General features: G+C 70.3%; 43 protein-coding genes, 1 tRNA gene and 1 pseudogene. 24 read left to right on the top strand and 21 right to left on the bottom strand.

Translation table 11 applies throughout. From position 1 onward, the window contains the following. The 5 genes and pseudogenes from AC30CM_RS20730 to AC30CM_RS20710 all read left to right on the top strand — a co-directional run. Window positions 1-658, top strand: a 658-nt coding sequence (locus tag AC30CM_RS20730; RefSeq protein WP_490118791.1) for a type II secretion system F family protein, incomplete at its 5' end; no start/stop codon positions are given. Further along, a complete protein-coding gene (locus tag AC30CM_RS20725; protein WP_490118790.1) occupies window positions 655-1,215 on the top strand; it encodes a type II secretion system F family protein in 561 nt (186 codons plus the stop codon). The genes AC30CM_RS20730 and AC30CM_RS20725, both read left to right, overlap by 4 nt. Before the next feature lie 63 nt (window positions 1,216-1,278). Beyond that, window positions 1,279-1,482 carry a DUF4244 domain-containing protein gene (locus tag AC30CM_RS20720; RefSeq protein WP_490118796.1) on the top strand — a complete coding sequence of 68 codons (204 nt, stop codon included), beginning with the start codon at window positions 1,279-1,281 and terminating at the stop codon, window positions 1,480-1,482. Then, window positions 1,479-1,796 (top strand): TadE family type IV pilus minor pilin, encoded by a 318-nt coding sequence (locus tag AC30CM_RS20715; protein ID WP_490118795.1) that lies wholly within the window; start codon window positions 1,479-1,481, stop codon window positions 1,794-1,796. Before AC30CM_RS20720 ends, AC30CM_RS20715 begins: the two co-directional genes overlap by 4 nt. A gap of 7 nt (window positions 1,797-1,803) precedes the next feature. Further along, window positions 1,804-2,109: pseudogene (locus tag AC30CM_RS20710) on the top strand (Rv3654c family TadE-like protein); the annotation flags it as partial. A 30-nt stretch (window positions 2,110-2,139) separates the two neighbouring features. On the opposite strand, the gene AC30CM_RS20705 reads toward AC30CM_RS20710, so the two are convergent. Together AC30CM_RS20705 and AC30CM_RS20700 are read right to left on the bottom strand one after the other, a co-directional pair. Further along, window positions 2,140-3,171 (bottom strand): PAS domain-containing protein, encoded by a 1,032-nt coding sequence (locus AC30CM_RS20705; RefSeq protein ID WP_490118789.1) that lies wholly within the window; start codon window positions 3,169-3,171, stop codon window positions 2,140-2,142. Between the two features lie 311 nt (window positions 3,172-3,482). Beyond that, entirely contained in the window at window positions 3,483-5,825 is a 2,343-nt protein-coding gene (locus tag AC30CM_RS20700; RefSeq protein WP_490118788.1) for a DEAD/DEAH box helicase, read from the bottom strand. 314 nt (window positions 5,826-6,139) lie between these two features. Here AC30CM_RS20700 and AC30CM_RS20695 point away from each other — a divergent pair, with 314 nt between their 5' ends. From AC30CM_RS20695 to AC30CM_RS20665, 7 genes are all read left to right on the top strand, one after another. Beyond that, the gene (locus AC30CM_RS20695) at window positions 6,140-6,343 is read left to right on the top strand and encodes a cold-shock protein (protein ID WP_490118787.1); all 204 of its coding nucleotides are present in this window, start codon (window positions 6,140-6,142) and stop codon (window positions 6,341-6,343) included. Between the two features lie 135 nt (window positions 6,344-6,478). Beyond that, a complete protein-coding gene (locus AC30CM_RS20690) occupies window positions 6,479-7,069 on the top strand; it encodes a hypothetical protein (RefSeq protein ID WP_490118786.1) in 591 nt (196 codons plus the stop codon). Window positions 7,070-7,205: 136 nt separating this feature from the next. Then, the gene (gene topA, locus AC30CM_RS20685) at window positions 7,206-10,031 is read left to right on the top strand and encodes a type I DNA topoisomerase (RefSeq protein WP_490118785.1); all 2,826 of its coding nucleotides are present in this window, start codon (window positions 7,206-7,208) and stop codon (window positions 10,029-10,031) included. 310 nt (window positions 10,032-10,341) lie between these two features. Then, a complete protein-coding gene (locus AC30CM_RS20680) occupies window positions 10,342-11,319 on the top strand; it encodes a hypothetical protein (protein ID WP_490118784.1) in 978 nt (325 codons plus the stop codon). 1,572 nt (window positions 11,320-12,891) lie between these two features. Continuing rightward, window positions 12,892-13,770 (top strand): secretion protein EccK, encoded by an 879-nt coding sequence (locus tag AC30CM_RS20675; protein WP_490118783.1) that lies wholly within the window; start codon window positions 12,892-12,894, stop codon window positions 13,768-13,770. A gap of 506 nt (window positions 13,771-14,276) precedes the next feature. Further along, a complete protein-coding gene (locus AC30CM_RS20670) occupies window positions 14,277-15,254 on the top strand; it encodes a hypothetical protein (RefSeq protein WP_490118782.1) in 978 nt (325 codons plus the stop codon). Between the two features lie 367 nt (window positions 15,255-15,621). Beyond that, a complete protein-coding gene (locus tag AC30CM_RS20665; RefSeq protein WP_490118794.1) occupies window positions 15,622-15,993 on the top strand; it encodes a hypothetical protein in 372 nt (123 codons plus the stop codon). A gap of 141 nt (window positions 15,994-16,134) precedes the next feature. On the opposite strand, the gene AC30CM_RS20660 is transcribed toward AC30CM_RS20665, so the two are convergent. Further along, a complete protein-coding gene (locus AC30CM_RS20660; RefSeq protein ID WP_490118781.1) occupies window positions 16,135-17,760 on the bottom strand; it encodes an adenylate/guanylate cyclase domain-containing protein in 1,626 nt (541 codons plus the stop codon). An 83-nt stretch (window positions 17,761-17,843) separates the two neighbouring features. Between AC30CM_RS20660 and AC30CM_RS20655 the strand changes: the two genes are divergently transcribed. Further along, a complete protein-coding gene (locus tag AC30CM_RS20655; protein ID WP_490118780.1) occupies window positions 17,844-19,061 on the top strand; it encodes a DNA polymerase III subunit delta' in 1,218 nt (405 codons plus the stop codon). Window positions 19,062-19,146: 85 nt separating this feature from the next. Next, window positions 19,147-19,222 (top strand) — tRNA-Thr (locus tag AC30CM_RS20650). A gap of 18 nt (window positions 19,223-19,240) precedes the next feature. Here AC30CM_RS20650 and AC30CM_RS20645 read toward each other — a convergent pair. After that, entirely contained in the window at window positions 19,241-21,157 is a 1,917-nt protein-coding gene (locus AC30CM_RS20645; protein WP_490118779.1) for a hypothetical protein, read from the bottom strand. Here AC30CM_RS20645 and AC30CM_RS20640 point away from each other — a divergent pair. Next, window positions 21,123-22,061, top strand: a complete 939-nt coding sequence (locus tag AC30CM_RS20640; protein WP_490118778.1) for an NAD-dependent epimerase/dehydratase family protein — start codon at window positions 21,123-21,125, stop codon at window positions 22,059-22,061. The two genes, AC30CM_RS20645 and AC30CM_RS20640, sit on opposite strands and share 35 nt — an antisense overlap. A gap of 53 nt (window positions 22,062-22,114) precedes the next feature. Continuing rightward, window positions 22,115-23,020: a sensor domain-containing diguanylate cyclase gene (locus tag AC30CM_RS20635; protein ID WP_490118777.1), complete on the top strand. Its 906-nt coding sequence runs from the start codon at window positions 22,115-22,117 to the stop codon at window positions 23,018-23,020. A 35-nt stretch (window positions 23,021-23,055) separates the two neighbouring features. On the opposite strand, the gene AC30CM_RS20630 is transcribed toward AC30CM_RS20635, so the two are convergent. The 5 genes from AC30CM_RS20630 to AC30CM_RS20610 form a co-directional block, all read right to left on the bottom strand. Continuing rightward, entirely contained in the window at window positions 23,056-23,400 is a 345-nt protein-coding gene (locus tag AC30CM_RS20630) for a DUF2304 domain-containing protein (RefSeq protein WP_490118776.1), read from the bottom strand. Further along, window positions 23,397-24,101, bottom strand: a complete 705-nt coding sequence (gene ppgS / locus AC30CM_RS20625; protein WP_490118793.1) for a polyprenyl-phospho-N-acetylgalactosaminyl synthase PpgS — start codon at window positions 24,099-24,101, stop codon at window positions 23,397-23,399. Before ppgS ends, AC30CM_RS20630 begins: the two co-directional genes overlap by 4 nt. Window positions 24,102-24,204: 103 nt before the next feature. Further along, window positions 24,205-25,452: a polysaccharide biosynthesis protein gene (locus tag AC30CM_RS20620; RefSeq protein WP_490118775.1), complete on the bottom strand. Its 1,248-nt coding sequence runs from the start codon at window positions 25,450-25,452 to the stop codon at window positions 24,205-24,207. Beyond that, complete coding sequence (locus tag AC30CM_RS20615; RefSeq protein WP_490118774.1) at window positions 25,449-26,792, bottom strand: M1 family metallopeptidase; 1,344 nt, start codon at window positions 26,790-26,792, stop codon at window positions 25,449-25,451. The genes AC30CM_RS20620 and AC30CM_RS20615 overlap by 4 nt, the downstream gene beginning before the upstream one ends. Further along, window positions 26,789-30,724, bottom strand: coding sequence for a Pls/PosA family non-ribosomal peptide synthetase (locus tag AC30CM_RS20610; RefSeq protein ID WP_490118792.1), 3,936 nt, complete (start codon window positions 30,722-30,724; stop codon window positions 26,789-26,791). The genes AC30CM_RS20615 and AC30CM_RS20610 overlap by 4 nt, the downstream gene beginning before the upstream one ends. A 149-nt stretch (window positions 30,725-30,873) precedes the next feature. Between AC30CM_RS20610 and AC30CM_RS20605 the strand changes: the two genes are divergently transcribed. Continuing rightward, a complete protein-coding gene (locus AC30CM_RS20605) occupies window positions 30,874-31,257 on the top strand; it encodes a hypothetical protein (RefSeq protein WP_490118773.1) in 384 nt (127 codons plus the stop codon). Window positions 31,258-31,266: 9 nt separating this feature from the next. Here the strand turns inward: AC30CM_RS20605 and AC30CM_RS20600 are convergent, their stop codons facing one another. The 10 genes from AC30CM_RS20600 to AC30CM_RS20555 are packed head-to-tail and all read right to left on the bottom strand — an operon-like array spanning window position 31,267 to window position 39,050. Continuing rightward, window positions 31,267-32,055, bottom strand: a complete 789-nt coding sequence (locus AC30CM_RS20600) for a GntR family transcriptional regulator (protein WP_490118772.1) — start codon at window positions 32,053-32,055, stop codon at window positions 31,267-31,269. 38 nt (window positions 32,056-32,093) lie between these two features. Continuing rightward, window positions 32,094-32,876, bottom strand: a complete 783-nt coding sequence (fabG, locus tag AC30CM_RS20595) for a 3-oxoacyl-ACP reductase FabG (RefSeq protein WP_490118771.1) — start codon at window positions 32,874-32,876, stop codon at window positions 32,094-32,096. Between the two features lie 23 nt (window positions 32,877-32,899). Further along, complete coding sequence (locus tag AC30CM_RS20590) at window positions 32,900-33,895, bottom strand: phosphotransferase enzyme family protein (protein ID WP_490118770.1); 996 nt, start codon at window positions 33,893-33,895, stop codon at window positions 32,900-32,902. Further along, window positions 33,895-34,530 carry a microcompartment protein gene (locus tag AC30CM_RS20585; RefSeq protein ID WP_490118769.1) on the bottom strand — a complete coding sequence of 212 codons (636 nt, stop codon included), beginning with the start codon at window positions 34,528-34,530 and terminating at the stop codon, window positions 33,895-33,897. Before AC30CM_RS20585 ends, AC30CM_RS20590 begins: the two co-directional genes overlap by 1 nt. Window positions 34,531-34,533: 3 nt before the next feature. Beyond that, on the bottom strand, window positions 34,534-34,815 hold the full coding sequence (locus tag AC30CM_RS20580; protein ID WP_490118768.1) for a BMC domain-containing protein: 282 nt from the start codon (window positions 34,813-34,815) through the stop codon (window positions 34,534-34,536). A 56-nt stretch (window positions 34,816-34,871) separates the two neighbouring features. Then, complete coding sequence (locus tag AC30CM_RS20575; protein WP_490118767.1) at window positions 34,872-35,117, bottom strand: EutN/CcmL family microcompartment protein; 246 nt, start codon at window positions 35,115-35,117, stop codon at window positions 34,872-34,874. Then, a complete protein-coding gene (locus tag AC30CM_RS20570) occupies window positions 35,114-35,638 on the bottom strand; it encodes a hypothetical protein (protein WP_490118766.1) in 525 nt (174 codons plus the stop codon). Before AC30CM_RS20570 ends, AC30CM_RS20575 begins: the two co-directional genes overlap by 4 nt. Beyond that, window positions 35,635-36,240 (bottom strand): BMC domain-containing protein, encoded by a 606-nt coding sequence (locus AC30CM_RS20565; protein WP_490118765.1) that lies wholly within the window; start codon window positions 36,238-36,240, stop codon window positions 35,635-35,637. Before AC30CM_RS20565 ends, AC30CM_RS20570 begins: the two co-directional genes overlap by 4 nt. A gap of 3 nt (window positions 36,241-36,243) precedes the next feature. Beyond that, window positions 36,244-37,773, bottom strand: coding sequence for an aldehyde dehydrogenase family protein (locus AC30CM_RS20560; RefSeq protein ID WP_490118764.1), 1,530 nt, complete (start codon window positions 37,771-37,773; stop codon window positions 36,244-36,246). Further along, window positions 37,770-39,050 (bottom strand): class-III pyridoxal-phosphate-dependent aminotransferase, encoded by a 1,281-nt coding sequence (locus AC30CM_RS20555; protein WP_490118763.1) that lies wholly within the window; start codon window positions 39,048-39,050, stop codon window positions 37,770-37,772. The genes AC30CM_RS20560 and AC30CM_RS20555 overlap by 4 nt, the downstream gene beginning before the upstream one ends. Window positions 39,051-39,211: 161 nt before the next feature. Here AC30CM_RS20555 and AC30CM_RS20550 point away from each other — a divergent pair, with 161 nt between their 5' ends. The 4 genes from AC30CM_RS20550 to AC30CM_RS20535 are packed head-to-tail and all read left to right on the top strand — an operon-like array spanning window position 39,212 to window position 45,118. Then, a complete protein-coding gene (locus AC30CM_RS20550; protein ID WP_490118762.1) occupies window positions 39,212-40,750 on the top strand; it encodes an APC family permease in 1,539 nt (512 codons plus the stop codon). Between the two features lie 41 nt (window positions 40,751-40,791). Continuing rightward, complete coding sequence (locus tag AC30CM_RS20545; protein WP_490118761.1) at window positions 40,792-43,029, top strand: propanediol/glycerol family dehydratase large subunit; 2,238 nt, start codon at window positions 40,792-40,794, stop codon at window positions 43,027-43,029. After that, complete coding sequence (locus AC30CM_RS20540) at window positions 43,026-43,355, top strand: diol dehydratase small subunit (protein ID WP_490118760.1); 330 nt, start codon at window positions 43,026-43,028, stop codon at window positions 43,353-43,355. Before AC30CM_RS20545 ends, AC30CM_RS20540 begins: the two co-directional genes overlap by 4 nt. Beyond that, window positions 43,352-45,118 carry a diol dehydratase reactivase ATPase-like domain-containing protein gene (locus AC30CM_RS20535; RefSeq protein WP_490118759.1) on the top strand — a complete coding sequence of 589 codons (1,767 nt, stop codon included), beginning with the start codon at window positions 43,352-43,354 and terminating at the stop codon, window positions 45,116-45,118. Before AC30CM_RS20540 ends, AC30CM_RS20535 begins: the two co-directional genes overlap by 4 nt. A 12-nt stretch (window positions 45,119-45,130) precedes the next feature. Here AC30CM_RS20535 and AC30CM_RS20530 read toward each other — a convergent pair whose 3' ends face one another. Continuing rightward, a complete protein-coding gene (locus AC30CM_RS20530) occupies window positions 45,131-46,192 on the bottom strand; it encodes an ATP-dependent DNA ligase (protein WP_490118758.1) in 1,062 nt (353 codons plus the stop codon). After that, on the bottom strand, window positions 46,189-47,400 hold the full coding sequence (locus AC30CM_RS20525) for an FAD-dependent monooxygenase (RefSeq protein ID WP_490118757.1): 1,212 nt from the start codon (window positions 47,398-47,400) through the stop codon (window positions 46,189-46,191). The genes AC30CM_RS20530 and AC30CM_RS20525 overlap by 4 nt, the downstream gene beginning before the upstream one ends. Before the next feature lie 169 nt (window positions 47,401-47,569). On the opposite strand from AC30CM_RS20525, the gene AC30CM_RS20520 reads away from it, so the two are divergent. The 3 genes from AC30CM_RS20520 to AC30CM_RS20510 all read left to right on the top strand — a co-directional run. Next, window positions 47,570-48,652 (top strand): ATP-dependent DNA ligase, encoded by a 1,083-nt coding sequence (locus tag AC30CM_RS20520; RefSeq protein ID WP_490118756.1) that lies wholly within the window; start codon window positions 47,570-47,572, stop codon window positions 48,650-48,652. Window position 48,653: 1 nt separating this feature from the next. Then, window positions 48,654-49,703 carry a non-homologous end-joining DNA ligase gene (ligD, locus tag AC30CM_RS20515; RefSeq protein ID WP_490118755.1) on the top strand — a complete coding sequence of 350 codons (1,050 nt, stop codon included), beginning with the start codon at window positions 48,654-48,656 and terminating at the stop codon, window positions 49,701-49,703. After that, on the top strand, window positions 49,700-51,147 hold a 1,448-nt coding region (locus AC30CM_RS20510), incomplete at its 3' end, for an MFS transporter (RefSeq protein ID WP_490118754.1). The genes ligD and AC30CM_RS20510, both read left to right, overlap by 4 nt.

Genomic DNA, 51,147 nt, shown 5'->3' with positions numbered 1-51,147 from the left:
GACGGTGGGCCTCGCGGCCGCGCTGGCGTTGCCGGTCCCGGTGACGCTTGCCGCGGCCATGGTGGTCGGCACCGTCGTGGTGCGCGGCCGCGCGGCGCGTGCGGCGCGGCGGCGGGAGCGAGAGGCCGCGGTGCTGCAGGGCGCGCTGGGCGTGCTGATCGGCGAGCTGCGCATCGGGGTGCACCCCGTGGCGGCGCTGGAGTGCGCGGCGTGGGAGAGCGACGGCCCGGTGGCGGCCGTGCTGTCGGAGGTCGCCGCGCGCGCCCGATTCGGTGCCGACGTCGCCGTCGGCCTGCGCGATGCCGGGCACGGTGTGGCCTCCGCGGCGCACTGGGAGCGGCTGGCGGCGTGCTGGCGACTCGCCCACGAACACGGCCTCGCCATCGCCACGCTGCTACAGACCGCACACCGCGACGTCGTCGAACGCGAGCGGTTCACCGCTCGGGTGCATGCCGGGCTGGCCGGTGCGCGCGCCACCGCCGCCGTGCTGGCCGGACTGCCGCTGCTGGGGGTCGGGCTGGGCCAGCTGATCGGCGCTCACCCGGTGCGGTTCCTGCTGTCGGCGGGAATGGGCGGCTGGGTGCTGGCGGTCGGCGTGGCGCTGGCGTGTGCGGGCCTGGCGTGGTCCGACCGGATCATCGGGCTGGTGGCGCCATGACGTGGGCGGCGATGTTCCTCGCGGCGGCGCTGCTGCTCGGTGGGCGCCGGGGTGACCGGCTGCGGCCCGCCACGCGACCTCGGCGGCCGTCGCGCCCCGACGCCGGTGATCCGCTCGCCGTCGCCTCGACCCTCGACGTCTTTGCGGCGTGCCTGACCGCCGGCATGACGGTCTCCGGGGCGGCGTCCGCCGCGGCCGCGTCGGCCCCGCGGACGATGGCCGACGCGTTGGCGCGTGCCGCCAACCTCTTGGCGCTGGGCGCCGACCCCGCCCGTGCATGGGCGGACGACGAGACCGCCGACCGGCACGTCGCCGCGCTGGTGCGGCTGGCCCGGCGTTCGGCGGCATCGGGGACCGCGCTGGCGCAGGGTGTCGGCGACCTCGCCGAGCAGTCGCGGCTGGACGCCGCCGACGCGGCCCGCGCGGCGTGCGAGCGGGCGGGCGTCCTGATCGCCGCACCGCTGGGCCTGTGCTTCCTGCCGGCGTTCCTGTGCCTGGGCATCGTGCCGGTGGTGATCGGCCTCGCCGGTGAGGTGCTGGGCGGTGGGTCGTGGTGACCGTGGCTCGCGGACGGTCCGCGGCCACCGAGTGTGGGAGAGGACGACATGAGGGGAGATGTCATGTGGGACAGCGTGATCGGATGGACGCGTGCCAGGTTGAGGTTGCTGGCGACCGACGAGGCGGGAATGTCGACGGTCGAATACGCCATCGGCACCATTGCCGCCGCGGCGTTCGGGGCGATCCTGTACTCGGTGGTGACCGGCGACTCCATCGTCGGCGCGCTCACCAACCTGATCAGCCGCGCGCTCACCACCAACGTCTGACCGGCGATGCCGGCAGCGTCACGGTCGAGGCGGCGCTGGCGCTGGCCACCCTGGCCGTCGTGCTGGCGCTGTGCATCGCCGGGGTGGGTGCGGTGGCCGTGCACGTGCGGTGCGTCGACGCGGCGCGGGAGGCGGCGCGCCTGGCCGCCCGGGGACAGGACGCGACGACGGTGGCGCGGCCTGCGGGGGCGCAGGTCGTGGTGCGCCGCGACGGCGACCGGGTGGTGGCGCGGGTCAGCGCGCCCGCGCCGCTGCTGCCGGGCGTGGTGGTCGACGCCGAGGCGGTCGCCGCGATGGAGCCCGGCCGGCGATGACGACGGTGTGGCGACGGTGCTGGCCGCGGTCCTGGTGGTGGCGCTGGTGGTCCTGGCGTTGGCCGGGGTCGCCTTGGGGACGGCCGTGGCGGCGCGGCACCGGGCGCAGGGCGCGGCCGACCTGGCCGCTCTTGCTGCCGCCGGGACGCTTGCGCTGGGCCCGTCGGCGGCATGCGCGACGGCGGAGTCGATCGCCGCCGAGATGCGCGGCGCGGTGACCAGTTGCCGGGTGGACCGGCTGGACGTGATCGTGCGGGTCGAGGTGATCGCGCGGCTGGGTCGCTGGGGTGTCGGCGTGGCCCGGGCGCAGGCCCGTGCCGGGCCCGTCGAGGAGGAGGACGCCCTAGCGTGTCGTGCCCGCCCGGACGCGGCGGCGATGGTCCATCAGCTCCGAGCGCGTCGGCAGGCGCAGCGACACCAGACCCGCGTACACGTCGTCGGACAGTTCGACCCGGTTGAGCGTCACGTGGATCGGCGTCCAGCCGCCGCCGTGGGCAGGCAGGCGTAGCACGCGGGCCGTCGCGTGCGACGTGAACTCGCGGCGCATCGCCTCGATCTCGTCGGCGTCGCCGGGGTGCACCAGCGTTTCCTGGTCACGTTCGCGCCAGTCGAAGAGGGGGCACGGCTCGTCGAGCCACTTCAGCGGCGACCACGTGTGCAGGTCGACGATGACGCGGTGCACGCCGGGGGTGGCGGGGCTGGCGAGCACGCGTTCCCCCATGTCGGCCATGCGGATGGTGGCGTCGTCGGACACGCTGCGCCAGTTCATCGCTCGGCAGACGATCACCTCACGGTCACCCCCCGGCTCGACGACGATGCGCGCGACGAAGCCCACCGTGATGGGGACTCCGGCGAAGTCGACCAGATCCCAGGTGCTGCAGTGCAAGACGCCGGGCTCCGGTCGGATCGCGAACGTGAGCGCCTGGATCTCCTTCGCGTTGAGGTCGCGCGTCGGCAGGTCCTCGGCGAACACCCGGCCGTGGGTCGTCTCGACCGTCGGGTCCAGCCCGCCGTTGAGCAGGGATTCCGGTGTGTCGGTGGCGATCTTGTTGGTGAGGTCCCACTTCAGGGGGCCGGGGATCACGCGCACCGGCGGCTCTTCGTCGGGCGGGCCGATCCACAGGTGCACGCCGTGGATGGTGCCGTCGGTCATCTGCACCACCTCGGTGCGGATCACGCGATCGTGTCGGGGCGTGATGCTGCTCAGCGGTTGACCGCCGCGCACGGTCTCGGCGATCGCGGTCTGGATGGCCATGAGGTAGGGGTTGCGCCGCAGGAACGTGGTGATGGGCGCCGCGTCCAGGGTGCGGTTGCCGTCGGCGACCACGACCGGTTCGGCGCCGAGAGTCTCCACGAGCAGCCAATCGTGGGTCATGGAAGGTGATCCTAACCCCGCGAACTGGCAGACGGCTGGGTCGCGGGAGCTGCTTCGAAATCCGAATCAATTGCGTGGCCGCACCGGTTGCCGACCTTCGCGGATCGGGGCGAAATCGCAGGTATGGGTTGCGTTTGGCCTTGCCGAGAGGTATTTTTCGTCTGCGCCCGGTCCGCCGGGAGGCACGCACGAATCGCGTTGTCGTGGCGTTCGTTGCGCTCCGCACCTCGGGTGCGGTCGGTGGGCATGTCGGGGTCCGTGGTCGACGACCGTCGAGGGGTGGGTCGTCTCCACGGATGGGGCGCGCCACCTCACGCCATGGCGGATCTTCCCAGCTCGTCGAGCACCAGTCGCAGCACGGTCACCGCGCCGGCCTTGTCCAGCGGATCGTTGCCGTTCCCGCACTTCGGCGACTGCACGCACGACGGGCAGCCGGCGGGGCACTCGCACGCCTCGATCGCCTCCGCCGTCGCCCGCCACCACGTCGCGAGGCGACGGAATCCGCGGTCGGCGAAGCCGGCGCCGCCCGGATAGCCGTCGTAGACGAAGATCGTCGGCAGTCCATCCTCGGGGCCCGTCACCGTCGACACCCCGCCGATGTCGCCGCGGTCGCAGCTGGCCACCAGGGGCAGGAGGCCGATGGCGGCGTGCTCGGCGGCGTGCAGCGACCCGGGGAAGCGCAGCGGGTCGAGCCCTCGCGCCAGCAGCGCCTCCGGCGTGAGGGTGCACATCACGGCCATGGTGTCGAGGGTCTGCGTGGGTATGTCCAGTTCCACCGAGTCGATGACCTCGCCGTTCAGCCCGCGACGCAGGTAGCTCGTCACGGTGTGTGACACCGACACCGGCACCAGCCCGATCGTCACCGCACCGTGGCTGCGGCGCTCGCCAGGCCCGTTGACCGCGATGTCGGTGACCTCCCGCGCCGACGTGCTGTACCCGGGATCGTCGGCGCGCACGAAGGCGATCCCCTGTTCGAAGTCCAGGTCGTCGACGACGTAGGTCTCGCCGCGGTGCAGGTACACCGCGCCGGGGTGCACGGCCGCCGGCGCTTGGCCGGCGCCGGTGGTGCCCAGCATGCGGCCGGTGCCGGTCTCGAGGATCGCGATCTGACCGCCCGAGCCGCCGCGGATGTCCACGGCGGGATGGGGGTCGACGCCCGGGGTGGGGAAGTAGCCCGACGGTCGGCGGCGGAGCAACCCGTCGTCGACCAGGCGTGCGGCCACCGCCTCGGCGTTCCAGGTGCGCACCTCGGCGTCGGTCAGCGGCAGTTCGGTCGCCGCGCACAGCAGCTGCGGTCCCAGCACGTACGGGTTGGTCGGGTCGATCACCACGCGTTCGATCGGCTTGTCCAGCAACGCTTCTGGATGGTGCACCAGGTAGGTGTCCAGCGGGTCGTCGCGGGCGATCAGCACGATCAACGCGCTCTGACCGCGTCGCCCGGCCCGCCCGGCCTGCTGCCAGAAGGACGCCACGGTGCCGGGGAAGCCGGCCAACAGCACGGCGTCCAGCCCGGCGATGTCGACGCCGAGTTCCAGCGCGTTGGTGGTGGCGAGCCCGCGCAACCGACCGTCGGACAGGGCGCTCTCGAGTGCCCGTCGTTCCTCGGCGAGGTAACCGGCCCGGTAGGAGGCCACCTGGTCGACGAGGTCCGGGGCCAGGCTCTCCAGCCGGGCGCGCGTGCCCAGCGCGGTCAGTTCGGCGCCGCGGCGGGATCGGACGAACGTCAGCGTGCGGGCACCCTCGACGACCAGGTCGGCCATCACGCGGGCGGCTTCGGATCCCGCGGTGCGGCGCACCGGCGCTCCGTTCTCACCGACGACGTCGGTGCGCAGCGCCGGCTCCCACAGTGCGACGGTTCGGCTGCCCTGCGGCGAACCGTCCTCGGTGACCTCGGCGACGGTGTGCCCGAGCAGTTCCGACGCCGTCTCGGCGGGTGCGGCGGCGGTGGCGCTGGCGAAGAACACCGTCGGCTGCGCGTCGTCGGGCGCGTACCGCGCGCACAGCCGGATCAGCCGTCGCAGCACCATGGCCACGTTGGAGCCGAAGATGCCGCGGTAGTAATGGCATTCGTCGACCACCACGTACCGCAGGTGGCGGAGGAAGACCGCCCACCGCGCATGGTTGCGCAGCAGCGACAGGTGGATCATGTCGGGGTTGGAGAAGATCCAGCGTGACCGCTCGCGGGCGAACTGCCGTGCCTCCGTGGAGCTGTCGCCGTCGTAGGGGCTGGGGGCCACGGAGCCGAGACGCTCCACGGTGCCGCACAGCGCCTGGGCGGCGCGCAGCTGGTCGTGGCCGAGCGCCTTGGTGGGGGACAGGTAGAGCACGCGGGCGCGGGGGTCCTCGGCCAGGGCGGTGAGGATCGGGAGTTGGTAGGCCAGTGACTTTCCCGACGCGGTGCCGGTGCTGAGCACCACGTGGCGGCCCTCGTGGGCGAGGTCGGCGGCGGCGACCTGGTGACTCCAGGGTTCGGTGACGCCGCGCTCGGTGAACGCCGCCACCACGTCGTCGGGAACCCAGGTGGGCCAGGGCCGCTGCCGGGCCCCGCGGGCCGTCAGGTCGGCGACGTGGCGCAGCGGGTGCTCGTCGGGATCGCCGCCCGCGACCGCCCGCTCGAGCAACTCGCGGCCGAAATCCGCTGACAGACCCGACACTGGGGCGCCCTCCTAGACCGTCGTCGACGGGGTGTCCCGCGTCCGGCCGACGCGGCGAAGATCACCCCAGGTGAATTGTTCACCACGGACACGTTGCAACTCTGTCGTGGCAGCCAGGATCGTGATTGACTTGTCCCGGTCGCAGCTTCTGTGTTCGTGTCACCACTCGCAGGAACGTCGTTGCGACCGCGGTTCTACGAGGGTTGCAGGTCGGGCGTTCCGAACGACTCCACGAAGGATTGGCGGTCGGAACGGGCCCGGGCCACCGAAGGCGGTGGACCGCACCCGATGGAGTAGAGGAAAGAAGCGCCAAGATGCCACAGGGAACGGTCAAGTGGTTCAACGCCGAGAAGGGCTACGGCTTCATCGAGCAGGACGGCGGCGGCGGGGACGTCTTCGTGCACTACAAGCAGATCCAGTCCAACGGCTTCCGCACGCTCGAGGAGAACCAGAAGGTCGAGTTCGAGGTCGAGCAGGGCCCCAAGGGCCCGCAGGCGCTCAACGTGCGCCCGCTCTGATTCGGCGGCACGCACCTCACAGACCCTCGTAGATCCGTTCCGGAGCTGCGGGGGTCTTGCGCTTTTCGCTCCCGGACGCCCCGGCCACGGCCTGGTGTCACGCTGCGCGCACATGCCTGGCCTAGTGTCGGGGTCGTGAGTCAGCTGTCCTTCTTCTCGGCGGAGTCGGTGCCCCCCGCGGTCACCGACCTCACCGGGATGCTCGCCGCCCCCGGGCAGGCGGTGCTGGTGGGCAGCGGACCCGAGCAGGCGGCGCGCCTGTCCGTGGTGGTGGATGCCACCTGGCGGGCGGCGGCACTCGCGGAGATGATCGCCGAGGCCGGCCTGACGCCGGAGATCGCGCGCACCGACGAACACACCCCGCTGGTGCGCACCGCGGTCGACCCGCGCCTGACGACCATCGCGGCCGAGTGGACGCGCGGCGCCGTCAAGACCGTCCCCGCGCAGTGGCTGCCGGGGCCGCGGCAGCTGCGGGCCTGGACCCTGGCCGCCGGCGCGCCAGAGGCCGACCGCTATCTCCTGGGCCTGGACCCGCACGCCCCCGACACGCACTCGGCGCTGGCCGCCGCCCTGATGCGGGTGGGAATCGCACCGACGCTGATCGGCACCCGCGGCTCCCGTCCGGCGCTGCGAATCAGTGGCCGCAGGAGGCTATCGCGCCTGGTAGAGAACGTGGGGGAACCTCCGGAGGACCCCGAAGCGTTCGAGGTGTGGCCGCGAGTGTGAGGCCTTCCGCCAGGTGAGCCGGTTTGCGTACGCTGCGGCGGAGTGCGAAATTGACAGTTGCCGTGAGCTGTGGTGCGAATGTGAGAACGTATTCCGAGCCACAACGGCAACGAAATGAAGTGGAGCGTGGACGAGGTTGGCTGACCAGAACGGTGGCAGCGGCAGCGGGAGAGTGCGGCGACTCGTCATAGTCGAGTCGCCCACCAAGGCGCGCAAGATTGCGGGCTACCTGGGCTCCAACTACATCGTCGAATCGTCGCGTGGCCACATCCGCGACCTGCCGCGCGCCGCGGCCGACGTGCCCGCGAAGTACAAGTCCGAACCGTGGGCGCGGCTCGGCGTCAACGTCGACGACGACTTCGAACCGCTCTACATCGTCAGCCCGGACAAGAAGAACACCGTCACCGAACTGAAGAGCCTGCTCAAGGACGTCGACGAGCTGTACCTGGCGACGGACGGTGACCGCGAGGGCGAGGCCATCGCCTGGCACCTGCTGGAGACGCTGAAACCGCGCGTGCCGGTCAAGCGCATGGTCTTCCACGAGATCACCGAGCCGGCCATCCGCGCCGCGGCCGAGAGCCCGCGCGACCTGGACAACGACCTGGTGGACGCCCAGGAGACTCGCCGCATCCTCGACCGTCTCTACGGCTACGAGGTGTCCCCGGTGCTGTGGAAGAAGGTGGCCCCGAAGCTGTCGGCGGGCCGCGTGCAGTCGGTGGCGACGCGCATCATCGTGCAGCGCGAGCGTGAGCGCATGGCGTTCCGCAGCGCCGGCTACTGGGACGTGTCCGCCGAATTGGACGCCAGCGTCTCGGACTCGGAGGCGTCGCCGCCGAAGTTCGTCGCCAAGCTCAACCAGGTCGACGGCAAGCGGGTGGCCAGCGGGCGTGACTTCGACTCGCTGGGGCAGGTGCGCAAGCCCGACGAGGTGCGGGTGCTCGACGAGGCGTCGGCGACCGGGCTGGCCGAGGGCCTGCGGGGCGTGGCGCTGCAGGTGTCGTCGGTGGAGCAGAAGCCGTACACCCGCAAGCCGTACCCGCCGTTCATGACGTCGACGCTGCAGCAGGAGGCGGGCCGCAAGCTGCGGTTCTCCTCGGAGCGCACCATGAGCATCGCGCAGCGGCTGTACGAGAACGGTTACATCACCTACATGCGTACCGACTCGACCACGCTGTCGGAGTCGGCCATCAACGCCGCGCGCAACCAGGCCGGGCAGCTGTACGGCGAGGAGTACGTCCACCCGACGGCCCGCCAGTACACCCGCAAGGTGAAGAACGCGCAGGAGGCGCACGAGGCCATCCGGCCGTCGGGCGACGTGTTCCAGACGCCGGGGCAGCTGCACGCGTCCCTCGACACCGACGAGTTCCGGCTCTACGAGCTGATCTGGCAGCGCACCGTGGCCTCGCAGATGGCCGATGCGCGGGGCACGACGCTGTCGTTGCGCATCTCGGGTGCCGCGCGGACGGGTGAGCAGGTCGTGTTCAACGCGTCCGGACGCACCATCACGTTCCCCGGCTTCCTGAAGGCCTACGTCGAGACCGTCGACGAGCAGGCCGGTGGCGAGGCCGACGACGCCGAGAGCCGGCTGCCGAACCTGACGCAGGGCCAACGCGTCGACGCGACGGACCTGATCCCCGACGGCCACACCACCAACCCGCCCGCGCGCTACACCGAGGCGTCGCTGATCAAGGCGTTGGAGGAGTTGGGCATCGGGCGCCCGTCGACGTACTCGTCGATCATCAAGACGATTCAGGACCGCGGTTACGTCCACAAGAAGGGCAGCGCGCTGGTCCCGTCGTGGGTGGCGTTCGCGGTGATCGGCTTGTTGGAGCAGCACTTCGGTCGGCTGGTGGACTACGACTTCACCGCGGCCATGGAAGACGAACTCGACGCCATCGCGTCGGGTAACGAGCGGCGCACCAACTGGCTGTCGAACTTCTACTTCGGTGGCGAGCACGGTGTCGACGGGTCGATCGCGCGGGCCGGCGGGCTGAAGAAGCTGGTGGGCGGCAACCTCGAGGAGATCGACGCTCGAGAGGTCAACTCCATCAAGCTGTTCGACGACGACGAGGGGCGTGCGGTCAACGTTCGCGTCGGCCGCAACGGGCCGTACCTGGAGCGGATGATCGCCGACCCGGACAACCCGGGTGAGCTGAAGCCGCAGCGCGCGAACCTCAAGGACGAGCTGACGCCCGATGAGCTGACGCTCGAGCTGGCCGAAAAGCTGTTCGCGACACCGCAAGAGGGCCGCTCGCTGGGGGTGGACCCGGAGTCGGGTCACGAAATCGTGGCCAAGGACGGACGTTTCGGCCCGTACGTCACCGAGGTGCTGCCCGCGCCGCCGGATGACGAGGGCGACGCCGGGGCCGGGGCGAAGAAGGGCAAGAAGCCGACGGGGCCGAAGCCGAGGACGGGATCGCTGCTGCGGTCGATGGACCTCGAGACGGTGACGCTGGAGGATGCGCTCAAGCTGCTGTCGTTGCCGCGGGTGGTGGGCGTGGATCCGGCCACCAACGAGGAGATCACCGCGCAGAACGGCCGGTACGGGCCGTATTTGAAGAAGGGCACGGACTCTCGCTCGCTGGCGACCGAAGAGCAGATGTTCGACATCACGCTCGACGAGGCGTTGAAGATCTACGCGGAGCCGAAGCGCCGCGGCAGGCAGGCGGCGGCCACGCCGCCGCTGCGCGAACTGGGCGTCGATCCGGTGTCGGAGAAGCCGATGGTGATCAAGGACGGCCGGTTCGGCCCATACGTCACCGATGGCGAGACGAACGCGAGCCTGCGCAAGGGCGACGACGTCATGTCGATCACCGACGCGCGGGCGTCCGAATTGCTCGCCGATCGCCGGGCCCGGGGGCCGGTGAAGAAGAAGGCCACCAAGAAGGCGCCGGCGAAGAAGGTCGTCAAGAAGGCCGCTGCCAAGAAGGCGCCTGCGAAGAAGGCCGCCAAGAAGGCGTAGTGGATCGCGGGCGCGCAAATTGGTGCGTTCGGGATGGTTCGGCGTGACCTACGGTGGAATGCACGGGCGTCGGTAAACTTCGCCACGTGCGCATTCGATCGGGTGGGGGTTCGGACGTGATGGCAGCGAGTGTGGGGGTGCGCTCATGAGCGTGCCGCCGCAGGGAGGCTGGAACGGCCCCGCTGGTCCGTCGAATGGGCCGGGTGGCGCTGGCTCTGGTGGGCCGTATGGGCCGCCGCCGCCGCCTCCGCAGGGGCAGTGGCCGGGTGGTCCGTCCGGTCCCTCGGGTGGGGGTTCGTCCGGCGGGTCAATGAAGTGGCTGCTGATTGCCGTCGCGGTGTTGTTGGTGATCGGGATCAGTGTGGGTGCGACGTTGTTGTTCACGCGTGGTTCTGGTGGTGGCGGGTCGACGCCGACGTCGGGGGCTGCCTCGGACATTGCCAGTGCCAATGACACGGGGCCGGTTTCGATCATTACCGATGAACCGACGTGTGATGCGTTCATCGGACTCAACAACGCGCTTGGCGACGCGCAGCGAAACGGATGGGCTGAGAGCCGTGGCACGCTTGGACCTGTTTCTCAGTGGACGCCGGAACAGCGGCAGCAAGTCGATGCTGTAGCGACGGCAATTCGGAACGCATCTGACCAGATGGTCGGCTTGGCTGAGCGAACACCGCACCGGGTAATGCGTGAGCTGTACATGCAGTTCATCGCGTTTGGTCGCGCGTATGCGGACAGCGTGGTTAACTACGTTCCCGACGACGATGCACTCGCCACAGCGAACGTCAACGCGAGTTCAGCTATTTTCGGCATCTGCCGAGCGATCGAAACTGGTGCTGCAAACCGATCAGTTGCCGTTAATCCTGCGGATCCGCCCTCAGGCGTTGGCGAATTACATAGCGGCGATAGCCCTGGAAGGCTTCTTGCGACAACGGGATCGCCTCTCTGGTGTAATTCTTGGAACCAGCGGGTGCAACAAGTCACCGACGACACTGCAGAATGGGAGAAATTGGATTCGTCGGTGCCGGCCACAGATTGGGCGCCAGATCGCAAAGCGCTCGAATTGGCAGCGCAGGGCCAGCTCAAGGCTTTTGCTATCGATATCGACAAACTTGGCAGATCGAGCGAAGATCCGATCTTGGAAGACTTCACTTCGACTGCGGCGATCTATTTCAAGGCTTACGCGAGCATCGGCGATCGATACCAATCCGTCGACAGTTGGCTGAGTTACGTGCCATTCCGCATCACAAATCTCATATCCTCGGCTTGCGCCGCTCCAAAGGAATAGCTCGTTATGAGTATCGCTCGGCCGACAGACGGCGAACGCGGCAGGATGACGCGGCCGCCTGATGCTTGGCCTGAGATCGATGAAGGCGCTTTGGATTCGAAGTCTCGGCAGTTGATAGCTGTGCAGAAGTCAGTGGACTTTGTGCTGGATGGTTGGAGAAACACTTCGACGAAGCTTTTCGACGGTCGAACTTGGTTTGGCTCGGCGTCAAACGCAGCGAACGCTTCAGTTCAGTCTCACGTGGAGCGACTGGGGAACTTATCGGACAGTCTTCGCGCGGGGAGCGATTTTTACAGCTCCGCTTCGTCTACGGTGGTGGCGGCTAAAAATCAGATTATTCAGCTTTGCGACTCAGCTCAGGCTGCGATTGACAGCTTGAACGACGTTCAATTCGATAATTCGTCGCAGCGAGACCAGGCTGTCGATTGGATCGTAAGTCAAGCCTTCCAGGCAAACTGTCAGACCGTATCTGCTGCCGCGCAGGCCGTGAAGACGGGTAGTTCTTTTTCGAGCCGAACGCTGCCAACGTCAGATGAACTCCGCCAAGGTGCCCTCTCCGCTGTAACACCAAAAAACGGAAGTGTGCCGCAAACAACCTCGAATGCGCCGAGGGGGGTTGGAGAAAATCAAAACGCAAGTCCACAACATATCGTTCAGCAGCGGCCAATAGGGGGCGCGGAAAAGACCGATGCCCCGTCTGCGAATGCGGACCAGCCTAAAGGATCGAGTTCTAGCACCTCGAGTCAAACCGAGACTGCGCCTTCGCGGGGTGTCCACAGTGGCGCTAACAGCACGCAGACCGGAGATCCGACGCAAGGATCGGCCGCGGCGGCTCCTACGCGTGGTGCCGCACCTCCTTCAATTACGCCCCAGATCTATCAGAACCCGGGTGGTCCGCAGGCTACGCCTCACACTGACAATGGATCGCAGGTCGGAGGCCCGAGCGTAAACGCGCCAGCTACCCGTACGCCCGCGTATAGCGGCGGTTCGCAGACTTCCGGTGGCTCGACCGGTAGCGCTACTGCGTCAGGCGGCGGCAGTTCTTCGGGCAGCGGATCCTCTCCGAGTTCAAGCTCTTCAACAGGAGGCGCTGCCGGTACCTCGGACAGCCGAGCGGGTTCATCCGACGCTGCCAAGGACGCCCAAGAAGGTGCCGGCGCTGGCGGCGGTCAGGGTGGTGGCGCTGATTCGGGCGCTCGTGGGGCGGGGACTCCAGACTTGGCGAAGGCGATGGAGCATCCGACCGTTCCGGCGGCTGCTCAGCCGACGGCGCCTGCCGCCGCGAGTCCGTTGCCTCCGGTGACCTCTCCCGAAATGCCCATCGACCAGGCTGCGGCGACCACGAATTCCCATGGTGCAGCGGGCGCTTCGGCTGGGGGGGCCGCCGGCGGGGGCAGTGGGCTGGGCGCTGGTGGTGGTGCTGGTGGTGGTGGGATGCCGAGTGCGCCGCCGATGTCGGGTGCGCCGGCGATGCCGTTGGGTGCTCCCGCGACGCCGACTCCTGCCGCTCCGTCGGCGCCGGGTGGCGGAGGGGCCGCCGCGGCGTCCGCGGCCGGTACCGGTGGTCCTGGCGTGAATCCGGCGTCGACTGGCAGGGTCGATTCGGCTGCGGCTGGTGCGGCGCCGGTGCCGGTGTCGGCCGCGCGGATGGAGCGCGACGCTATTTCGTCGGCGGCCGCGGGTGGGGCGATGGGACGCAAGCGCAACAACGGCAACGCGGCGTTGATCGCGGCGCGTCGGATTGCGGCCGCGTTGAACATCGGTGTGGCGGACTTCGGGTTCTTCTGGGTCACCGGTCTGACCGCTGACGGTGCGATCGTCGTGGCGAATTCGTATGGGCTGGGCTATATCCCGGAGGGCGTCAACTTGCCTGAGCAGGTGGTGATGGCCACCGCTGATGAGTCGATTCTTCCGACGGAACGTGCGCGGTGGGCGACCTATCCGATTCTTGCGATTCAGGGGTGGGCGCAGGCCCACGAGCAGAAGCTGCGGGCCGTGATCGCCACCGAGGAGCAGTTCGCGAGTTTCGATCCGGGTGCTGCGAAGATCGTCCTCAAGCCCGATGACATTCCCGAATCCGGCCAGATGCAGGGGCGTTCGCGTCTGACGGTCATCTCTCCGCAGGCGGCCGCACGCCTTGCCGAGGTTCCGGATGCGGCTCTGATGGAGCTGTTGCCGCCTGCGCCTGCGGATGCCAGCGGGCCTCAGGACAAGTCGAATGCGTTGTGGTTCGAGCTGATCAAGCCGTTGATGAGTACGGCGCCAGAGCGTATCGGTATTCATCTGCAGGCTTTCGTGGCCTACGCCGAGCACGCGCAGGAACTCGCCCTGCATCGCGCGCACGTGGCCACCGAGGCGGCGGCGCAGCGCGCGGCCATCGCCGATTGGGTGTATTGGCAACACCTCTCGGTGTTGATGGGGGAGGCCACCGACAGCGACGCCAAGGTCTGACGCGCCCGTCGAGTGTGCATCTGACGGCGCGACACGCCGTTGGGGTGTCGATGGATCCAGATTCGAAGTCGGGTTGGCTACGCGCGCATGAATGACGCCGACCCGGGGACACTTCGCCACTGTGTGGTGACGAATCGTCTGTGGCCGCCGAAGTCCGCGCGTTCGCGAGTGCTTGCGTGATCTGCGCTGGAATGATCGGGCGTCGGTAAACTTCGCCACGTGCGCATTCGATCGGGTGGGGGTTCGGACGTGTCGGCAGCGAGTGTGGGGGTGCGCTCATGAGCGTGCCGCCGCAGGGAGGCTGGAACGGCCCCGCTGGTCCGTCGGATGGGCCGGGTGGCGCTGGTGGGCCGTTTGGGCCGCCGCCGGGGTTTCAGCAGGGGTACGGGCAGCATGGTGCTCCGGGCGGCGGGTATCCGCCGCCTCCGCAGGGGCCGCAGGGGCAGTGGCCTGGTGGTCCTTCGGGTCCGTCCGGCCCTTCGGGTGGGGGTTCGTCGGGCGGGTCGATGAAGTGGCTGTTGATTGCCGTGGCGGTGCTGTTGGTGATCGGGATCAGCGTGGGTGCGACGTTGTTGTTCACGCGTGGTTCCGGTGGTGGTGGGTCGACGCCGACGTCGGGGGCTGCCTCGGACATCGCCAGTGCCAGTGACACGGGGCCGGTTTCCATCATTACCGATGAGCCGACGTGTGATGCCTACATCTCAATTAGTAATGGCGTCGCAGCCGCACAGGCGAAGGGCTGGTCCGACGGGCGGTCGTCGCTCGGACCTTTACCTATGTGGACAGCAGACCAAAAAACACAGGTCGAAGCGGTCGTCACAGCCTTTAAAAATGCGTCTTCTCAAATCGCGCCACTTATCAGGAAAACTCCGAATAGGGTCGTCCGCGAATTGTACGAACAGTACGTCGCGTTCAATGCGCTTTACGTGAAGAGCGTTGACAACTACATTCCTTTTGACAACTACTTCGCATCCGCTTCTGTTAGCGTCGGCAATGCCTTGTCGGGAATCTGCAACACTATCGAATCAGGCGCTACGAGTAGGTCTTTGCTCGTCAAGTCGCCAGACGCACCTGATATAACTGCTGAACCCTCCGCGGAAGCAACAGATGTCCAGCCATTCGTCACTTCCGCTAATGGCGCATGTACCGAGCTGACATCGGCGCTGGACGAGTTCAACAGTCAGTCGTCGCCTGAATGGCAAAACCGAGACGGGGGCCTTCCCGGCTCACAATGGCCGCCAGAGAGGAAAGCCGTTGAGCAGCGTGCTCGGTCGCAGTTGACGTCGCTGATTGACAGTATGAATAAGGCGGCTGATCGGAGTGACAATCCGCCGTTCGTGGACTTTGCTCGGACATCGTCGTTATATATCCAGGCTTACGTTCAAGTAGGCGAGGACTATGTCGAATCCGACGGGTGGCTCGTTTATACTGGCTTCCGCATTGCTAATGCCATATCCGCGGCTTGTCAGGCTATGAACAGGTAAATTCTGGTGAGCGTTGGCCGTCCAACCGCGCCTGACCGCGGTGGCATAACTACTTCGCTTGAAGCTTGATCAGAGTCGGGCGAGTCGAGTTACGCATCTCCTCTGCCGCCCTCGGTAGGGCTATTAGCGTGCTATATGGGCAGATTAAAAAAATTTTTCTATGTCGTCAGACGCAATTTCTTGATGGCAGAATTGTTGGGAGTGACGGCGAAGCAGCAGCTGTTCAAAGATGAGCGATATCGACTCAAGGATTGGTGAGGCACCGCCATTTCATCGCTACGCGTGTCTCACGATCACGTGAGGGATGTCTGACCTCGTCGCGATCTCGAACGCTGCGCAAGGCGTGGGTTGACGACTTGAGAAGTCAATTGGGTGCTCTCCGCAGGCGGCGGCACGCCTGTCGGCGGTGCCGGACGCCGCGTCGATGGAGTTGTCGCCGCCCACGCTTGCGGATACCCGTGGGCCGCAGCAGCACAAGTCGAATGCTCGGTGGTTTGAGCTGATCAAGCCGTTGATGAGTGCGACTCCAGAGCGTCTTGGCATTCATCTGCAGGCCTTCATCATCTACGTCGAGCACGCTCACGAACTCGCGCTGCGTCGCGCACACGTGGCCACCGAGGCGGCCGCGCAGCGGGTGGCCATCGTCGATTGGCTGTATTGGCAACACCTCTCGGTGCTGATGTGGAAGGCGATCGATAGCGACGCGACGGTTCGACGCGCCGTCGAGTGTGCGGGTTGAGTGACGCGACACGCCGATTTCGCGACGAGAACCCCCACATTCGACGCACGCCCGCCGCCGAGTGTGCATCTGACGACGCGACACGCCGGGGAAGCGTCACGAGACGCACACTCGAGCGGCCTCCACATCCGGAGAGGCCCCCTACTGCACCTCGGCGTCCGACACCGGCACGTCACTCCCGGAAACCACGCGCCCATCCCGACGCGGCGGCTTCACCAGCGTCATCGGGCGCGCGAGTTGCGTCGGGGCGATGCGGCCGCGCAGTTCCACGATCTCGCCGACGTCCCAGCACAGCGCCTCGGCGTCCAGCGCCCCGCTGACCGCGATCGCCGACGCCAGCACGTGGCCTTCCTCCAGCTTCGCCAGCTCCGTCAGCCGCGCGGCCTCGTTCACCGGGTCGCCGATCACCGTGTACTCGAACCGGGCCTGCGCGCCGATGTGGCCCGCGATGGCCCGGCCCGCCGAGACGCCGATGCCGAACTCCGTCTGCTCCAGCACCACGATCAGGTCGTCGTGCAGTTCGCGGGAGGCGGCCAGGGCGGCGCCGCACGCATCCGGATGTTCGATGGGCGCCCCGAAGATCGCCAGCGCCGCATCGCCCTGGAACTTGTTGACGAACCCGCCGTGCCGGTTCACCGTGTCCACCACTACGCGGAAGAAGTCGTTGAGCAGGCTCACCACCTCGGCCGCCGGCCGCGTCGCCGCCAGCTGCGTCGACCCCACCAGGTCCACGAACAGCACCGCCACGTCGCGCTCCTGGCCGCCCAGCTCGGTGCCGCGCTCCAACGCCCGCCGGGCCACGTCCTCGCCCACGTACCGGCCGAACAGGTCCCGCAGCCGCTGCCGCTCGGCCAGATCTCGCACCATGTCGTTGAACCCGGCCTGCAGCAGGCCCAGCTCGCTGGCGTCGTAGATCTGCATGTGCGCGTTGTAGTTGCCGCGCTGCACCTCGCTCAGCGCCCACCGCAGTTGCCGCAGCGGGTCCGCGATCGACATGGCCACCAGCAGCGTCCCCGCCAGACCGATCACCAGCGCCGCGATGGCCAGCAACAGCAACGGCGTGTTCAGCCGGTCGGCGGGCGCGGTGAGGATCTCGTAGCGGCTGGCCACCAGCGCCAGCACGATCGACAGGATCGGCACGCCCGTCGACAGCACCCACGTCAGCATCTGCCGCTGGATGACGCCCGCCGCCCGGTAGTTCGTCGGCACGCCGCCGCGCAACGCCGCCACCGCGACGGGCCGCAGCACCCGCTCGGACTGCAGGTAGCCGATGATGGCGGTCGCCGTGGCGCCCAACGCCGACGCCACCGCGACCACGGGCGCCGAGCGACTGGCCACCGGCCAGCTCGCCACGATGAACACGATGGACCCCAGGCACCAGTTCGACACCGAGATGAGCGAGCGGTACCACGGCATGCGCAGCGCCCGGGCGCGCGCGAGTTCGGTGACGCCGGCGTCGCCGTCGCCCAGCAGGGTGTCGCGGCGCTGCCAGCGAATGACTGGCAGCAGCAGACGCAGCGTCAGATAGGCGCCCACGGTGAACGAGACGAACAGGTAGCCCAGGAAGATCGCCAGATTGACCAGCGGCAGGTCCTGCAACTGCACGCGGTCCTCGGGCGGCAGCCCGAACCGCAGGAAGCCCAGGACGAACAGCGCGCCGATGATGTCGGCCTGCAGCATGCCCAGCGTGAACACCGGCCACGGCGTGCGCGCGACCCAGCGGACGAATCCCGTGATTCGTCCGATCGGCTGGGCCAGCGTGGTCACGCGTCAACCGTAACGGTCGAAGCTGACCCGCAACGTCGCTGTCGGTGAGGAAGATGTCGGTGTCGGCACTAGGGTTGAACGCGATGAGCGGGGTGTTTTCGCGCCTGGTAGGCCAGGATGCGGTGGAGCGGGAACTGGTGGACGCGGCCATCGCGGCCCGTGGTGATTCGGCTCACAGGTCGGACGTACCGACGTCCACCGGCACCATGACGCATGCGTGGCTGGTCACGGGGCCGCCCGGCTCGGGCCGCTCGATCGCCGCGCTGTGCTTCGCCGCGGCGCTGCAGTGCACGTCGGACGGCGTCCCGGGCTGTGGCGAGTGCCGCGCCTGCACCACCACCATGGCCGGCACGCACGCCGACGTCCGCCGGGTGGTTCCGGAGGGACTGTCCATCGGCGTCGACGAGATGCGATCCATCGTGCAGGTGGCCTCCCGGCGGCCCGGGACGGGGCGCTGGCAGATCGTCGTGATCGAGGATGCCGACCGCCTCACCGAGGGCGCGGGCAACGCATTGCTCAAGGTGGTGGAGGAACCGCCGCCGTCGACGGTGTTCCTGCTGTGCGCGCCGTCGGTGGACCCCGAGGACATCGCGATCACGCTGAAGTCCCGTTGCCGGCACGTGGCGTTGGTGACGCCCAAGCAGGAGGCCATCGCCCAGGTGCTCGTCGAGACCGACGGGCTGTCGGAGGCCGACGCGCGCTGGGCGGCGTCGGTCAGCGGCGGGCACGTCGGGCGCGCCCGACGGCTGGCCACCGACGAAGAGGCGCGTACCCGGCGGCAACGCGCGTTGGGCCTGGCCCGCGACGCCGCCACCCCGTCGCGGGCGTACGCGGCCGCCGAGGAGCTCGTCGCCACCGCCGAGGCCGAGGCCAAGGCCCTGACCGCCGACCGCAACGAAGAAGAGACCGAGGAACTGCGCACGGCGCTGGGAGCGGGCGGCACCGGCAAGGGCGCCGCGGGCGCGATGCGGGGGACGGTCGGCGCGCTCAACGCGCTGGAGCGGCGGCAGAAGTCCCGGCAGACCCGCGCGTCGCGCGACGCCCTGGACCGCGCGCTGATCGACCTGGCGACCTACTTCCGCGATGCGCTGGTGGTCTCGGCCGGCGCCGGGCCGGTGCAGCCGAACCACCCCGACATGGCGGAGAAGGTGGCCGCGATGGCCGCGCACGTGCCTCCGGACCGGCTGCTGCGCTGCATCGAGGCGGTGCTGCAGTGCCGGGAGGCGCTGGCCACCAACGTCAAGCCGAAGTTCGCGGTCGACGCGATGGTGGCGACCATCGGGCAGTCCCTGCGCGGCTGACGGGCCGAATTGGTCGGTGGCCGCGGCTGCCGTAGACTCTGCTGCGCCCACAGCGGTGCTCGTCCACGAGTGCTCCGGTAGGCACGCCGCCTTAGCTCAGTCGGTAGAGCGATTCACTCGTAATGAATAGGTCGGGGGTTCGATTCCCCCAGGCGGCTCCACGCAACCTCCAGACGCGGTCACTTCGGCGCCAGGTATCCCACCGGTCCCGACGCCACGCACACCGACAGCGCCGAGGTGTTGGCCCGCACGTCGATGGCGTCGCCCGCCCCCGGCAGCCGCACGAACACCCGGTTCAGGCCGGGGCGCACCGGCACCTTCACGTCGACCCCCTCCGACAGCGACAGCGTCATGGACCCGTCGCTGTTGGCCAGGTAGTTCACCTCGGCGGTCCAGTCCGACGGCAGCAGCGGACCGTCCAGCGGGATGGTGGCCGGCGCGTCCGGCTGCACCAGGTACCCGCAGTTCGGCAGCGGCCCCTGCTTCATCGACCGCACCCACGTGACCTGTGCGGGCAGCAGCCGCCCCGACATGTCCAGCATGCGCAGATCGGTGGTGCTCGAGGCGAACTCGGGCCGCTGGGGTGTCAGCGCGAAGACGTGGCTGGCCAGGTTCTCCGGCCACTGGATGCGCTGCAGGATCAGCGGGTCGACCTCCTGGTCCAGCATCGGTGCGGCCGACTCGCGCGCGGCCGTGGCCAGGGACGCCGCCCCCGTCCGCAGGTAGGACTTCGTGGGGTTGTCCTGCCAGATCCGGTCGAACGTGACGGTCGAGTACAGGCTCGAGGCGACGAACAGCGCGGCGAGCGCGGTCAGTGCCGCCGCGCGGGAAACCGACCGGTCCAGCGCCGGCGACTCCCGGTTGGGGGCGCACAGTCCCACGGCCAGCAGCAGCGCGAGCACCACCACCAGGTCCGGCAGGTAGCGCAGCGCCTGCGCCAGTTCCAGCGCGGTGAACTGCGACGACCGCATCAGGTAGATCGGCACCTGGCACGCGACGACGTAGCCGACGGCGCACGCCCACACCGGCACGATGCGCTGCTTGCGCGTCAGCGACACCGCGAGCACCGCGGCCAGCGCCACCCAACCCAGGGTGCGCACCGCCACCCCCGGTGTCGCCCACGGCGAGGCGGGCGCCCACCGCTGCCAGTCCCACGGCCCGCCGACCAGGCCGGGCACGATGCCGTGGGTGACCGACCGCACCAGCAGGTCCCACGTCATGCCGAGGTCCAAGGTCCAGCGCTGCTGATCGACCACCAGCAGGTACACGACCACCCACGCGGCCAGCACCGCCGCCGCCGCCAGCCACAGCGACCGCCCGCGCCGCCACACGTCACGCCAGCCGAACTCGCCGGTGACGTGGCCCAGCAGCGCCGTCACCGCGAACGCGACGAACGGGATCACGGCGGACTTCTCGAAGAACGTCAGCGCCACCAGGAACGCCAGGGCGCCGGACACCGCGTACCGCCGACTGCCGGTGCGCACCAGCAGGATCGCGTCGGCCGTCGTCCAGGCCAGCGCGGCGATCATCGGCAGCGCGTTCAACGCCGCCGCCCACCACGCGAACGCCGGCAGGCCCAGCGGGGTGAACAGGGCAAAGGTCAACGGCGCCAACAGCACTGGGCGCCACCCCAGGATGACGTGCAGTGCCCGCAGCAGCGCCACCGACGCGATCAGTTGCAGCACCACCAGGCTCACCGCGGGTCCCACCCAGTTCAGCGGTGCCAGATGCGTGATGACGCCCGCCACCAGGAACGCCCCCGGCATGACGTGGCCGTCGTGGTCGTCGAACAGATAGCCCGGCGACAGCAGCGGTTGCGTGCCCGCGCGGCCGGTGAGGATCAGGTCGTCCCAGTAGAAGTAACCGTGGGCCGCCAGGACCGCGCGCACCGCCAGCTGCGCGACGATCAGCGCGACCGCCGCCAGCGGAACCCACGCCAGCGGAACCCACGCCGGCGGAACCCGAAGGAGGCCCCGTCGCCCCACGCCGGTTCGCCACGTCACGGTGCACGACTGTACGTTGCGCGGCCGCACCCCCGACCGCCCTCGGTATGGTGACCCCATGCGAACACTGGTCACGGGAGCCGCGGGTTTCATCGGATCGACGCTGGTAGATCGCCTGCTGGCCGACGGGCACAGCGTGGTGGGGGTCGACGACCTGAGTTCGGGTCGCAGCACCAACGTCGCCGCCGCCGAGCGCAGTGACGCGTTCGAGTTCGCCAAGGCCGACATCGTCGACGCCGACCTGATCGGCCTGCTCGCCGACGTCCAGCCCGAGGTGGTGTTCCACCTGGCGGCCCAGATCTCGGTGAAACTGTCGGTCGACGACGCCGAACGCGACGCCGACGTCAACGTGGTGGGCACCGTGCGGCTGGCCGAGGCCGCCCGCCGCGCCGGCGTCCGCAAGGTGGTGCACACCAGTTCCGGCGGGTCGATCTACGGCAAGAACCCGCCCGGGTATCCCACCACCGAGGACATGCCCGTCGACCCGTCGTCGCCGTATGCGGCGAGCAAGGTCTGCGGCGAGGTGTACCTCAACATGTTCCGCAACCTGTACGGCGTGGACTGCAGTCACATCGCTCCGGCCAACGTCTACGGCCCGCGGCAGGATCCGCACGGCGAGGCGGGCGTGGTCGCGATCTTCTCGCAGGCGCTGCTGGCGGGGCGGCCCACGAAGATCTTCGGCGACGGCAACGACACCCGCGACTACGTGTTCGTCGACGACGTGGTGGACGCGTTCGTCCGGGCCGCCGGCGACGCCGGCGGCGGGCAGCGCTTCAACGTCGGCACCGGCGTGGAAACGTCCACGCGCCAGCTGCACACCGCCATCGCCGCGGCCGCGGGCACGCCGGACCAGCCCGAGCTGCACCCGCCGCGTCTCGGCGACCTGAAGCGCTCGCAGCTGTCCTACGAGCGGGCGCAACGCGTGCTCGGGTGGACGCCGAAGGTCGCGTTGGCCGACGGCATCGCCCGTACGGTCGACTTCTTCCGCGAGGACTGACCGCCGGGGCACGGGACAGCGTGTTTCCCCTCGGGCTGGTCGCTGGTCGCTCGATGGGCGCCCAGCAGGTGCGCATGCTGCGGATCCATCTGAGCGCCACCACGTTCCTGTACGCGGCAGGCGTGGCGCTCACGCTGTTCCCGGTGCGTGACCACGTGACGCTGTCGAACCCGGTCGGAGGCATCGTCGCCGTCGTCCTCGGCGTCGCCGCGTTGGCGTATCTCGCGGTGCGCCCGCAGCGGCCGTTTCCCGCGGCCGTCGCCGCGATCGTCGCCACCCCCGTCGTGATGGCCTTTCACGTGCTGACCACCGCGGTGTTCTCCTGTCTCATCGCGGCGATGTTCCTGGCGATCTACCTGCGGGCGTTCCATCCGCCGCGGGTGGCGTGGACGCTCGTCGTGATCCTCACCGCCGCATGCCAAGTCGCGCTCGCGGTGGCGCCGGCACCGAAGGCCGTCACCACCTACCTGATCATCCCCGTCGCCATCGTCGGGGTCGCCGAGTCGTTCGGCGTGGTCAGCCGCGGCTTGGTGACCGCCGCGTGCACCGACCCGCTGACCGGGCTGCTCAACCGCGCGGGGTGGGAGATCGCCACCGCGGAACTACTGGCCCGCTCGCGCGGCACCGTCGTCTCGGTGGCAGCGCTGGACCTCGACGGGTTCAAGCGAATCAACGACACTCGCGGGCACGCCGCCGGTGACGAGCACCTGGTGGCCCGCAGCAGGACGTGGAGCGCGCTGGCCCCGCGCGGTGCGGTGCTCGCGCGGCTGGGGGGCGACGAATTCGCGGTGTGCATCGTTGCCGCCGACGTGCACGCTGCGCAGCGGTTCGCGCAGGCCGTGCGGGACCGCACGCCCGACGTCAGCGTCGGCCTGGCGTCAGCGCCCGTGGCGGGTGCTGACGTCGCCGCGCTCATGGCCGCGGCCGACGACGCGCTCTACGCCGAGAAGCGCAAGTGAGACAGCGCTTTTCGGGTCAGGCTTTTCGGGCGCGGCTATTCGGGCGTGCTCGGTGCGCGCGCCCCCTCGAGCGCGACCGCGCGGGCCAGCTGGGCGTACTTCAGCTCGAGGTCCTTGAAGCGCAGGTAGGTGCTCAGGGTGGTGAACAGGAACACGATGATCAGGGCGTACCCCAGCAGGTCCGAGCCGCGTGCGACGCCCAGCCAGTTGGCCACCACCGTGGTGTCGTCGGGGCGGACGATGGCGTACACCGCGGCGATCACGAACGTCACGTAGCCGAGCTTCACCCACGCGCGGGCCTGCGCGCTGCGCCGCGATCGCAGCAGGTACACCAGCAGCGTCAGGATGGCCACGATGAGCAGCACCTGGATCCAGTTCATCGGCGCATCCTTCCGCGCATCAGCCCGTCGAAGACGATGTTGACGCCGTTGACGAGCGACTGCCCCTTCGACATCGAGTAGTCGGTGTAGAGGATCTCGACGGGTTCTTCGGCCACCCGCCAATGGTTTTCGACGATCAGCGAGATGAACTCGCTGGCGTGGCTCATGCCGTTCATCGTCAGGTTCAGGCCGTCGGCGACGGTGCGGTTGAACACGCGCAGCCCGTTGTGCGCGTCGGTGAGGCCCAGCTTGCGGCTGGCGGGCGTGAGCTTGGCGATGAGGGGGAACAGCACGCGGCGCAGCGCGGGCATCCGTACCGGAACCTCGCCGCCGAACCGCGTGCCGACGACGATGTCGAGGTCCTCGGTGGTCAGGCGGTCGATCATGCGCACGACGTCCTTGACGCGGTGCTGGCCGTCGGCGTCGAACGTCGCGAACACCGCGGCGCCCGGCCGGCTGCGGGCGTACTCGACCCCGGTCTGGATGGCGGCGCCCTGGCCGAGGTTCACGGGGTGGCGCACCAGGTGCGCGCCTGCGCGCAGCGCGCGCTCGCCGGTGTCGTCGGCGCTGCCGTCGTCGACGCACACCACGTTGGGGAACATCGCCCGGACGTCGGTGACGACGTCGGCGATGACCGTGGCCTCGTTGAACGCGGGGATCACGATCCACACGTCGCGGTAGGGGGTGTCTGGGATGTCGATGCGCACAAACTACACCGTCGAGCTGGCGTAACCCGGTCCGCGCGCGGCACCAGACGTCGCGACGTGCGGCGCGACGGCCGGCGGTGGCCGGCGCCGCGGTCGCCTACCCGCGCGCCCGGCTCAACGCCACCAGGTGCACGACGATGCCGACGACGGGGCCGCTGGTCAGCGCGACCACGGTGCGCGTCTCCAGGTCCAGCGGCAGCAACAGCAGCAGCGCCGAGGCCAGCGTCGCGCCGATCCAGCCCGCCGCGTACGCCCGGTGCAGGGCGGCGGCCACCGCGGCCGCACCGGTGAGCGTCAGCAGCGCGATCGCGATCGCCGCGGTGGTGAACCACGCCAGCAGTGGGCCGGGGGCCCGGTACTGCGGCCCGAACGCGACCTCCAGCAGCCAGGGGCCCGCCAGCCCGGCGACCGCGACGGCCACCGCCCCCAGCCCCAGCACCACCGCCGTCGGCATCAGCAGCGCGCGCAGCCGGGCGGCGCGCTGGTCCACGAAGTGCGCGATGAGGTTGCCCTGCATGGCCGTCAGCGGCACCAGCAGGGGCGCGCGGGTCAGCGTTACCGCCAGGATCACGACCCCGCCCGCCGCGCCGAGGTCGGCCGAGGTGGCCTTGAGCAGCACGGGGAAGCCCATGACCAGGATGGCGCTGGCGCCGGCGGCGGCGATCGAGTGCGACGCGCCCCGCAGGAACGTGCCGACGGTCCCGGGGGTCAGTTCGCGCGCGGCGGCGCGCGCGGCGGGGGAGGCCAGCAGCAGCACCAGCCACGCCACCGACCCGGCCACCGTGGCCCACAGGTAGCCGACCAGGCCCCAGCCCAGCAGGAACGTCGCGATGGCGACGGCGACGCGCCCGAAGGCGTCGCCGACGATCAGCGTGCCGTACTCGCTCCACCGGTTCACCCCGGCCAGCACGCCCAGCAGGGTGGCGTGCATGCAGAACCCGGCGATGCCCGCCGCGAGCAGCGCCACGCTGAGCAGCCGCGCCTGGCTGAACACGTGGGCCGACCACAGCGGCGCCGTGACGCCCACCAGCAGCGCCGACCCGATGCCCACCAGCAGCGCCACCCGCAGCGGCCGGGTCCGCGGGCCGCCCGGCGGCGCCTCGTGGGCCTGACGCACCTCACGCGTCGACTCCTGCAGTAGCCCGTTGGCGGCGCCGGCCAGCAGCCCGAAGGCGCCCCAGAACACGGCGAACACCGAGAAGCCTGCGGGTTCGAGGTTGCGGGCGGCGAGGTAGAGCACCGCGTAGCCGCACACCGCGCTGACGACCGTGGCCGCTCCCACCCGCACGACGCTGCCGCGGGTGACGGGGCCCTGGGCCGGGACCGGCGCGGCGCCGTCGGTCACGAGGCGGGGAAGGGGGGCAGGGCCGTGGAGTACAGCCACGCCTGCCACAGCGGACGCAGGGAGGTGTCGGCGTAGTTGGCGGCCAGCCCGGTGAAGTCGTCGGTGACGGCCGTGGCGTGGCGGTGCCGCGCCGTCCAGTCGCGCAGCAGGCGGAAGAAGCTCTCGTCGCCGATGGCGCGGCGCAGCGCGTGCAGCGTCACCGCGCCGCGCTTGTACACGCGGTCGTCGAACATGTCGCGCGGTCCGGGGTCGGACAGCAGCAGGTTCTGCGGCGCGGCGGCCAACTTGCCGTGGTAGTGCCTGGCGCATTCGTCGGCGGTCTGGCCGCCGGAGTGTTCCGACCACAACCATTCGGCGTAGCAGGCGAATCCCTCGTGCAGCCAGATGTCGCGCCAGCGCCGCGCGGTGACGGAGTTGCCGAACCACTGGTGGGCGAGTTCGTGGGCGATGAGCCGTTCGGCGCCGCGTTTGCCGTCGCAATGGTTGGCGCCGAAGATCGAGATGCCCTGGGCCTCCAGGGGAATCTCGAGGTCGTCGTCGGTGACGACGACGGTGTAGCCGCTCGCCAACGGGTAGGGCCCGAACAGCTTGACGAACAGCTTCATCATCTGCGGCTGCCTGCCGAAGTCGTGCTCGAAGACGCGCGTCAGCCTGCCGGGCAGTGCGGCGTTCATGGGCACGGGCGTCTTGGCCAGCCGGACCGCGTCGTACATGCCGATCTGCAGCGTGATCAGGTACGTCGACGTGGGTTCGGCCTGCTCGAACGTCCACGTGGTCATGGCGGCCCTGGTGCGGGTGCCCAGCAGCTCGCCGTTGGCGACCACGCGGTAGGGGTTGTCGGTGCTGACGACGATGCGGTAGCTGGCCTTGCTGCTGGGGTGGTCGTCGCAGGGGAACCAGGACGCCGCGCCGTTGGGTTGGCCCGCCACCAGGGCGCCGTTGGTGAGTTCCTCGAATCCGACGTCGCCCCACACGGATCGGATGGGCCGGGGGTTTCCGGAGTAGCGCACGTCGACGGTGAGCGCGGCGCCGGCGGGCAGCGCGGCGGCCAGTTCCACGTGCAGCTTGTCGCCGGTCGTGCGGTAGGAGCGGGGCCGTTTGCCGTTGACGGTCACCTTGGCCACCGACAGGGTGTGCGCGAGGTCGAGGGTGAACGTGCGCAGCGAGGCGAGCGTGACGGCGGTGATGCGTGCCGATCCCGTGAGCCGGTTGGCGCTGACCTTGTATTCGACGTCGAGTTCGTATCGCGACACCCGATAGCCGAAGTTGCCGTTGCCGGGCAGGTAGGGGTCGATCACGGGTGGGGTGCGCTTGGCCGCCTTCTTCGAGACCGCCTTCACGCGGCGGACTTCTTCGGCTTGGCGGCGCGGTCGCGCTTCTTGCGCACCGGGTTCCACGGCGAGATGGGGTTGCCCTGCCAGCGGGTGTGGGCGGGTACCTCGTCGCCGCGCATGACGAGTGACGCGGGGCCGACGATGGCGCTCTCGCCGAGGCGTGCGGCCGGCAGCGCGACGCAGTGCGGGCCCAGCGTGGCGCCGTCGTCGAGCACCACGGTGTCCATGCGCATGATGCGGTCGTGGAACAGGTGGGTCTGCACGACGCAGCCGCGGTTGACGGTGGCGCCGGCGCCGAGTGACACCAGGTCCGCCTCGGGCAGCCAGTACGTCTCGCACCACACGCCGCGCCCGATGGACGCGCCGAGGCCGCGCAGCCACAGGTTCATCACGGGCGTGCCGCTGGCGGCGCGCGCGAACCACGGGGCGGCGACGGTTTCGACGAACGTGTCCGAGACCTCGTTGCGCCACACGAACGACGACCACAGGGGGTGTTCGATGGCGCGTATCCGCCCGATCACCAACCACTTCGCCACCACGGCGACGGTGCCTGCGACGGCGCCGGCGACCAGCAGCACCAGCCCGCCCAGGAGCGCCGCCCAGCCGTAGCCGTGCGCCGCCGCGAGGTATTGCAGCGAGCCGAGCACGGCGACGCCGATCGCGAAACTGACGATCAGGGGGACGACCCGGCACGTCTCGACCAGCCCGCGCAACACCTTGAGCTTGGTGGACGGGTGGAACGTGCGCAGCGCGTCGGCGGCGGTGGGCTGGCGGCGCAACCGCACGGGCGGGCTGCCCAGCCACGACGAGCCGGCCTTGGCCTTGTGCGGCGTGGCCGACAGCACGGCCACCAGCCCGTCGTCGGGGACGCGGCGGCCAGGCTGGGTGATGCCCGAATTGCCGAGGAACGCCCGCTTTCCGATGACCGCCTTGGCGACGTGGATCCAGCCGCCGCCCAGTTCGTAGGACGCCACCATGGTGTCATCGGCGAGGAAGGCGCCGTCGCGGACCTCGGTGAACTTGGGTGTCAGCAGTGCCGTGGAGATCTCGGTGTCCTTGCCCACCGTGGCGCCGAGCAGCCGCAGCCACCACGGCGTCAGCAGGCTGGCGTAGACGGGGAACAGGTAGTCGCGGGCGGCGTCCATGAGCCGTTCGGTGGCCCACAGCTGCCAGCCGACACGGCTGCGCACGGGGTGGTAGCCCTCGTCGAGCCCGATGGCCAGCAGGCGGACGCCGGCGACCGTGATCGCGGCGTAGACGACGACGGCGACGAGGGTGGCGACGGGTGTCCACAGCAGCGCGGGCAGTGCGGCGTCGGCGAGGCTCTGGGTGCCGTGCACGCCCCACACCAGTACGGCCAGCCCACTTCCCAACGCCAGCAGCGGGATTCCGCCGAGGAGCAGGGACGTGATGCCGTACATCGCGACCCAGAACGGGGCGCGCGGCGGGCGTTCGTCGGGCCACGGGTGGCGGGCCTTGCCGGACTTCATGGCCGGTGAGCCCTTCCAGTACTGCCCGGCCTTGACCTTGCCGACGACGCCGGATCCCGCTGCCACGTCGGCGTTCTTGCCGACGACGGCACCCGGCAGCAGCGTGGTGCGCGATCCGATGGTGGCGTCGTTGCCCACCTCGATGGGTCCCACGTGGAACAGGTCGCCGTCGATCCAGTGGCCGGTGAGGTCGACCTCGGGTTCGATGGAGCAGCGGTGACCCAGGGTCAGCATGCCGGTGACCGGCGGGGAGGAGTGCAGGTCGACGCCCTTGCCGACCTTGTTGCCGAGTGCGCGGGCGTAGTACACCAACCATGGTGCGCCCGCCTGGTTCTCGGCGCCGCTGGCCTCCCCGAGGCGCTCGGCGAGCCACACGCGCATGTGCACGGACCCGCCGCGCGGGTACGTGCCGGGTTCGAGGGTGCCGACGAGCATGCGGGCGGCGGCCACCGCGATGCCCATGCGGCCCAGCGGCGTGACGAACAGCAGGAACCCGACGAGCACCCACCACCAGCTGATGGGGGTGGCCCAGGGCACCAGCCCGTAGTGGGCGGTGACGTTGTTGAGTGCCGCGAGCCACACGATCCACTGCATGCCGGTGAGCGTCGCCAGCGGCACCGAGGCCAGCACCTGGGCGAACTGGGTGAGCGGCGCTACCGGCGTGACGGTGCGTTCCTCGATCTGCGGGGGCGGGTCGAGTTCGTCGAGGTAGCCGGCCAGCGACCCGAGCCGCGGGTGGTCGTAGAGGTCGGCGACGGTCACCTGGGGGTACTTGGTGCGCAGGGCGGCGACGAGCTGCGCCGCCGACAGCGACCCGCCGCCGAGGGCGAAGAAGTCGGCTCCCGGGCCGTCGATGGGGGCGGCCAGGACGTCGCGCCACAGCCCCGCGAGCCAGCCCATGGTGCCGCCGAGGTCGGGGTCTTCGGCGCCGACGTCCTCGACGGGCCAGGGCAGCGCGTTGCGGTCGACCTTGCCAGAGGTCCGCGTGGGCAGTTCGTCGACGAGGACGAGGCGCGGCACCAGCGCGGCGGGCAGCGATTCGGCCAGCGCGGCCCTGGCGGCGCCGAGGTCGAAGGCCGGGTCGGCGCTGGCGACGTAGCCGACCAGCAGCGGCGTGCCGCTGGCGGTGCGTCGCACGGCGGCCGCGCCGCCGCTGACGCCGGGCAGGTGCACCAGCGCCGCGTCGACCTCGCCCAGTTCGATGCGCCTGCCGCCGACCTTCACCTGGTCGTCGGCGCGGCCCTGGAAGTACAGCCCGTCGGACTCGAGGCGCACCAGGTCGCCGCTGCGGTAGGCGCGGGCCCAGCCGAGCGTCGGCATGGGGGCGTACTTCTCGGCGTCCTTCTCGGGGTCGAGGTAGCGGGCCAGGCCGACGCCGCCGATCACCAGCTCGCCCACCTCGCCGAGGCGGACCGGTCTGCCGTCCTTGTCGACGACGGCGAGGTCCCATCCGGGCAGGGGCAGCCCGATGCTGACGGGGGCGTTGCCGCGCAGCGGGGCCAGGCACGCGACGACGGTGGCCTCGGTGGGACCGTAGGTGTTCCACACCTCGCGGCCGTCGACGGCCAGCCGCTCGCCGAGTTCGGGTGGGCACGCCTCGCCGCCGAAGATGAGCAGGCGGACGGCCTCGAGCGCCTCGGCGGGCCACAGGGCGGCCAGCGTCGGCACCGTGGAGACCACCGTGATGTCGCGTGACACCAGCCAGGGGCCCAGGTCCATGCCGCTGCGCACCAGGGAGCGCGGGGCGGGCACCAGGCAGGCGCCGTGGCGCCAGGCCAGCCACATCTCCTCGCACGACGCGTCGAAGGCCACCGACAGCCCGGCCAGGACGCGGTCGCCGGGACCCAGCGGGTTGTCGCGCAGGAACACCCGGGCCTCCGCGTCGACGAACGCGGCGGCGTTGCGGTGGGTCACGGCGACGCCCTTGGGGGTGCCGGTGGAGCCCGAGGTGAAGATGATCCAGGCGTCGTCGCGCGGCGTCGGGTGGTCGGCGCGCCAGCCCCGGGACGAGCCGTGCCCGCGGATCAGGCCCCGTTCGGTGATGACGCCGACGACGCCGGCCTCGCCGAATACGAGGTCGGCGCGTTCGTCGGGATCGTCGGCGTCGACGGGGACGTAGGCGGCGCCTGCGGCCAGAGTCGACAGGATCGCGGTGTAGAGGGCGTAGCTGCCCGACGGCATCCGGATGCCGATGCGGTCGCCGCGGCCGATGCCGCGCGCGGCCAGCCACTCCACGCTCTCCTCGACGTCGGCGATCAGCTCGGCGTAGGTGAGCTGGACGTCGCCGTCGTCGATGGCGGGGGCGTCGGGGTAGCGCTGCGCCGTCGCGTACAGGACGTCGACGAGCGTGCGGGGCGGCGGCGCGGACTCCGACAGCAGGTACTGCGCGGGGACGTCCGGACACAGCTGGTCCCCGCGGTGCTCCTGGTGTCCCTGCTCGGTGGTGATCGGTCCGCTCCTCACATCCGCTGCCAACGCCGTACCAACCTACTGATCCGCACCGGTGCGCACCGCGCGCGATACCCCTGGATTCTCGCTGATCGCAACCCTGCCTGAGCACTCAGCGCGCCGCTAACCTCGCGGGGGTGCGGCTATTCGTGGCAGATCGGTCAGACGACGAACCCAGCGAGCTGACGCCGGGCGGCTCCCCGGTGGTCCGGCTCTCGGCGCCCGACCTGCAGCGCGCCCAGCGCAGCGCGGCTCGGATCCACGCCGACGGGCGCGACGTGGCGGTGATCCTCGACATCGCGGTGGCGGTGCCCGGGGACTATCGCACCGTCGCGGCGGCCGAGGCCGACGACACCGTGCGGTATGCCGGCACGGTGTCGGGTCTGACGGGGCTGATCGCCGACATCCACCTCGCGGGTGTCGCCGACGGCGTGACGTTGGTCCCGTCGGCCGGGGTGGCCCCGGAGGATCTGCGGCAGCTGGGTCGCGACGTGTTGACGCTGCTGGCGGGCCGCGAGCGCAAGACGGCCTGAGGGTGCAACCTAGATCACGGTCGAGGTCAAGGGTGCCTCTTGGCTCTGCAGCGTCACCGTCGCGGTGTCGACCGACGACTGCGCCCCGATGCCGCGGCCCTCGACGGTGACCGCGAGACGGGTCCGGTCGCCCCGGAACAGGTCGCGTGAGAACTCGCATGGCACGTCGTGCTGGTCGTAGGTGATGCGGGTGATCAGCAAAAGCGCCGACTTCGGTTTGATGCCAAGAAGTTTGGCCTCTTCGGGCGTGGCGTTGACCGCTTCGATGCGCTCGTCGGCCCTCGCCGTCACCAGGCCGTAGCGCGACTCGAGGATCTCGTAGATGGAGCCGCCCAGCTGCTGCTCGAGCAGGCCGGGAAAGGCATCGGCGGGAAACTGCGCCGCTTCCAACGAGATTGGCGAACCGTCGGCGAGGCGCACCCGCTGGATCTCCACGACGAAGTCATCCGGGCCCAGCCGCAGGGCCTGCTGGGTCATCCGGTCGGCGGCGGTGATCTTCGTGGAGAGCACGCGCGTGCCCGCCACGTACCCCTGGTTGGCCAGGAAGGCCGGGACGCCGACGACGTCGGTGAGGCTGCGCTGCACCTGTACGTGGCTGATGAAGATGCCCCCGGCCCGGCCGATCGCGCGTTCGACGAGCCCGGCCTCCTCGAGGGCGGCGAGCACCTGGCGCAGGCTGGACCGGCTGGTGCGGTACCGCTCGGCGAGTTCGCGTTCGCTGCCCAGTTTGCTACCGGGGGTGCCCGCGTTGATGTCGGCAACGATCCGGCGCCGAAGTTCCTCGGTAGGCGTGGGCACCGGACCTCCCGTCTCGACACACAATTGGTCCGACCATTCTAGGCCATGTCGGCGAGTGCCTCCTGCGACTCGGGCAGAATTTGTCCACCGTCGACGATCAGTGCTTGGCCAGTGACGTAAGCGGCTTCGTCGGTGGCGAAGAACAGCGCGGCGTTGCCGATGTCGGCGACGCTGCCGAGCCGTCCCGCGGGCACCGCGGCGGCCATTTGGTCCATGTAGTCCTGGCCCATTCCGGCGAGCCCCTCGGTGACGATGTTGCCGGGCAGCACCGCGTTCACCGTGATCTTCTTCGGCGCCAGCTCCATTGCCGTGGTGCGCATGAATCCGAGTTGTGCCGCCTTGCTGGCACCGTAGTGCGACCATCCGGGGTAGCCGGTGACGGGACCGGTGATCGACGACGTGATGATGACGCGGCCGTGGCCGCTGGCCGCCAACGCCGCCATCGCGGCCTGGACGATGAAGACCGTGCCCTTGAAGTTGATGCTCAGCACCTCCTCCAGATCGGCCGGCGTGAGGTCTTCGAGCTTGGCCGACGGGAAGATTCCCGCGTTGGCGCACACGATGTCCAGGCCGCCGTGCCGTTCGACGGCGGTGTCGACGACACGGCGGCAGTCCTCGGGGCTGGTCACGTCGGCGGACATGCCGCTGACGGTGCCCGCGGTCCCGGCCAGCGCGTCGACGGTGGCCTCGACGTCGACCCGGCTGCGGCCGGTGATGACCACGTTGACGCCGGCGCGGGCGAACGTCTCGGCGATGCCGCGGCCGATGCCCTTGCTGCCGCCCGTGACGACGGCGGTGCGGCCCTGCAGTGAAGTGAACATAGCGGTGGCGCCTTTCGAGAGGTTCAGGCCAACCGTTGGCCGTCGGAGGTGAGGTAGCGCTCGGCGAGGGCGCAGCTGCCCTCGGCGTAGGTGATGGACATGGCCTGGGATTCGCGCGAATGGCTGTGCGTTCCCATCCAGGCGAGCAGCAGCAGCCGACGCAGCAGCACGAACGACGGCAGCATGGCCTCGTCGGCTGCGGGCAGGTCCCGGCGCGACCGGTAGCCGGTGACCCACGCGTCCTGCCATTCCGGCACGGCGGGATCGTCCTCGAAGAATGACACGGCCGTGCCGAAATCGTAGAAGTACCAGCCGAATCCGCAGTCGTCGAAGTCGATGACGGTGATGGTCTCCCCGTCGACCAGCAGGTTGGCCAACCGCAGGTCGGCGTGCACCAGGCCGAATCGATCCGGCCCCGAACCGTAGTCGGTCAGCCGCCGGTGCAGCAGGTCCTGGGCCCGCTCCAGGATCGCGGCCTCGCCCCGGCCGACGCCGACGGCGTCCCGCCAGCGGCCCCACCGGCCTGCCGCACCCAGGCTGTGCTCCCAGTCCCAGGCGAACCGATCGAAGCCGGCAGGCCGCGACCAGGAACGCGAGTGGTCGTGCAGCGCGGCGGTGATGCGCCCGAGCGTCTCGAAATCGGTACGGGTCAGCGTGGTCTCGTCGGGTTCGGCCCCGGCGACCATGTCGAAGTGCACGACGTGGCGCTCCGTCCCGCCGTCGTCGACCGTGACCACGCGGCTGCCGTCCCTGGCCGGCAGCACGGTCGGCACCGTGACGTCGCCGTCGCGGCGCAGCGCGTCGAGCCACTGCAGCTCGGATTCGATCTCGTGGGCCCGGTGGTAGTCCTTGCGGTGCACCCGCAGGATGGACTTCACCCCGGTCTCGGCGTCCTCGACGGCGTAGGTGGCGTTCTCCGAGAGGTTCAGCAGCCGCAGCGTCGACCCCGGTGCCACGCAGAACGCGGTGAGGGCGGCCTCGGCCACGGCGACGTCGTCGCCGACGAAGTCGCCGCCCATCAGTGCTCGCGTCCCTCGATGCCGGCGAGCACGGTGGTGATCCGGTCCCGCGCCGTCGTGACGTCCTCGTCGTTGCCGCTGATGTAGAGCCGCCCCGCGGCGCCGATCATTTGCACGTCGACCAGTGTGAGCTCTGGCGCGGCGCGTTCGGCCTCGTTCGCGGCCACCGCCGCGAACAGCGCCGGGGTCATCTCGTAGACCAGCAGCGATTGGCCCGGCAGCACCATCGACGCCTGCCGGTTGCGGTTGAGGATCACCGCGTGCTGGTCGGTGATGTCGGCGATGACGTCGTGGTAGAGCACCCGGGGCCGCAGCTGGTCGGCCGCGGAGTTGCCGGTGCCCTCCAGGATCGCCTCGCCGGCCCGGCGCACGTCGGCCAGGTCCGCCGAATGCACCTCGAGCACGCCGAACTGCCGCTCCACGTACAGGATTCCGGGCTGCACGCCCGGAACCGCGCGCAGGGCGAGGTCGATGACCCGCTCGATGGCCAGGGCCGGGGACACCTCGACGATCAGCGCGTGCTCACCCGCGTACGGCGGGTAGCCGCGCGCCCGCGTCGGGGTGCCGAGGTACGCCGCGAACTGCGGTTGGAGATCCTCGATCGGCAGGTAGACCCGGATGTCGGTGGCAGCCACGGGCTACTGGGCGGCGACGGAGAAGTGCGTGCCGAGTTCGGCGTGCGGCCGGGGGATGACGTGCACGCTGACGAGTTCACCGACCTGCGAGGCGGTCTCGGCGCCGGCCTCGGTGGCCGCCTTGACCGCGCCCACCTCGCCGGTGACGATGACGGCCACCAGGCCGTCGCCGACCTCCTGGCGATCGGTGATGGTGACGTTGGCGGCCTTGACCATCGCGTCGGCGGCCGCGAGCGCGGCGACGAAGCCCTTGGTCTCGATCATGCCGATCGCGTTGCTGGCCATGGTTTTTCTCCTCTTATCGTGGGTTGACGGAATGTCGTGTCGAGGTGGTGCGAGGGTCAGGCGGTGGGGTCGATGGAGCCGATGATGAGCGCGTCGACCGGTGGTGGCGTGCCGGTGAACCAGCTGGCGGCCACCGATCCCTGCGCGATGAGCACCTGTTCGCCGACGCCGGTGCCCAGGACGTCGAAGGCGACCAGCGTGGAGTGCGAACCGTCGACCTGGACTTCGAGGAACGCGCCCGCGGGCACCCCGTCGACGCGGCGGGTCGACCACACCTGGCCGGTGACGGTTCCCTTGATCATCTGCGCTCCCTTTCGATCGTCACGCCGAGCGCCCTGGCCCGTTCCCGCGCCAGCGGGGTGAGCACGGCCTTGGGCCCGAGCACCAGCGTGGTGTTGGTCTGTGCGAGTTCGGCGATCTGGCGTTCGGTGACCGCACCGCGCTCGATGCGCCTGCCGGCACCGCCGGGGCCGCGCGTGGTCCCGGCGAGCCGGAACGTCAGCCGCCCGGCGCGCAGATCGGCCCGTGTCTTCGGGTTCTCGAACAGGTGCAGCAGCTGCCGGACGAACGCGTCGAGTTCGGCGTCGTTGCCGATGCGGACGGTGTCGGTGCGGGAGCGTTCGTCGGCCGCCAGCGGCCCGGTGGGCCGAGGGCCCGGGGGAGTGGCCGGCGGTGTCTGCGGGGTCGGCGCTGCACGCGGTGCCGGCGGTGGGGGTGTGGGCCTCGGCTGCCCCGGCTGCCTGGCTGGCGCGAGGTCGCGCACGGCGTCGCGCACCACCTCTCGCACCAGCATCCGCAGCTGCTCGCGGTCGATACCGGTCACGGCACGCTCCGCGCCAGGGCCTCTTCGGCGGCGGCCGCGGCCTGGCGGACGTCGGCCTCGGTGCCGGACAGGTACACCCGCCCGGTGGCGCCGATCATGCGGAAGTCGACGACCTTGACGTCGGCGGCCTTCTCGGCCTCGTTGGTGGCCAGGATGGCGTAGGAGGCGGGCGCCACCTCGAGCACGTACAGCGATTCGCCCGCCAGCACCATGGACCCGATCTTGTTGCGGTTGATCAGGAAGGCGTGCTGCTGGTCGACGCTGGAGATGATCCGCGACGCCAGGATCTGGGGCGTGATCGCGGCGTCGGCGCCGCCGCCCAGTTCGCCCAGCGCGGCGTCGGCGGCGGCCTGCACCGAGCCGGTGTCGCCGTGGAACTCCAGGTAGCCGAATTGCCGCTCGACCACCAGGACGCCGGCCTTGACGTCGGCGTGCTTGAGCGCGACGTCGGTGACGCCCTCGATGTCCAGACCCGGTGCCACCTCGATGATCTGGGCGGCGACGCCGGCGCGCGGCAGCGCTCCCTTGATCCAGGTGCCGAGGTAGGACATCGTCTGCGGCTGCAGCCGATCGATGAAGATGAAGGAACGCAGTTCAGCCACGGATCACCTCTTGATCAGTTGAGCGAGTTCTTCGACGACGAGCGCGCGCAGTTCGGCGCGCAACGCGTCCAGCTGGGTGTCGCCGCTCCGGGTGGCCGGGCGCGTGGTGCGCACCGGGGTGGGTGCGGGACCGCCGGCGTCGTTGGAGGCGCGCGGGTAGGCCGGCACGGCTCCCGCGGGTGCCTGCCACGGGGTGATGCCGGCGAAACTCGGCATGGCGACCCCGGAGTCGGCGTTGTAGGCGATGCGCGCCCAGTTGATCAGGTTCTCCGGCTGTAGGTTCTCGCCGATGGAGCTGCGTCCGACGAAACCCGTGCCGATGGTCATCGACGGCGCCAAGTTGGTGTCCAGGCCGGAGCTACCGGTGCTGTTGCCGACGTTCACCGAGACCCGCAGCACCGGTACGCGGGCCGCGAAGTCGGTGATCACCACGGGGTCTTCGCTGTGGATGGCCGCCGAGTGGCCCGCACCGGCGATGCGGACGACCGCCCGCGCGGCGCGGATGCCGCGTTCGGCGTCGGCGACGGTGGTCATGCCGAGCACCGGGCACAGCTTCTCGTGGGTCAGCACCTCTTCGTCGATGACGTCTTCGAAAGGCGCCACCAGCAGCCGCGTCTTGGCCGTCACCCGGATGCCCGCCTGCTCGGCGATCCACGCCGCGGACCGGCCCACCACGTCGGTGTTGAGCTTCCCGTCGGGAAACATGAACTGGCGCAGCCGCATCGCCGCGTCGGCGTCGAGCACGTGGGCGCCGTGGCGGCCCAGGGCCGCGGTCAGCTTGGCCGCGATGGCGTCCTCGGCGATGAGCACCGACTCGTTGGTGCACAGCACGGAGTTGTCGAAGGCCTTGCTGTCGACGATGCGCCGTGCGGCCGCGTCGACGTCGGCGCTGGCGTCGACGAAGACGGGCACGTTGCCCGGGCCGACGCCGAGCGCCGGGTTGCCCGACGAGTACGCGGCGCGCACCACGCCGGTGCCGCCGGTGGCGACGATGACGTCGGTGCGCTCGTCGGCCATCAGGGCCTCGACGAGTGGGATCGACGGTTCCTCGATGACGGACACGATGCCGTCGGGTGCGCCCGCGGCCACGGCGGCGTCGGCCAGGACGCGGGCGGCGTCCACCGAGCACTGTCGGGCGCGCGGGTGCGGCGCCACCACCACGGCGTTGCGGGTCATCAGCGCTAGCAGCACCTTGAAGTACACCGTGGCAACGGGATTCGTGGTGGGGGTCAGGGCCAGCACCACGCCGGCGGGGCGGGGGATCTCGACGATCTTGCGGTCGTGGTCCACGCGGGGGGAGACGTAGTCCGCGCCGCGGTAGTACTCGACGATGCCGCGCGAGCAGGCGCGGTTCTTCGTCACCTTGTCGGCGACGACGCCCATGCCGGTCTCGGCGACCGCGGCCGCGGCGAAGCGCTCGGCCTCGGCGTAGCCGGCTTCGGCGACGGCGGTGACGATGGCGTCGACCGATGCCTGGTCGTAGGTGGCGTAGGCGCCCGCGGCCCAGCGGGCGCGTTCCAGCACGTGGTTCACGGCTTCCTCCGTCCGGTTGCGGCCGCGCGGGCCTTGCCCACCGCGACCTCCACGCGGTCCAGCACGTCCTCGCACAGGTCCCGGTTCATCAGCAGACCCGGCTTGAATTGCAGGACACGGGGATCCAGGGTGGAGAAGATGGCCCACACGCCCCGCTCGTACAGTTCGCGCATGACGAACTTGGCGCCTTCGGGGTGGTCGAACTCCAGCCCGATCACCACGCCGTTCTGCCGGATGCCGATGAACCAGTCGGGGTAGTCGGCCTGGATGCGCGCCAGCCCGTGGGCGAAGAGGTCGGCGATGTAGTGCACCGACGAGCGCACCTCGGGGCGCGAGGTGATCTCGAGGGTCTTCAGCGCGGCGACGCAGCCGAGTTCGGCGCCGCCGAACGTCGAGATGTGCCCGAAGCCGTCCTGTTCGAGCCACTGGGCGGCGCGGTCGCTGAGCATCGCGGCGGTGATGGGGTACATGCCGCCGGACAGTCCCTTGCCCGAGACCATGATGTCCGGTTCGATGCCGTGCTTGGTGATGCCCCACATCTCACCGGTGCGCATCAGGCCGGTCTGCACCTCGTCGGCGATGTAGAGGGCGTCGTAGCGCACGCACATGTCCTTGACGGCTTCGAGGTAACCCGGTGGGGGCAGCGGGAATCCGTACGTCGCGGGGATGGTCTCCATGATGACCGCGGCGACGTCGCGGCCGCGCAGCGCCTGGTCCATGGCGTCGAGGTCGCCGAACGGCACCTGGATGAACTCGTCGGGCTGGTCGGCCAGGAACAGCTTGGCGAAGCGGTCGTCACCGGTGGCGACGGCCAGGCCGGTGTGCCCGTGGTAGGCCTTGACGATCGAGACGATCTTGCGGCGCTGCATGGCGTGGCGGGCGCTCTTGAGCGCGATGTCGATGGCCTCGCCACCGCCGGAGCCGAACGCGACCTTGGTGATCGAGGCGGGTGCGGACTCGACCAGCTTCTGCGCCAGCGCGGTGCGGGCCACCGAGGGGAAGTGGTGGTTGCCCACGTCGAAGTGCTGCATGCCCTCCGAGAGTGCCTGCATCACTTCGGGGTTGCGGTGGCCCAGGTTGTAGGTGCCCCCGTTGAGGTGCATGTCGATGAGCCGGCGTCCGCTCATGTCCCACAGGAAGTATCCTTGCCTGCGGTCGATGACCAGGTCGACGCCGGCGTCGGTCCAAAACTGCGTCTTGTCCGGGTTCCAGTACTCCTTCGCGCGCTCCAGGACCTGGGTCTTGGACTCGAAGGAGAACGTGCCGTAGTCGTACACGCCGACCACCCTAAAAAGGTTGGACCATTTATGTCAATGGTTGAAATTGGGTGGCCGTTCCGGTTGCGGACTCGTATTGGTAGTGCCAATATTGCCACGTTCGATGTGGCGAGTGCCACACCGGTCATTCCCATTGTTCACCTGGAAGGCATCTGGAACAAATGACCGATCAAGTCGTATCTCGCGGTGAAGGCACAGGTGACTCGGTCCAACGGCTGAAGCGCAATGCCGTAGGAACCGTCGGCGTCATCTTCATGGCCGTGGCCACCGCGGCCCCCATCACGGCAATGGTCGGCAACGTGCCCATCGCCGTCGGCTTCGGAAATGGTTCGCACGCACCGGCCGGCTACCTGGTGGCCACCATCGTGCTGGGCCTGTTCGCCATCGGCTACGCCACCATGGCCAAGCACATCACCGCCACCGGCGCGTTCTACGGGTACATCTCGCACGGTCTGGGCCGCGTCCTGGGCATGGCCAGCGGCCTCATCATCACGATGGCCTACATCGTGTTCGAGGGCTCGCTGATCGGCATCTTCTCCTACTTCTTCTCGGACTTCGCGTCGTCGGTGTTCGGCATCCAGATCAACTGGTTGATCCCGGCGCTGCTCATGCTGGTGCTCAACTGCGTGCTGACCTACTTCGACGTCAACCTCACCGCCAAGGTGCTCGGCGTCTTCCTCGTCACCGAGATCGTCATGCTGTCCCTGGGCGCGCTGGCCGTGCTGTTCCGCGGCGGCAACCCCGAGACCGGATTCGCCGTCGCCGAGACCCTCAACCCGGTGGGGGCGTTCACGCCCGCCGCGGGCATCGTGGGCGCCAGCGCCGGCCTGGGCCTGTTCTTCGCCTTCTGGTCGTGGGTGGGCTTCGAGTCCACCGCGATGTACGGCGAGGAGTCCAAGGACCCCAAGCGGATCATCCCCCGCGCCACCATGATCGCCGTCCTCGGCGTCGGCCTGTTCTACGTGTTCATCTCGTGGATGGCCATCGCGGGCACCGGCCCGGCCAAGTCCGTCGAGCTGGCGCAGGACCCGTCCACCGCGGGCAACATCTTCTTCGACCCCGTGCAGGCCACCTACGGTGACTGGGCCATCACGCTGTTCAAGCTGCTGCTGGTTACCGGGTCGTTCGCGTGCGGCATGGCGTTCCACAACTGCGCGTCGCGCTACCTCTACGCGCTGGGCCGCGAGGGCCTGTCGAAGGGGCTGCAGAAGACCATCGGCGCCACCCACCCCACACACGGCTCGCCCTACATCGCGTCGTTCGTGCAGACCGGCATCACGCTGGTGCTCATCCTGGCCTTCTTCTTCGCAGGCATGGATCCGTACGTGCACCTCTACGGTCTGCTGGCCATCCTGGGCACCATGGCGATCATGATCGTGCAGGCGCTGTGCGCATTCGCCGTCGTCGCGTACTTCCACTTCCACAAGAACCACCCCTCCAGCGCGCACTGGTTCAAGACGTTCCTGGCGCCGCTGCTCGGTGGCATCGGCATGCTCTACGTCGTGTTCCTGCTGTGGCAGCACAAGGACGCGGCCGCGGGCGCGGCGTCGGGCACCCTGCTGTTCAAGCTGACACCGTGGATCGTGGTCGGCCTGTTCGCGCTCGGCGCGGCCATGGCGCTGTACTTCAAGTACCGTGACCCGGCCCGCTACGAGCTGATCGGCCGGATCATCTACGAGGACAGCGAAGTCCGCGACTAGCAGCAAGACCGTTCGCGGCGATCGAGAGAGGCAGCACCACGGTGGACGAGCTGGGCCGGTTCCGGGTCCTCGACGGCAAACCGGTCAACCTCGACGGGTTCAGCGTGCCCGACGCCGCTCTCGGTCTCGTCGCGATGCGCAGTCCGCACGACCCCTCCCCGTCACTGGTGATCAGTGGCGGGGAGGTGACCCAGCTCGACGGCAAGGATGCCGCCGAGTTCGACGTCATCGACGAGTTCATCGCCCGCTACGGCATCGACCTCGCGGTGGCCGAGGAGGCGATGGCCCTCGACGACGCGGTGCTGGCCCGCATGGCCGTCGACGTCAACGTGCCGCGCGCGGAGGTGGTGCGCCTGATCGGCGGCACCACTCCCGCCAAGCTCGCCCGGGTGATGGCCCTGCTGACCCCGGTCGAGATGCAGATGGCGATGGCGAAGATGCGGGCGCGGCGCACGCCGAGCAACCAGGCGCACGTCACCAACCAACTCGACGACCCACTCCTCATCGCCGCCGACGCCGCCAGCGCGGTGGCCTACGGCTTCCGCGAGGTCGAGACCACGGTGCCCGTGCTGGGCGACGCCGCGTCCAACGCGGTCGCCCTGCTCATCGGCAGCCAGGTGGGCACCCCGGGCGCCATGGCACAGTGCTCCATCGAGGAGGCCCTCGAACTGCGGCTGGGACTGCGCGGGCTGACCAGCTACGCCGAGACCATCTCCATCTACGGCACCGAGCAGGTGTTCGTCGACGGCGACGACACCCCGTTCTCCAAGGCCATCCTCACGTCCGCCTACGCCTCGCGCGGGCTGAAGATGCGCGTCACCAGCGGCGGCGGCGCCGAGGTGCTCATGGGTGCCGCCGAGCGGTGCTCCATCCTGTACCTGGAGTCGCGCTGCGTGTCGCTGGCGCGGGCGCTCGGCGCCCAGGGCGTGCAGAACGGCGGCATCGACGGCGTCGGGGTCGTCGCATCGGTGCCGGAGGGCATGAAGGAACTGCTCGCCGAGAACCTCATGGTGATGATGCGCGATCTCGAATCGTGCGCAGGCAACGACAACCTGATCTCCGAGTCGGACATCCGCCGCAGCGCGCACACGCTGCCGGTGCTGCTGGCCGGCGCCGACTTCATCTTCTCGGGGTTCGGCTCGATCCCGCGCTACGACAACGCCTTCGCGCTGTCCAACTTCAACTCCGACGACATGGACGACTTCCTGGTGCTGCAGCGCGACTGGGGCGCCGACGGCGGGCTGCGCACGGTCTCGCCGGAACGCCTGGCCGAGGTGCGCCGCCGCGCCGCCACCGCCACCCAGGCCGTGTACCGCGACCTCGGCCTGGCCGACTACGACGACGCCCACGTCGAGAACGTCGTGGCCGCCAACGGCTCTCGCGACCTGCCCAAGGGCCACCCGAAGCTGGTGGCCGAGGCGGCCGCATCCATCGAGGCGCGCCAGCTCACGGTGTTCGACGTCATCGGCGCGCTGCACCGCACCGGCTACGTCGAAGAGGCCGAGGCCATCACACGGCTCACCCGCGAGCGCCTCCGCGGTGACCAACTGCAGACCTCGGCGATCTTCGACGAGGACTTCCGCGTGCTGTCCAAGCTCACCGACCCCAACGACTATGCCGGTCCCGGAACGGGTTACGCGCTCACCGAGGCGCGCCGCGCGGAGATCGACGCCATCCGGCAGGCCCGCAGCTCGGCCGAGCTGACCCTCGACCAGAACGACCACCGCGACCACGTCGTCGTCACCGACGTCGAACCCGCCCGGCAGGGCAGCGACCCACGGGAGGTGGTCATCGGACTGTCCCCGGCGTGGGGCCGCAGCGTGTGGCTGTCGCTGTGCGGGTTGCCCATCGGCGAGGTGCTGCGCCAGATCTCGGCAGGCCTCGAGGAGGAGGGCTGCGTGCCGCGCCTGGTGCGGGTGCGCTCCACCATCGACGTCGGCCTCATCGGGTTGACGGCGGCCCGGCTGTCGGGGTCGGGCATCGGCATCGGGTTGCAGGGCAAGGGCACCGCGCTGATCCACCGTCGCGACCTGGCGCCGCTGGCCAACCTCGAATTGTTCAGCGTGGCACCGCTGTTGACCGCCCGCATGTACCGGGACCTGGGCAAGAACGCCGCCCGCCACGCCAAGGGCATGGCGCCGGTGCCGATCTTCACCGGCGGCACCGACGAGTCGATCTCGGCCCGCTACCACGCCCGCGCGGTGGCCCTGGTGGCCCTGGAACGAGAGGCATCCGAGCCGGGCGAGGCGCCGGTCACGGTGCAGGTGAGGCGGCCATGACCGACATCACGGTGCAGAACACCATCGACGGCAAGCTGGGCCTGGCCGATCTGCGGATGGATCCGGCCGTGCTGGCCCAGCAGGCCGTGGTGGCCGCCGAGGGCGGCAATCCCCAACTGGCCGAGAACTTCCTGCGCGCCGCCGAGATGGCCACGATGGACGACGAGGACGTGATGGCGCTGTACGAGGCGCTGCGCCCGCACCGGTCCACCGCCGCACAACTCGACGCGCTGGGCACGTCGCTGAGCCTGCGCGGCGCGACCCGGTGCGCCGAGCTGGTGCGTCAGGCCGCCGCCGTCTACGCCAGGCAGGGCCTGCTGCGGTGACCCGACCCGCCACGTCCGCCACACCCCGGGTGGTGGCGGGCATCGACGTCGGCAACCACACCACCGAGATCGTGCTCGGCCGCGTCGCGCCCGACGGCACGGTTCGGATGCTCGGCCACGACCAGGCGCCGACCCGCGGCCGCAAGGGGTCGCGCACGTCGCTGGAGGGAGCCGCGGGCCTGCTGCGCCGACTCGAGGTGCGGCTGGGGGTGCCTGCCGACGAGCTGCTGCTGTCGGCGCTGCGTCCCGTCGACACCGCCACCGCGCCGCTGCCGCCCGCGGCGTCCCCACGCGCACCCGTGCGCAACCTGCGCAGGCCCGATGCCAGTACCCCGGCCGGCGCCGGGCACGGCGTGGGCGCGCACGTCCCCCTGGCCGATCTCACCGGACCCGCCGCGGCCGGGCCCGTCGTCGTGTCCGTCGACGCGGCCACCGACTTCGAGGACGCCGCGACCGCCATCACCGGTGCGGTGGAACGCGGCTGGCGCGTCGCGGGCGTCGTCGTCGCCCAGGACGATGCCGTGCTCATCCGCAACCGCATCCCCGTCGACGTGCCCGTGGTCGACGAAGCCGACGTCGACGTCGCGCCCGGGGCGTTGATCGCCGTCGAGGTGGTGGCCGAGGGGCGGGCGTACCGTGCGCTGGCCGATCCCATCGCGTTGACCGCCGCGCTGCGGCTGGATCCCGAGGCCATCGGTGACGTCGCCGACTTCTGCCGGGAGGTCGCCGACGCCCCGGCCCTGGCGGTGACCGTGCGCACCCACCCACCCGAGCCGCCCGCGCCGAGCGACGACTACGTCGACTGCGTGGTCGACGGGCAGCCGGTGCGCTACGACGTGGCGGCCGCGCACGCGGTGTTGCGGGCCCGCCCACCCGGCGCGGTGACCCGGATCCGGCTGCGCGCGGTGCCCACCGCCGAGGCGGGCCTGGCCGTCGAGGACGCGTTCTTCACCGACCTGGCGAGGCTCGACGACGGGGCATGGCTGCGCCGCGGCGTCGTGGAGGCGCGCGGCACCGTGGTGGCGATGCTGGCCGCCGACGAGGTGGCCGACGCCGCCGCCGTGATGGCCGACCTCACCGGTCGGCCCGCCCGCACCCTGGCAGGCGAACCGGAAGCCGCGGCGTGGGGGGCCCGCACCACGCCGGGGCTGCCTGCCGACACCGTGGTGTGCGACATCGGGGGTGGCACGATCGACCTCATCGGTGCCGACCGCACCGTGGTGGCGGCCGGGGCGGGGGAGACCATCACGACCGCCGTCGCGCGCGTGCTGGGCATCCCGCGCGCGCTCGCCGAGCAGGTGAAGCGCACGCCCGCCGTGCGCGTCGAGGGTCCACACGTGGCGCACGAGGAGGACGGCAGGCGAGTGTTCCTCGACGCCCCCGCGACCTCGGAGGCCATCGGCAGGCTGTGCACGCGCGGTCCCGCCGGGCTGGTGCCGTTCTCGGCGCGGTTGGCGGCCGAGGAGTGGCGCAGTCTGCGGCTGGCGATCAAACGCGAGACCGTCGCCGCGAACGTCGCGCGCTGCCTGCGCGCGTTCGACCGCTCGCCGACTGCACTGGTGCTCGCGGGCGGCGGGGCGCTGGACGACGAGCTGTCCCGCGCGGTCGCCGAGGCGCTGCGGGACGTGCCCATCGCGGTGGGGCGCGCCGACATCGACGGCGTGCACGGGCCGCGGTACGCGGTGGCCAGCGGGTTGATCCACCTGTTCGCGCGGCGGCCGGCGCCGTCATCCCCAGGAGTTGTCCACAGTGTGGATGAATGACACGCGTGTAAGTCAGCCCAGTCCCGGGAGGATGTCACCCAGCCGGTAGGTCAACGGCTGCTCCAGCTGCGCGTACGTGCACGACCGCGGCTCCCGGTCGGGTCGCCACCGGTTGAACTGCGCGGTGTGCCGGAAGCGCCTGCCCTCCATGTGGTCGTAGCGCACCTCGACGACGCGTTCGGGCCGCAGCGGCACGAACGACAGGTCCTTGCCCGCGTTCCACCGCGAACCGGCCGCGACCTTCCTGCCCAGCTCTGGGTTCGCGGCAACCTCCGCCGCCCAGTTCCACGGATGCTCGTCGAACGACGTCACCAGCGGCTGCAGCTCGGCGAACAGCCGACGTCGCGTTGCCATCGGGAACGCGCCGATGACCCCCACCGACGCCAGCCGGCCGCCGTCGTACAACCCCAGCATCAGCGACCCCACGGCGTCGGCGCCCGACTTGTGCAGCCGATAACCGCCCACCACGCAGTCCGCCGTCCGCTGGTGCTTGACCTTGAACATCACCCGCTTGTCGGGCTCGTACGCCAGGTCCAGCGGCTTGGCGATCAACCCGTCCAACCCGGCGCCCTCGAACTCGTGGAACCAGCGCCGCGCGACGTCGACGTCGGTGGTGGCCGGCGTCAGGTGGAACCGCTGCCCGAACGGCACCCGCTCCAGTGCGGCGCGGCGCTCCGCGAACGGCCGCCCGGTGTGGTCCTCGTCGCCGAGGGCCAGCAGGTCGAACACGACGAACGCCGCGGGCGTGCGCTCGGCCAGCAACCGCACCCGGCTCGCCGCGGGATGCAGCCGCAGCTGCAGCGCCTCGAAGTCCAGCCCACGCTCACCGGCGACCACGATCTCGCCGTCGAGCACGCACCGCGGCGGCAACTCCGCCAGGGCGGCCGCGACGAGTTCGGGGAAGTACCGTGTCAACGGCCGCTCGTTGCGGCTGCCCAGCTCGACGTCGTCGCCGTCGCGGAAGCAGATCGAGCGGAAGCCGTCCCACTTCGGTTCGTAGGAACACCCCGGCGGGATCTCGGCGACGGGCTTGGCCAGCATGGGTGCCACCGGGGGCGTCACGGGCGGCGTCATGGCGCAGACGTCACCGCCGGGTAGTCGGGGAGGCTCGGCTCGGCGCCGGCGATGCCGGCCATCCGGCTACTGCCCAGGGCCATCAGCGCCTTGCCCACGGGGCCCGCGGCCACCGCCGTCGCCGCGTCCAGCACCCGGATCCCGGCGGGCGTGCGCGGGTTCATCATGCGCAGCGACCGGGCCCGCACCCGCGGGGCGGTCTCGACGAACGGCTGCATGGCACGCCGGTAGCGTGCGAGCGCGGTGGGCACGTCGGCGCCGCCGGCCAGTTCGCCGGCCAGCACGTACCCGCCGATCAGCGCCAGACTGGTGCCCGCACCGCCGAACGTCGCGTTGCAGAACGCCGCGTCGCCGAGCAGCGTGACGCGGCCCGTGCTCCAGCGGCGTGGGCGGACCTGCCCCACCGCGGAGAAGTACATGGGCGCGCCGTCGGCGATGGCCGCCAGGATGCGCGGCGCCGCACCGCCGACGTCGTCGAAGGTCCGGGACAAGATGGTGAGCTGCGCGTCGCGGTCCAGGTCCTCGAAGCCTCGCACGTCGGACATGAAGGTCAGGATGGCGCGCGTCGTGCCCAGGTTGTCCGGCCGCAGGTGCACGGAGCGGGAGTTGGTGGCGCGCTGCCAGTTCCACCACTGGTCGTCGCTCTCGGCGCGCGGCAACGTCACGTACGCGAAGTACATGCCCAGCTCGTTGATCGGCGTCGGGTCGACGAAACGGCGCGACCGCGAGCGCAGCCCCTCGGCGATCACCAGCACGTCGGCCTGCAGCGTCTCGCCGTCGGCCAGCGTCACCGCGACGTGGTCGTCCTCGCTGGCGACGTCGGCCAACTGGGTGTCGAAGCGGTAGTCGACGCGGTCGATCGTGCGGTCGACGAGGATGCGCGACAGCTCGCCGCGCAGGATCTCCACCTCGGCGGTGGGCCCGTCGTGTCCACCGGACGCGGACATGGGGAAGCTCGCCACGGGCGTGCCGTCGGCGGTGACGAAGCGCATGCCGACCTCGCCGGTGGTGGCCGCCCGCACGTCGGCGTCGATGCCCATGCGGCGGATCACCTCGCGGGCGGCGCCGCGGACGTCGACGTTCTGTCCCTCGTCGCGGCGGCGGGGGTAGCGCTCGAGCACCGTGGCGCGCCAGCCGCGGGCCACCAGCTGATGGGCGAGCGCGGGACCGCCGATGCCGGCGCCGGAGATCACTGCATGCTGGGGCACGTCGGCCGCGTCCAATCGTCGGAGGGGGATCTGAGGGGGTGTGACGTCCACTCTTACCCGCAGCCGCCGCGCCGCGCACCTGAGCGGGCCCGCGGGCGTCGGCTCCGATGACTTTTCCCGGAGAGGGTAGTCCAAGCCACGTGATGAACGAGGATGTGAGCGTGCCCAGGTGCCCGAGGTGACCGCGCAGGACGTCGCGGGGCTGCCCGTACCGCCACCGGTGGAACCCATGCTCGCCAAGGCGGCCGCCGCGGTGCCCACCGAGCCCGGCACGTGGTCCTACGAGCCGAAGTGGGACGGCTTCCGGGCGGTGGTGTTCCGCGCCGGCTCCGACGTCCAGCTGATCTCGCGCAGCGGCAAGGACCTGGGCCGATACTTTCCCGAACTGCTCGACGCGCTGCGCGCCGAACTCGTCGACCGCTGCGTACTGGACGGCGAGGTGGTGGTGCCGCGCGAGATCGACGGCCGCGTCCGGCTGGACTGGGAATCGCTGAGCCAGCGCATCCATCCCGCGCAGAGCCGCGTCGACAAGCTGGCCGCAGGCACGCCCGCGCACTTCATCGGCTTCGACGCCCTGGCCACCGGCGACCGCTCGTTGCTGCGCGAGCCGTTCCGGGCGCGTCGCGAGGCGCTGGTCGAGGCGGTGCACGCGCAGCGGTGGTGCCACGTCACCCGGACCACCGAAGACGCCGCGCAGGGGACCACGTGGCTCACCACCTTCGAGGGGGCGGGGCTCGACGGCGTCATCGCCAAGCGCCTCGACGGACCGTACCTGCCCGGCAAGCGCGAGATGGTGAAGGTCAAGCACCACCGCGACGCCGACTGCGTCGTCATGGGGTACCGCATCCACAAGAGCGGAGAGGGCCTCGGGTCCATGCTGCTGGGTCTCTACCGTCCCGACGGCGACCTGCAGATGGTGGGAGGCGCGGCGTCGTTCACCGCCAAGGACCGCGTGACGTTGCTGGCCGAACTGGAACCCCTGCGCGACGGCGACGTTCGCGACGGTGACCCGAGCCGGTGGAACTCCGCGGCCGACAAGAGATGGGTCCCGGTGCGGCCCGAGCGGGTGTGCGAGGTGGCCTACGACCAGATGGAGGGTTCCGGCGACGTGCAACGCTTCCGGCACGCCGTGAAGTTTCGGCGATGGCGCCCCGACCGTGACCCGCGCAGCTGCACGTTCTCCCAACTCGACGTGCCACTGCACTACGACCTGTTCGACGTACTGGCCGACGGAGACCCGGGGGATGGCTGAGATGGCAAGTCCGGCAAGTGAAATCGACGTCGACGGGGTGATGGTGCGGGTCACCAACCCGGACAAGCCGTACTTCCCCGCGCTGGGCAAGGCGGGGACCAAGGGCGCACTGGTGAACTACTACCGCGCCGTCGCGCCACCCATGGTCACCCTGCTGCGGGACCGGCCGGTGCACCTGCAGCGCTTCCCCGACGGCATCGAGGGCGAGGAGATCTACCAGAAGCGGATTCCCGCAAAGCATCCCGACTATCTGCAGACCTGCACGGTGACGTTCCCGTCGGGCCGCACCGCCGACGCACTCGAGGTCACCCACCCGTCGGCCATCGTGTGGGCCGCGCAGATGGGTACCGTCACCCTGCACCCGTGGCAGGTCCGCTGTCCGGACACCGAACACCCCGACGAACTGCGCATCGACCTGGATCCGCAGCCCGGCACCGGGTTCGACGAGGCTCGCGCCGTCGCCGTCGACGTGCTGCACCCACTGCTCGACGAACTCGGCATCGCCGGCTACCCCAAGACCTCCGGTGGCCGCGGCATCCACGTCTTCGTCCGCATCGCCCCCGACTGGGACTTCATCCAGGTGCGCCGCGCGGGGATCGCGCTGGCGCGCGAGGTGGAGCGCCGCGCCCCCGACGCCGTCACGACGTCGTGGTGGAAGGAGGAGCGCGGACGCCGGGTGTTCATCGACTACAACCAGAACGCGCGCGACCGCACCTTCGCCTCGGCGTACTCGGCGCGCCGCACCGCGATCGCGACGGTGTCGATGCCGCTGTCGTGGGACGACCTCGCGGACGCCAACCCCGACGACTACACCATCGCCACCGTGCCGGACCTGATCGCCGCACGACCGGATCCCTGGGCGGACATCGACGCTCACGCCCACTCCCTGGATCCGCTGTTGGAGATGGTGGCCGCCGACGAGTCCGAACGCGGCCTGGGGGATCTGCCCTACCCGCCCAGCTACCCGAAGATGCCCGGCGAACCGCCGCGGGTGCAACCCAGCAAGAAGGTGGCCGCGCATTGGGATTCCGATGGGAACCGGGTGGAGTGACGTCGACGCTCGGGTGGCGCCGCTGGGCGCTGGTGGTGTCGTGCATTGCGGTGGCCCTGGTGCTCGGCTCGATGGTGGCCCTGTACACCGCGCTGCCCGACATCGCCGTCTCCACCGGTGCGTCGCAGTTCGAATTGACCTGGGTGGCAGACGGATACACGCTGGCCGTCGCCTGCCTGGTACTGCCCGCCGGCGCCGTCGGCGACCGCTACGGTCGCCGGGGCGTGCTCATCGTCGGGCTGCTGCTGTTCGCCGTGGCGTCGCTGGCCTCGCTCACCGCCGACGATCCGTGGTGGCTGATCGGGACGCGCGCGGTCGCCGGCGTCGGCGCCGCACTGGTCATGCCGTCGACCCTGTCGCTGCTGACCGAGGATGCCGACGCCGCGGCACGCCGTCAGGCCGTGGGCATCTGGGCGGGCGTGGCCGCGTCGGGCGCCGTGCTCGGCGTGCTGTTCTCCGGGGTGATGCTCGAATTCTCCTCGTGGCGCGCCATCTTCGCGGCGTTGGCCGTCGCCGCAACCGTGCTGGCGGTGGCGGCGTGGTGGATCCCGCCCCCGCGCGAGCGCTCGCGGCCGCCCGTGGACGTGCCGGGCTCGGTGGCGAGTGCCGTGGCGGTGGGGCTGCTGGTGATCGGGGTCGTCGAGGCCCCGCAACGCGGCTGGGGCGACCCGCTGGTACTCGCCCTGTTCGTCGGCTCGCTGGTGGGGCTCGCGGTGTTCACCGGGCTCGAACTGCGCAGTGCCCACCCGCTGCTGGACGTCCGGCTGTTCGCCGATCGCGGCTTCGCGGCGGGCACCGTGTCGCTGGTGCTGCACTTCCTGGTGATCTTCGGCGTCTTCCTGCTGCTCACGCAGTACCTGCAGCTCATCCCCGGCTACGCCCCGGTGGTCGTGGCGCTGGCGTTGACGCCGCTGATCGTGCCGATCGTGGTGGTGTCGCTGGGCGCCCCGCAGCTGGCTGCCCGTTTCGGCCTGCGGCCCATGCTGGTCGCCGGGTTGCTGGCGCTGGCGGTCGGCTCGTTCCTGGTCGGCACCCTGGAACCGGACACGGGGTACTCGGTGATCGTCTGGTCGCTGCTGATCCTCGGCGTGGGCCTCGGGCTGTGCTCGGCGCCGTCGACGTCGGCGGTCGTGGAGGCCATCCCGCCGGAGAAGCACAGCGTCGCCGCGGCCGTCAACGACGCCACCCGCGAGATCGGCGCGGCCATCGGCATCGCGATCGCGGGCAGCGTGCTGGCCGCCGGGTACGGCCGGCGGATCGGGGTCGTCGCCGACGGGTTGCCGCCGCCGGTGCGCACGGCGTTCGAGGAGTCGCTCGCGGCGGCGCTGCAGGCGCAACTCGGCGCTCCGGGACGCTACGAGGTCGCCGGCGCCAAGGCGGCGTTCGTGCACGGCTGCACCACCGCGGCGGTCGTGCTGGGCGTCGTCAGCGCCGTCGCGGCGGG

The organism is Mycobacterium sp. DHQP2018-32-09, from assembly GCF_058148405.1.
The sequence above is the reverse complement of the archived record's forward strand: the minus strand, read 5'-3'. Positions and strand labels throughout refer to the sequence as shown.

Bases quoted from the DNA above. Each gene is read 5' to 3' on its own strand.
- AC30CM_RS20725 (WP_490118790.1), top strand. From the start codon at position 655: ATGACGTGGGCGGCGATGTTCCTCGCGGCGGCGCTGCTGCTCGGTGGG.
- AC30CM_RS20720 (WP_490118796.1), top strand. From the start codon at position 1,279: ATGTGGGACAGCGTGATCGGATGGACGCGTGCCAGGTTGAGGTTGCTG.
- AC30CM_RS20705 (WP_490118789.1), bottom strand. From the start codon at position 3,171: ATGACCCACGATTGGCTGCTCGTGGAGACTCTCGGCGCCGAACCGGTC.
- AC30CM_RS20695 (WP_490118787.1), top strand. From the start codon at position 6,140: ATGCCACAGGGAACGGTCAAGTGGTTCAACGCCGAGAAGGGCTACGGC.
- AC30CM_RS20680 (WP_490118784.1), top strand. From the start codon at position 10,342: ATGAAGTGGCTGCTGATTGCCGTCGCGGTGTTGTTGGTGATCGGGATC.
- AC30CM_RS20670 (WP_490118782.1), top strand. From the start codon at position 14,277: ATGAAGTGGCTGTTGATTGCCGTGGCGGTGCTGTTGGTGATCGGGATC.
- AC30CM_RS20655 (WP_490118780.1), top strand. From the start codon at position 17,844: ATGAGCGGGGTGTTTTCGCGCCTGGTAGGCCAGGATGCGGTGGAGCGG.
- AC30CM_RS20640 (WP_490118778.1), top strand. From the start codon at position 21,123: ATGCGAACACTGGTCACGGGAGCCGCGGGTTTCATCGGATCGACGCTG.
- AC30CM_RS20645 (WP_490118779.1), bottom strand. From the start codon at position 21,157: ATGAAACCCGCGGCTCCCGTGACCAGTGTTCGCATGGGGTCACCATAC.
- AC30CM_RS20635 (WP_490118777.1), top strand. From the start codon at position 22,115: ATGGGCGCCCAGCAGGTGCGCATGCTGCGGATCCATCTGAGCGCCACC.
- AC30CM_RS20630 (WP_490118776.1), bottom strand. From the start codon at position 23,400: ATGAACTGGATCCAGGTGCTGCTCATCGTGGCCATCCTGACGCTGCTG.
- fabG (WP_490118771.1), bottom strand. From the start codon at position 32,876: ATGTTCACTTCACTGCAGGGCCGCACCGCCGTCGTCACGGGCGGCAGC.
- AC30CM_RS20590 (WP_490118770.1), bottom strand. From the start codon at position 33,895: ATGGGCGGCGACTTCGTCGGCGACGACGTCGCCGTGGCCGAGGCCGCC.
- AC30CM_RS20580 (WP_490118768.1), bottom strand. From the start codon at position 34,815: ATGGCCAGCAACGCGATCGGCATGATCGAGACCAAGGGCTTCGTCGCC.
- AC30CM_RS20575 (WP_490118767.1), bottom strand. From the start codon at position 35,117: ATGATCAAGGGAACCGTCACCGGCCAGGTGTGGTCGACCCGCCGCGTC.
- AC30CM_RS20550 (WP_490118762.1), top strand. From the start codon at position 39,212: ATGACCGATCAAGTCGTATCTCGCGGTGAAGGCACAGGTGACTCGGTC.
- AC30CM_RS20540 (WP_490118760.1), top strand. From the start codon at position 43,026: ATGACCGACATCACGGTGCAGAACACCATCGACGGCAAGCTGGGCCTG.
- AC30CM_RS20530 (WP_490118758.1), bottom strand. From the start codon at position 46,192: ATGACGCCGCCCGTGACGCCCCCGGTGGCACCCATGCTGGCCAAGCCC.
- ligD (WP_490118755.1), top strand. From the start codon at position 48,654: ATGGCAAGTCCGGCAAGTGAAATCGACGTCGACGGGGTGATGGTGCGG.